Genomic DNA, 57,671 nt, shown 5'->3' with positions numbered 1-57,671 from the left:
TGGTTTGCCTTCTAAATCACCACGGCGAAGCAAATTGCTGATATAGCCTTCGCTGATTTTATCTAATTGCTCTGCTACTGCAGAAAGGCGACGCGGTTCATAGACACCAACAACGATGCAAGCACTACGTTGTTTTTCGGGACTTCCGCTTTTTACGCTGAACTCCATGTTTACTCCTGATTCTAAGAGACTATGCTACTATAAGTCGCTAATTAAAGTACTGCGGGCAGTAGCAGACTACAAAGTGATAATGAATTTTACCGAGAATAAATAAAAAAGCTCGGATTTTAAGCCGCTTTGCCCGATAATAATTGCTATAAATACCAAGTTTACTGAAAAATGACCAGCTTTCCAGTGAAAAGACAGGTTTTTAGGGGGCATTTTGATTATTTTTCGTTATCTGATTGGTGAAGTTTTTCGCTCTCAGTTAGCTGTCTTTCTAATTTTGACCACCATCATTATTAGCCAACGTTTTGTGAAGATTTTGGCTGATGCCTCTGAGGGTGAAATACCGGGCCAATTGGTCATGAGTATTGTTGCGCTGAAATTGCCGCAATTAGCCGTGATTATTCTGCCGTTGAGTGCCTTTTTAGGTATTTTAGTCGCTTATGGCCGCATTTATGCCGATAGTGAAATGACGGTGTTGCATGCTACCGGCGTCAGTGAATGGTATATCACTCGTCTCACTTTATTGTTATCGCTCGTGATGGCGCTGTTAGCCGGTGCGGTAACGCTGTATCTGAGCCCATGGGCTACAGAGCAAGAATATACCTTGCTGGAACGTGCTGAATCGGATGCGGGGCTTTTTTCGTTGGTGCCGGGGCGTTTTCAGCATACCTCAAATGAAAAAGCCGTGATTTTTGTGCAAGATGTCAGTCGTTCGGGTAATGAGCTATCTAAGGTGTTTGTGGCGCAAAGCAGTGATAATCCGGCGAACCCTGGCCATGCTATTGTTTATGCACAAAGCGGTGCAGTAAAAGAAGATCCGCAAACCGGCGCGCAGATGTTGCAGTTGCAACAAGGCCGACGCTATGCCGGTGATAGCCAAACTGCGGCCTACGAGATCACCGAGTTTGGCAGTTACCTGATGCAAATTCGTGAACAAGAAGTAGAACAGCGCCGCCGTAAATTAGGCAGTCTTAGCACCCCAGCGTTATTACAAGAAAATAACGCCGAAGCGGCTGCCGAATGGCATTGGCGCATTGCTATCCCATTGTCTATTCCGATCCTTACGCTCATTGCTGTGCCCTTAGCTCGAGTTAATCCACGCCAAGGCAAGTTTGGTCGTTTACTGCCAGCCTTATTACTTTATTTAGGCTATTACGCCTTGATGATTATTGCGCGCTCGGCGATTGAAGATGGCAAGATTCCCGCAGAGTGGGGTATGTGGTGGTTACATCTACTTGGGCTGACAGTGGGTACCGTGTTAATTTTACGAAATCGCTCCAGTGCTCAGCGGGTTCGAGCATGGCTAGCAGGACGTTAAGATGCTGAAAATTCTCGATCTCTATATTGGCCGCACTATTTTAATGACCAGTGTGCTTACGCTTACTGTGTTAATTGGTCTGTCATCCATGTTTCGTTTTATCGATCAAATGCGCTCTATTGGTCGCGGTTATTACGATATGGTGCATGCCGCCTTGTTTACCTTGTACAGCGTACCGGGTGATGTGGTGATTTTCTTTCCAATGGCAGCACTGATTGGCGGGTTAATTGGCCTGGGCATGTTGGCCAGTAACAGCGAATTAGTGGTGATGCAGGCGGCGGGTTTATCGCGTTTAAATATTATCAGTTCGGTGATGAAGTCAGCGGTATTGATGGTGTTAGTGATGATGGCTATTGCAGAATGGGGCGCGCCGGTCAGTGATCGTGCGGCACGAGAGCTGCGCATAAAAGCGATTTCTGACGGTAACTTATTTGCGGCCCGCCAAGGCGTTTGGGCGAAAGATGGCGATAGTTTTGTTAATATCAAAGAAGTCGATGATGTTGGTAACTTACAAGAATTAACCATTTACCAATTTGACGAAAACCTGGCTTTGCAGCAAAAAATCACGGCAATCAGTGCGGTATACATCGAGGATGCTTGGCGTTTACAGCAGGTTACCGCGTTAAATTTTACGCCTGAGCAAATTATTCGCGTTGAAGCAGAAAGCCAACGTTGGCGTTCCACCCTTACCCCTGAAAAACTCGGCGTGGTAACGGTTAAGCCTGAAATGCTATCGCTGCAAGGTTTAATGGAGTATGTCGATTATTTGCAGCAAAATGGCCAAGACGCCAGCCGTTACCAATTAGCCTATTGGCGTAAGGTACTGCAGCCGGTTACGGTGGGGGCTATGTTGTTATTGGCTTTATCGTTTATATTTGGTCCGCTACGTAGCGTTACCATGGCCGCGCGGGTGTTATTGGGGATCTTAACGGGCTTTGGCTTTTACATGAGTAATGAAGTGTTCGGGCCTTTAGCGCTCGTCTATCAACTACCGCCCTTAGCCGGTGCAGCGATACCCAGTTTATTGTTTATCGGGATCTCGCTGTACTTTATGCGCCAAAAAGTTTAACGCGCTGTGTCGTGCAGATTCAGCGCTTTGCTTTGCTCTTTGGTTAATACGATCATTTGTGTGCCCGTAAACTGATCTTGCAGAGCCAAACCTTTACCCCAACGTAACCATAACCAAATATTTCCTAAGCCGCCTAGCGATAACAAGGCACGACTTAACGCTTGTAGCAGCGATAAAGGTGCGCCAGCATCTGTTACCAATAACATGCGCCAAGCGCGCATGCCTAAGGTTTGCCCCGCTTTAGACCAAAAGTACACATAAAAGCCTAATATGATGGCAACAAAATAGCCAAGGTAGACCCAGCGACGCCAACTACTATTTAAATAATCGGCAATGTCAGCATAGCCTTCAATCGACACAACGGCACCCCATACCAGCAGTTGCACCAACAACATGGCGACCCCTGCTGCCAGCATTACCAACGCGCATAAGATTAAAACATCATAAATAATCGCAGAGAGACGACGGGCAAAGCCCGCTCTTGGCGCATTAGCGTACATATCGGGTTTCCTTTTAAACTGAAGTCGCAAGTTTAGCATGACACTGAAAGCAAGCTAAAGACGAGCGTTTATTTAGTCGGTCGCTTTTTAGCGAGTGTGCACAGATGAACGGCTTTTTACCGAGCCTTGCGCTGACAAGATCGCATTAGCCGCCAGTGGCACTTAAGTGTATGTTGGCTTGCAATCATTAGGATGCTTAGTCACTCGGTTACAATCTTGCTGTAAAAATAAGCAAATGCATCAGGCTTATACAATAAACCGCATAAAGCACTTGCACAGTCAGCCGCGCATCGTATAATGCGAGAACTTTAATTTAAAGCCTTGTACAGGTTAGTTAACTTTACCGTTAGGCTTTTAAATTAGATTTTTAAACTCTTGAAACGTCTACAGTTCAAAAGTTTTGAAAACAGTAGCCAAGCTGCATACTGTTTGCAAGTCCTCTCAATGCCTGGGTGGCGAAATCGGTAGACGCAGCGGATTCAAAATCCGCCGGGGGAAACTCCGTGTCGGTTCGAGTCCGACCCTAGGCACCAAATTGAAAGAAACCGCCTTTATCGGCGGTTTTTTGTTTTAAGCGCTTCGCTTTAAATCTTTTTTACAGAAAGCAAAAAGCCCTGATAAGTCAGGGCTTTTTCTATTCTTTAGTTAGTTCAAGCCACGTTTTGGGCTTTTAATAGCTCGTTTTGAACTTGGCTAGTGCTGTTGCCAATGCTGATTTTACGCGGCTTTAACGCTTCGGGTACTTCGCGTACTAGCTCGATATGCAGCAGGCCATGCGCCATGTGGGCGCCGGTTACCTTAATGTAATCGGATAATTGAAATTTACGCTCAAAGTTACGCTCGGCGATGCCTTGGTGCACAAAGCGACGGCCTTCTTCTTTACCGGCTTTTTGCCCTTTAACCAGTAACGTATTATGTTCGGTCTCAATACTCATTTCTTGCTCGTCGAAGCCTGCTACCGCCATCGTGATGCGGTACTGATCTTCGCCGGTAATTTCAATATTGTAAGGTGGGTAGGCAGGTTGTTTTTCATTACGCGCTGCGGCATCCATTAAATTTGCTAAGTGATCAAAGCCAATAAATGAACGGTAAAATGGTGCTAAGTCAATGTTTGTCATAACCAATTCCTCTTCAGCAAACAGGTAGTTTTTTTGCCCTTCAATTGAACGGGCGTTAGGGTTAACAGCACAGCGGCTGTCGGTTTCATTCAAGGTGCCGTATCCGGCCACCTTGCTAAATAAATAAGGTCACGGTTGGTTTTTTCAAGCATAAAGTTAAACATTTTTGGTTGGCAGTAATTATGAAAGCGGTTTGGGAACGTGCTGCTGTAGTATTAAAGCCGAATGATTAAGTCGCAGTGTAAAATGCCGTTTAAAGTTAATTCTTAGCTAGAGGTGTAGTGAAACTGCTGCTAGCCTTAGCCAAGCTGTTTAATCTTGAGGATCTACCATGCTGCTTCGAATGCTACTTTTAGCCTTGTTAACGCCGGCGGTTTTGGCACAAACGACACCACTGCCCCAAAGGCCTGTGTTGATGCTACAACCACAATTGGCTGAGATTATTGCTGAAGATGCCACTTTAGAAATATTGGCCGAAGGCTTTAGCTGGTCAGAAGGGCCGATTGCCGAGCCGGGTAGTGGCGATATTGTGTTTTCTGATGTGCCTGAAAATAAAGTGTACCGTTGGAATGAACACGCCGGCTTAACATTGTTTTTGCAGCCATCGGGTTACACCGGTTTACATCCCGAGAATAACCGGCAGCAGGGGGCTAATGGTCTGATTTTTAATGCGGATAAGCAGCTTGTTATCGCGCAGCATGGTGATCGCCGTTTAGCGCTATTTACTGGGATGCAAGAGGGCGTGCCGCAATATCAAACACTGGCGATGCGTTACAACGATAAGTTATTTAGCAGCCCGAATGATGTCGTACAACACAGTAGCGGAGCCTACTATTTTACTGACCCGCCATACGGTTTAGCCGGTGGTGACGCTTCGCCAGACAAACAGCAACCTGTAAATGGTGTTTATCGGTTGGCACCCGATGGCACAGTGACGTTATTGGTTACGCAATTAACTCGGCCGAATGGCTTAGCGTTTTCCGCAGATGGTAAATGGTTGTACGTAGCCAACTCTGATCGCGCTGCCGCACAGTGGTGGCGTTATCTATTACAAGCCGATGGCAGTGTGGCTGAAGGTGAGCTATTCCTGGATGCCACCGCACAGGCGCAGCAACAGCGCGGCTTACCCGATGGTTTGAAAGTATTACCATCAGGTGTGTTATTGGCCACGGGGCCGGGTGGTGTTTGGGTGATTTCACCTGATGGCGCACATTTAGGTACTATTCAAACCGGTGTCGCCTCTGCTAATGTGGCATTAAGTGCCGATAACCGCTGGTTATATATTACTGCCACCCATTATTTACTCCGTATTGCACTAAAACCGCAGTAGACGGAACACAAAAAAATCGATTTTGGCTAACCTTTAAAAGTTCAGCCATTAAAGAGTAGCGTTGTGATAACCCTTGGAACTTTAAATGAATAACCTTTCAACTAAACAGTGGCTTTGGATCTTGCTGGTGGTGGTGCCGCTGACGTTTTATGTTGTTGAGTTTTTTATCGACGATCAGCCCTTTGGCATACTGTCTTTTTTACGCTGTATAGCGTCTTCCATTCTAGGGGTGCTGCTGGCGTATTTTATATTTACGAAAGCACTAATTAAGCTGCAGACTATCCGCGGTTATCGGTTTATTGCATTGTTTATTATTGTGTTGTTATTAGTCGGTCTGGCATCACTGATTAATATCACTGGCCTTAATCACTTAGGTATTTTAATGAGTAAGGTCTTTGTGCTTTCATTTAACTCTTCGGCGATTGTGTTGGTATTAGGCCATAAGAGGCAAGCAGAGCATTAATAGTTGAGGCCTGAACTGCCTTTGTTAACACTTAGGTAATCATTATTTTGGTTATTTATTATTTTTGCGGTTGGTTATTAATGATGATGATTCATATTTGAGCTTCAACTCTGAAACAATGGATATTAAACAATTTTAGTCATAGCTAGGTAAGAGGCTGTTTTAGTGGCGATTCAGGTAGAAAATATTTCAAAACGGTTTGGAAACCAAACAGTGCTAACTAATCTTTCTGTTGAAATACCATTACACAAGATCCGGCTAGCTGGTAAAAATGGTTCAGGTAAAACCACTTTTCTTAAGTTACTTGCTAGGTTTGAAAAGCCAGATCAAGGCGTCATTCTTTATCCTCATGGTGTAAATCGAATCGGTCTTTTGTCAGACTGCATTTATTATCCAGAGATGTTAACCCTAGAACAAATCAGTCATTTATATTTACAAGAATCAGTCATTCAGGCTGACGTGTTTGAACACTATATGAAAGTGTTGTCTTTACAGCCCTACCAAAAAACTCAAGCTGGTAAGTTATCCACTGGTACAAGGCAAAAACTCCGTGTTGCAGTTGCCTTAAGCTCTACTCATGACATGTTGTTGTTAGATGAGCCTCTAAATGGCTTAGATGATGAAACGGCTGATCTTGTGATACAAGCCTTGTTTGAAGATAACAGGCCTATGCTGATCGTTGATCATGAGCAGCGTTTTACAGTTCATATACAAGATGAGTTACGTATTGAGTCTGGGTTAAGCAGTTTAACGAGATAGAGCGTGGTCTTTTTAGTGAGCATAGAGCGAATAATAGCGTTTTTTATCGTGTATTAATTGGCCTCGGCGCACTAATATCGCCAGTCGTACTTTTACTTATTCCTTTACCTGGTTATTGGGCCTTGTCATTACCCATTCTGGATAGCCGCTTTGTATTGGCATTGGTTTTGTTCATTGTGCTGGTACTTGGACTTCTTAAACTGCATGCTGCTGTGGTGCACCAGCGTTATTTTTGCTGGGCAATGGATACCTTCGGCGTTTGGCAGTTTCAACATTTATACTGTAAAAGCCAGCTTAAATTCTGCACTCCTGTGTTTATTTTGTTGGTGTCCGGGTTTGTGCATGCTCCCTTCTCAACTAATACTGTGCTGCGGTGCGTGTTGTTACTGGTGCTTTTGAGCACATTTATAGTTTTACTAAGCGTTAGGCATTTACAGGGCAAAACTAACTTTAGCATTGTAATATTGCAGTTACCCATCGATTTAAAATTTGTTTATTTGTCTTTAACTCGAATTGCGTTGCGGCTGACTGTTTGTTGCTGTGTAAGCTTAACTATGACCATGTTATTACTAGGCAGTCAAAATTTGCTGTTTGATATGGGTGCTCTGGTGATTGGTTATATAATGCTTGTGCCATTAATCATAGCTTGCACACATTTCATCTGGCACGAATTTAAGGTTTATACCCTGTTTTTTCAAAGTGTGTCTATACAGTACTATCAGCATCAAAAATTCATTTTTATAACCACGATAAGCCTAGTGTGGCTGAGCTTTTTGTTGCCGGCATTATTCTTTTTGGGTTAAGAAATTTAAGCCATAGCTAGCATTAATAGTTGCTGCATGGCAGTTGTTCATATTGAACGTACTCGTTAGTGTAAGGATTACTCCCCCATAAACGTTGATTGTTAGCTAAACTGAATAACGTAGTGAGGCAGTGGAGTTCAACATGACATTTATCAACGACTTGTTTAACGGTAGCTTTATGCCGCACGGTCATTGTTTGCTCTGGCGTACAGATTTACTGATTTTGCATGTCGGCGGCGACTTGATGACCTTTGTGGCTTATATGCTGATCCCTTTGGCATTGCTTCGGTTAGTTAAAATGCGTGATGACTTAAAGTTTAGTTGGATCGTGTTGATGTTTGCTTGTTTTATATTTTTTTGCGGTGCAACCCATTTTTTGGGCGTCGTTAATGTTTGGCATGGTTACTACTATATTCACGGCATTGTGAAATCATTAACGGGCATTATCTCTATTGCAACGGCCATTATGCTGTGGCATTTATTGCCTTATGCGATAGCGATGCCGAGTAAGCGCAATCTCGAAGAGAAAATTGTTGCTTTAACCCTTGCTGAAAAAAAATTAGCACAAGCCAATCAGCATTTAGAGTCAGAAGTAGCAAAGCGTACCGCGCAATTAGAAAAGCTGGCTACCACGGATGAGCTGACAGGGTTAGCGAATCGTCGAGAAATCATGCGCATCCTTGATATTGAGTTATTACGTTGCCTGCGGCAAAAGTCATCACTATGTATCATGATGCTCGATCTTGATCATTTTAAAGCTATTAATGATGATCATGGCCATCAAACGGGTGATCAAACACTGAAATTCGCGGCTGAATGCTTTAAACAGCAGATCAGAAAAATAGATTTTATTGGCCGAATTGGTGGCGAGGAGTTTTTGATTATTTTGCCTGATACCGCCATTGACCCTGCGGTTGAACTGGCTGAACGGATCCGGTTGGCACTTAATCAGCAATCGACTAAACAGGCTTTGCCTAATTGTACTGTTAGTATTGGTGTTACTGACTGCCAAATGACGGATACGCCGCAAAGTTTATTACAACGCGCTGACGACATGATGTACCAAGCTAAAACAAATGGTCGAGATCAGGTTTGTTTTAGTTAAGCAGCCTTAGGGTTAGCATCGCAGAAGGTGTTATGCCGCGATGGATGTTTTTAAGGCCACTGTTTCAGCAGTTGTTGATACTTGTCAGACGCCATCAGTTTGGTAAGCTCTTGATCAAATTGCAGCTGTAACTGTTTGTCTTTAATAATCGCACCATAGGATTTTGCTACAAAGATAGGATGGATCGAGAATTGCTCTTGCGGGTAATATTGCTTGAAAATGTGTGTTAATAAACGGCGCTCGCCAATCACCACATCTGTGCGGTTATTTACCAGTAATCTTAATTGTAATTCCCGATCAGCGACCTCTAAATAATTTGTGTCTTGAATAACATGACTTAACTGATCAGCCAGCACCGCATGAGCGAATTGGTAAGTAACAATTCTTTTTCCTTTTAAATCATCGGTATGTTTGATTTTTTGCTGCTCTGATTGAAGAGAAACGACTACATCTTGAAAAGGTAAATAAGGCTGCGTTTGAAAACCGCTATTCGATTCAAAAGCAGCTGGGCTGGCCACATCAAATTTGCCCTCGTTAAAGTCTTTAATCAGCCGGCTATAACCTAATAAGTGAAATTCTGTGGCGTAGCCCATTTGCTGGAATACATGCCGTAATATCTCAACATCAATGCCGGTGACTTCTTGCCCTGCAGGCTGAAAGGCCCATGGCGGGCCAATATTGACGGCCACTTTCAGTGTTTTCTGAGCCGAAAAGCAGGGCCAAGCTAACAGTAAAAAGCAGATCAGGACAATGCGCATATTGTGTACCGCTAAGTTACGGATGGTCATTTACACCATCTTATTATTTTTCTGCATTGGAGTGTAGTGGATAAATAGTGTTATACCAGCAGAGAACGGCATAAAACCGTGCTCCTTGCTGCGTGGTAGATTGCGGCAGTTGCATGACATCAGTCAGTAATCTCACCAATTATGTTCCTAATTTTCCTTTTTAATCATATACAAGACGGCGTAAAAACCTTTATGGTAGAGGCTTGAATGATTGAAAGGATGGCGTTGATGGAAAAGTTTTTTGCAGCTTGTGGGCTGGTCTTTTTATTATTGCTCAGTGGTTGTCAACCAGCCACTGAGCAGCAGAGTTTAGCCGATTATAGTCAGCGGCTTGATGCTGAACCGGGTTTGTTTACGCTTTATCGTGATAATGAGGCGGGTAAGGTCTATTTGCAGGTGCCGGCGAGTGATCAGCAATATCTTTATTATTCCAGCTTGCCACAGGGGTTAGGTTCAAATGATATCGGTTTAGATCGCGGGCAATTGATGGAGTTAGGCGCACGCTTGGTCAGTTTTGAAGATGCTGGCGACAAAATGTTATTACGCCAGCACAATACGCAATTTCGTGCCGAATCGAACAATCCTTTAGAGCAACGTTCAGTCGATGAGGCTTTTGCCAGTGCCATTATTGGCAGTTTTAGCGTAGTGGCGCGTGATGCCACAAGCGTGCTGATCGATGCGACCGATTTCGTGGTCAGCGATAGCCATGGCGTAGCACGTATTTTGAAAGCGCGCGGGCAAGGCGATTTTACGCTAACGCCGAGCCATTCGGCGTTGTATTGGCCTCGGACGAAAAGCTTTGCAAGAAATACTGAGCTTGAAGCGACCTTAACCTTTACTGGCGATAATCCGGGTAATTTTGTGCGCCAAGTGGCGCCTGATCCTTACCAAATTAGTGTGCGCGTGCATCACAGTTTTGTTGCGCTGCCTGAACCCGGCTTTATCCCGCGCACCTTTCATCCACAAAGCGGCTTTTGGTCTTTCGACTATGAAGATTACGCTGCCCCTATTGATCAACCTATTACCCAGCGTGTGATCCCACGCCACCGTTTAGCGAAAAAAGATCCCACGGCCAAGCTGAGCGAAGCTGTTGAGCCGATTGTGTATTATTTGGATGCAGGTACACCAGAGCCGATTCGTTCGGCACTATTAGATGGCGCGCGTTGGTGGAATGATGCTTTTACCGCGGCCGGATACAAAGATGCGTTTGTGGTAAAAATGATGCCTGAAGGCGCTGATGCCATGGATGTGCGTTATAACATGATCCAATGGGTACATCGGGCGACGCGCGGTTGGTCTTATGGCAGCAGTGTGATTGATCCACGTACCGGCGAGATTATTAAAGGGCATGTCACTTTAGGTTCGCTGCGGGTGCGACAAGATTATTTGTTGGCGCAAGGTATGACGTCACCGTTTACGGAGCCCGACATCGTGGCGTCTGAACTAACCGAGATGGCGTTAGCGCGTATTCGGCAATTATCGGCACACGAAATTGGCCATACGCTAGGCATTGCGCATAACTTTGCCGCCAGTAATCAAGACCGTGCCTCGGTGATGGATTACCCGCATCCGAAATTTACTTTAACGCCTGAGCAAAGCATCAATTTAAACGATGCTTATGCCACGGGTATTGGGGCTTGGGATAAACGGGTTGTGCAATACGGTTATGGTGATTTTGCGGATGACGCTGCTCGCTTAGCCTTTATTGCAGAATCGAATAATGCCGGTTTTGTGTTTATGTCTGATGCCGACAGTAATGGCATTAGCAAAGCACATGCATTTTCGAGTTTATGGGACGGTGGCGCCGATGCGGTTACCGAGTTAGAGCGTATTTTAGCGGTACGCCAACAGGGCTTGGCAAATTTTAGCCCCGCGACTCTGGCGTTTGAGCGCCCTTATTCTGATTTAGCGGAAATTCTAGTGCCGCTGTATTTTTCGCATCGCTACCAAACCGAAGCCGTCGGGAAATGGCTCGGCGGTTATCAATATAGTTATCAGGTTAAAACGGCGAATGTGGCGCCAGATTATCAACCGTTGTCGGGTGCTGAACAGCAACGCGCGTTAGCGGCATTATTGAAAACCTTAGAGCCAGCACAATTGGCGTTAAGTGCGCAGATCCAGGCATTAATTCCCCCTAAAGCCTATGGTTATCGCAGTAGTCGCGAGAGCCCACAAGGTTATACGGGGTTGATTTTTGACCCGCTATCTTTAGCCGAAGCGGCCGCCAATCAAAGCTTAGCCATTTTATTGGATGAGCAGCGTTTAGCTCGGCTGCAGTGGCAACAACAGTTTGATAACAAGGTGCCCAGTGTCAGTGCGGTTTTAGCGGCTACTTGGCAACAAATTCAGCAGCCGGTTGCAACCCAACCTTTGCTCAGTCGACGCATGCAAATCAGTTATTTGCAGCAGTTATTAGCGCTGGCTAAGTCAACAGAATTAGCGCCAGAACTGCGCGCAGAGTTATTGTTTCATCTGCAAGAGCTCAGCGAAAAGTTCGCTTTGGGTAATGATGCGCACCATTTGTTATTATTGAAAATGGCGGGGCAAGTGAGTAATGCGGCAGCGGATCTCAATAAGGTGAAAACCTTACAAGCGCCACCAGGCTCGCCAATTTAACGGTTATAACAGCAAGCCGGCAATCGTCAGATTGTCGGCGGTTAGCTTAACTGCTGGCTTTTTGATGGGCATATTTATTAATGTTGGCGAACGCCATCAAGATATCTTTGGCGTAGCTGATCCGCGGGTGTTTTAGTGCGCCCTTGCGCCAAACTAAATAGATAAAATTCTCAGGCCCTTCTGGCCCTAATTGCATCAACTCCCCTGCTGTTATCGCCTCTTTACACAAATAATCGGGTAAAACGCTATAACCAATACCGGCTTTTATAATGCCAGCTATGGCACGAATATCGGGGCAAATGGCGGCGATCGGTGACAAACAGCTGTCATTAAACACGGTTTTAAAATACGGCCGGATCAATGGCAGTGTCTCGTCGTAACTGACCACGGGATACAGTTTTAACTGTTCGCTACTTAAGGTTTGCTGGGCTAATTGCTGGCCATTAAAGCGGTTGGTCACTAAAATTAAACGCTCGCTATCAATAATTTGATAATCATACAAGGCAGGATCGGGAGTAGAAGCTGTGATCGCCAATTCCGCGGTACCTTCAGCCAATAACTGATAAATACGATCTTTATTACCCACGTGTACCACTAAATTCACTTCACCCGCTTGCAGTAAATTAGCAAACTGTGCACCGGCAATATAGCTAATATATTCAGCCGGCCCGGCAATGTTCAAGGTGCCATAAACGGCACTATTACGATTACGCACTGACGCTAGCTTTTGCTCGACGGCATCAAAGTGTCGTGCCACTTGCAGTGCTAAATCATGGGCCGCTACCGTGGGTTCAACACCGCGAGCTTTGCGCTCAAACAACGCAAAGCCCACCCAAGATTCGATACTTTGAATATGCGCGGTGGCTGCCGGTTGTGATAAGCCTAAATTGGCGGCGGCCTTGGTAATGGTGCCGCAGCGATACACTTCAACAAAGGTGCGTAACTGCACAAAATACGACATTTACTATCAGCCATCAGAAATATGATGGCTGATAGTAAAAGAGCTGAGTTCTAACCACAAGTAAAACCCTTTAAGCTTTACTCACTAAAAACACAGCGGCGGTCACGTCGGCCTGTGAAACCAAAGGAGTCACTATGTTCAAGCAAAGCTTAATTGCCGTAGCACTCGTTAGCGTATTTAGCCAAGGCGTTATGGCATCAGACAGTAAAGGTCAGATCTTGGTGTTGTTATCAAGCGAAAGCGAAATGCAGCTGCAAGAGGGTAAAACCATTAGTACCGGTTATTACTTAAATGAGTTTGGCGTACCGGCTGATGCTTTTATTCAAGCCGGCTATGAGTTGGTGCTAGCTACGCCAAAAGGTAATGCGCCGGTGGTCGATCAAAAATCAGTCACCACCGACTATTTTGGTGGCAGTGCTGCTGAAATGCAGCGTATCAAAGAGGTTATTGCCGCGATCCCTGGCATCGACGATACCTTGTCGCTGCGTGAAATTTTAGACGGCGGTTTAGCGCAGTATAAAGCGGTGTTTATTCCAGGTGGTCATGCGCCTTTAATTGATTTAGCTAACAATCCTGAAGTCGGCAAAATACTGACGCATTTTAATGCTAACGCTAAGCCTACTGCGGCCATTTGTCATGGGCCGATAGCGTTATTGTCACCCCAACAAAACCCAATGGCTTTTCAGCAAGGTTTAATTGAGCAAACTAACCCTAAAGCCAGTGACTGGATTTATGCCGGCTACAAGATGACCATTTTCTCGAACAGTGAAGAAGCGGTATTTGAAGGCTCACTTGACGGCAAAAAGCTGCAGTATTACCCAGGCCAGGCCATGCAGCAGGCCGGTGGCAATATGCAGTATGCTGCTGATTGGACATCGAATGTGGTGGTAGACCGCGAGCTGATTACTGGGCAAAACCCTTTTTCGGATAAAGCCCTTGCTGCCGAAGTATTAAAGCAATTAGCCGCTAAGTAATGTTAACTGCTGGCCAGCGAGCCAGCAGTATTCCCCTTATTTTGGAGTAATGATGTTAAATTTTAATTTTAAAAATCAAACAGAAATCTTATTTGGTAAAGGTCAAATTAAAGAAGCGAAAAGTCGTTTACCACAAGATGCCAAGGTGCTGTTTTTATATGGTGGTGGCTCGATTAAACGCAACGGCGTTTATGATGACGTGATAGCGTTACTAGATGGCGTAAATTTTCATGAATTTGCAGGGGTTGAACCCAACCCGACCCTAGAAACCTTAATGCAAGCTGTCGAGTTAGTGCGAGCCAAAAACATTAACTTTATTTTAGCTGTCGGCGGCGGCAGTGTGATTGACGGTGCTAAGTTTATTGCAGCAGCAGCCCATTTCAAGGGTGAGCCGTGGGATATTCTGGCCAAAGGCGCGGCCTTTGCACATGCCTTACCCATTGGTGCCGTATTAACCTTACCCGCGACGGGCTCTGAGAGTAACGGTAACTCGGTTGTTACCAACAAAGCCACTGCGCAAAAACGTGCCTTTGCCTCTGATCTCGTGCAGCCAACCTTTGCAGTGTTAGATCCGGTGTATACGCTGTCGTTACCGGTCAAGCAGGTGAGTAATGGTGTGGTGGATGCCTTTGTGCATGTAATTGAACAGTATCTTACTTATCCAGTAAATGCGCCGCTGCAAGATCGTTTTGCCGAGGGTATTTTACAAACCTTAATTAGCGAAGGGCCAAAAGCCTTAGCCACACCCGATGATTACGATGTGCGTGCTAACGTGATGTGGTCGGCGACTATGGCGTTAAACGGTTTAATTGGTAAAGGCGTGCCGCAAGATTGGGCAACGCATATGATTGGTCACGAATTAACGGCGTTATTCGGGCTGGATCATGCACAAACCTTGGCGGTAGTGTTGCCGACACTGATGTATGTGCAGCGCGAGAAGAAACGTCAAAAGCTGCTGCAGTTTGGTCGGCGCGTATTTAACATCAATAATAGCTCAGAAGATGAAGTGATTGATTTAACCATCAAAGCGACGCAAGACTTCTTTGAAAACATGGGTGTTAAAACACGTTTAAGCGATTACAACTTAGCCGAAGCGGATATTGATAAATTAGTTGCCAATCTCGAGCGTAATGGCATGACGGCGTTAGGCGAGCATGGCGATATCGATTTAGCTAAAGCACGGCAGATCCTTACGCTGGCGCTTTGATACGGCTAAGTTAACTTACCGAATAAAAACAGCGGTTTTAAGCCGCTGTTTTTTTATTTATAAGTATCTCGCTTACCTCACGAAAGGTAAATTTTTCAACGGTTTGCGGGCAGCTTTTTTTCTGATAAGCGCTAAGGCTTTTGAAATCGCGCTAAGCGCGAGTGGACATAAGAGCGACATAACGCCGCTTCTGCATAATCCACAGGTATCGTTGCCGCTTCTTGTTCGCGATGATATTCAACAAAGCCCGCTCGCTGATAAGTCGCTAAGGCTGCAGGATGATCGTCCGAGCAGGTATGCACCCAGATATTCGGCGTTTCTGCATTTTTCTGCGCTTGTAACCACTGCTGCGCTAAGGCAATAGCGGCTTGGCTTAATTTAGGGCCTAGGCCTTGGCCGGTGAATGCGGGTAATAAACCAAAAAACTTTAATTCGACACTGCACTGCTTGGCCTCTGTTGAGCCAGCCACCGCACTGGGTGTACTTGGGTGTAAGTTCAGCTCGACAAAACCGGCAATACTGCCATCTTGATACAGCACCCAGGTGCGAACATCTTCATTTGCAACATGATCCAGCCATTGCTGATAATCCCAGCTTAAGCGGCTAAACCAGTGCCAAGGCGTACCTACAGCGTGAAATAAAAATTGGCTGAGCTCTGGGCTCGGTCGACGGGCTTCCATCAGCAAACAGTCGGTTGGCCAGTCGGGTAGTGACAGGGTAGGGCCTTGATACTGTAAATACCAAGTGGTGATAGGTTTGCTAGACATAAGACCATTATTTCAGTGAATAAAGTGTGCCTTATGCTAGCAAAGCTAACTGAGCAGGTAAATGTGGCAATGTCTTAATACGAGGTGTGGCAGTATTTATGCCGCGAGAGTTAAGGTAATTGCAAATGACGGCCGCCATCCAGCGCTAAGCAACGACCGGTAATATAGCGGCTATTTAGCAAGTACAACACGCTTTGTAATACTTCATCTGGGCCAGGGGCAATGCCCATTAAGGATTTTTTCAATGCTTTTTCGCGATAAGCTGCATCATCATGCTCGTTAAACATCAATAGCGCTGGGGCAATCGAATTCACTTTCACCTTAGGCGCTAACTTACGTGATAGTGATAGCGTTAAGTTTTCCAATGCGGCCTTAGAGGCAGCATAGGCTTGATGTTTGCTGCTACCGACACTGGCAACAAAGTCGGTTAAATGAATAATATCGGCAGTCTCCGTACTGGCGAGTAATTGGGGCAACAGGGCTCGATTTAACAAATAGGCGGCACGCGCATGGATATGCTGCATCGTATCAAAAACCTCTGCATCCTGCTGTAACTGGCTCAGTATATCTTGCGGCTGAGCTGTTGCGGCTTGCGGGCGATCTGCTTGCCAGCTCGAAGCATTATGAATCACCGCTCTGATCGCAGGATAGGGCGCCAGTGCTGCAATAAACGATGCCATACTGGTTAAGTCATTTAAATCGGTAGCAATACACTGCGCGCCCGCTTGTTGCAGCTCACGGATGCCCGTTGTCATTTTGCGGTAAGTCACCACCAGTTGATAGCCATGTTCAAGCAATGCCTTGGCACAATATAACCCGACACGTTGGCCGGCACCGGTAATGACAATGATGCCTTTATCTGAGGAAGCCTGAGAAACGGTGCTGCTTTGCATATAAAAAACCCTATGAAAACGCTAAAAAAGCCTTATACGCGATAAAGTGTTGTTGGGTTTTGCTGTTAAAACAACCGCGAAATTGACGAAGTGCGAAGAAGTGAGCTGAATAACCGTAGCAGCGAAGCGCCTGCTACGGTTTCATCAATCTAAGCCGCCTAAAAAATACCTTGTGCTGCACGGCTGAGTTGATGGTTAATCATTAACGATAGAAGGCTTCAACTGTGCCTTTTAGGGTCATTAATAGGGGTTGGCCACGACGGTCTAATGCCTTGCCAGCCGCCACTTTTACCCAACCTTCGCTGATACAATATTCTTCTACATCAAAGCGCTCTTTGCCATTTAATCGAATACCGATGTCGTGTTCAAAAATAGCTTCAACATAGAAACGGCTGCGAGGATTAACAGAAAGGTGGTCCGGTAAGTCTGGGCGTGCGGTCGTATCGTTCATAGCAGTGCTCTGTCTGAAATTAGTTGGGCGCCATTGTATGCAAAGCGGCGATCTCGCTCAAGTGTGTTGGTAAGAAACAGCTTACACATTACCAAAAGTGGGGAATACAAAAATAGGACGCAAAGTCTGTGTTATGGTTGTGACAACGGATGTTTAATGATTGACGGCATGACTGACGCCTACAAAAACATCCTTTTCGTATGAAAGTCGAGTAAATGAAAGAATCTGTCATAGTGATTTAAGCAAAGGCCTGATGGTGGATGATAAGTATGCGGCTTTTAATGAGGTTAGTGGGGGCTTTGTGTCTGATACTGGTTATCGGTATCGTGATATACATGGCATTACATCGTGTACCTGATCGTACCGTCGAACAACTTCGAGTGCGCTGGGCGCAAGCACCTTCTCAATTTGTTGATGTGGCTGGCATGCAGCTGCATCTGCGGGATGAGGGCCCTCGCGACGATCCCACCCCTATTGTACTGATACATGGAACCAGTTCTTCGCTGCACACTTGGGATGGCTGGGTGCATGCGTTAAAAGACCAGCGTCGTGTCATTCGATTTGATTTACCTGGTTTTGGTTTAACTGGCCCTTCAGCTGATAACAACTATAGTATTGAAAACTATGCACGAATTGTTATAGCCCTACTCGATGAGTTGCAACTAGAGCAAGTGGTGATCGTGGGCAACTCTTTAGGGGGTAATGTGGCCTGGGCGACGGCGGTGCTTTATCCACAACGTATAAAAAAACTGGTGCTGGTTGATGCCAGTGGTTATCCAAATCAAGCGCAGTCTGTACCTATTGGCTTTATGATTGCCCGTATTCCTCTATTAAACAAACTGATGGAGCAGGTTTTACCGCGTAGCGTTATAGAAAGTAGCGTGAAGAATGTTTATGGTGATCCTGCCTTAGTCACGGCTGAACTGATTGATCGTTATTTCGAGCTTACTACTCGAGCGGGTAATCGTCAGGCTTTAAGTCAGCGTTTGCGGCAAACACAAACCGAGTCGTTAGTGAACCGAATTAAGGATCTGAAGTTGCCAACACTGATTATTTGGGGAGACCGCGATCGTCTTATTCCACCTGCTATGGCTGATCGCTTTCATCAGGATATTGTTGGGAGTCAATTGGTGCGTTTTAATAGGTTGGGTCATGTGCCACAGGAAGAAGATCCCAGCAGTACGGTAACTGTTTTTAAGCAGTTTTTGGCTGATGCAAACCAGACCGCAACACGACTATCTGACAAGGTCGATTGAGCTTTTTTGATGGTTAATTAAAGTCTTAGCAATTAAAACCAGATGATATGCAAAAGGAGCGCTGCTTTTGAACGGTAAACATTGTCCCATTTGCAACAAGGATATTGGCGTTTTAGCCATTATGAAAGCGGCATTCCCTACACGGATAGCCTGTCCGCACTGTAAAAGCGGCTTAGTTTATAAGCCTTTTCCGTGGTTGTTGACCAGCATCTGTCTCGCTATTTACTTGGCGTTATTGCTCTTGATTATCTTGCTGTATCAACCAGTCTTTTTTATTGATCATCCTTTAGCATTATTGATTCAAATAGGCTTTGCTTTGCTGCTATGGATACCGTTTGAGCTATTTTTAGCAAAAGTACTCAGAAGTCAATCTGTCTTATCGGCAAAATAAAAATACAACATTGGCTGAAATAAGCCGGCTTTAAGGTGTGAATGATGAATCAAATTAATCCGAATAAATTGCTCAAGAGCAAATGGACAGCAATAAAACCGATAAACAAAGAAAAGCATTTTATGGTTAATGAAGTCGAGTTTGATGAAGAGGGGAATGTGCTTGCTTGCACGATAGAAGCGGTGATGTCGAAGCGTTCAATGCCTATTCAATGGCAAGAATTAAAAGACATTCGGATTTGGCAACAAGGCTGGAAGTAGTCGCCTTCATTTGCTGACCATGCTGGTAATTAAGCCAACCTTTGCCATACTTGTTTAAATAATAAGCGACCATGAGTTGTCGTTTATTCAGTTAACAGTGATGGTAGTGGATAATCAGGATAAATTATTAATAACAACTAACCCGCCCGATGTCGAGCTTACCGCTCAGACGTTACAGGCGGGTTTTTGTTTAAGTGATATTACCGTTCTGCCTGAGAAAGGGTTTGTGGTGGTCAATGGCGAGTACCGACATTTATCCGCTAAAGCATTTGAAGTGCTGTTACAGTTAGCGCTGCATGCTGAAGAAATCGTACCGCAACAACAGATATTGTTGGCAGTTTGGGCTGATGCCGATGCACCTAAGGCAAATTTAACCCATGCGATTAGTGAGATCCGGCATGTATTAGGGGATCATAAAGAATGCCCGGTGTTTATTCAAACCCTACCTCGGCGTGGGTATCGCTTGCTCACGCCACTGCAATCTCATCCTACTCCCAGCGCAGCCAATGCACCACCACTGATAGAGCGGCGAAGCCAAACTGTCGTGGTAAATCGGCATTGGTCGTGGTTGATGTCACTATTTCGCGGCAGTCGGCTGTTTAGTGTAAGCGTGGCGTTTCTAGTCAGTGTTTGGTTATTTATTCAGGTTATGGCCATCACCTTTCCGCTTATGAATATCTCGGCGACAGGCATGAAGCTGACTTTACTGGTCTTGCTGGTAGGTTTTCCGGTGGTGTTGTTGATTACCTGGGTAGGTGACTTACGCGAGCGCAAAAGACGGATGGCTTTGTCGAATAATCCACAGCAACGGCAGTTTTGGCGGCGGCAATTAGCCGTCGATTTAGGTTTTTTGTTGCTGTCGTTTACGGCGGTGTGGTTGTTAGGTCGCTCAATAAAGTTGGCCATTGATGATGATGTGCAGCAAGCCCCGGCTATTGTGCAGCAAACCGTGGCTCTGGCGCCTATCGCAAACTCCTTAGCCATTTTGCCGTTTCAGCTGCAGCATGGCAGCAAATTAGCCGATTATCTGCTGTCGGGGATCCGTGATGAGTTAGTGTATTCCTTAACGCAACTGAATCAATTTCCGGTACTGGCCGATCGGGCAATGCAAAATATCAGTACGGATCTGAGCTATCAACAATTAGCGGAACAATTGCGGGTGGAGTATGTGCTAGAGGGGCGTATGCACATTGAGGATGAACAGTTTCAGCTGGCGATTTCGTTGGTTGAAACCGCCACTGGTATGCAGCGCTGGTCGACACGTTTAGCTCAGCCAGAGCAAGCCTTACCGACATTGCAACGCGATTTACATCGACAGGTGCAAAATGCGTTGGTGTTAGTGATGCCGCAAGTGTCCGTTAGTTTAACCGGGCGTGATTATCAAATAACCAATAACTTCAAAGCGTTTGATGCCTACATGCAGGCTCAGCAACAGCTGAAAAAATATGATGATTTGGCCAGTTTAGATACGGCTGAACAGCTGTTATTACAGGCCTTAAAGGAAGATGCTGATTTTGCATTGGCTTCAGCCAGTTTGTGTAAGGTGCATTTAGATAAATATGCCCTGACTCGACATATCGAAGAGTTCGATTTAGCCAATACCGCTTGCCAACATGCCGCGGGTTTAGCGGTTAACCAAGCAGAAGTGTATTCTGCTTTAGGCGAGCTGTACCGGTTGCGTGGTCAATACCCAGAAGCTATCGCGCAATATGAGCAAGCACTTGCCGTTAATAGCCGCTGGGTTGATGCTATTACCGGTAAGGCCAGAGTGTTAAGTGCTAAAGAGCAGTCACAAGAAGCGGAGTTGCTGTTTAATCAAGCCATCGAATTAGAGCCCGGATATTGGCAAAACTATATGCATTACGGCCGGTTCTTATATGACAATGCCAATTTTGCTGCCGCTGCGCGTCGTTTTGAGCAAGCGTCGCGCTTAAAACCAGGCAGTACCGATGTGCTAAATAGCCTTGCGGCGGCATGGTTTTTAAGCGGGCAGTTTCAGCAGGCGATAACAGTTTGGCAGCAAGTGGTGGAGTTATCGCCTGTCTCGTTATCGTTTTCTAACCTTGGCACGGCGTTATATTTTGCGGGCGATTATCTGCAAGCCGAGCAGCTCTATCGACAAGCGTTAGCCGTGAGCCCAGCGGATTACACCATTTGGACTAATCTAGCCGATGTGCTTGATGTGCAGGCGGAACGGCAACAAGAAGCGTTGGATCTGTATCAGCGGGCGCTTAGCTTAGCGCAGGGTAATTTGGTGATCAATGCTCAAGCTCAGCCGCTATTATCGCAAATTAGCCGATTACAAGCAGAGCTACAGCAATGTGAGCAAGCCCTTGATACTGAACAGCAATTACTAGCGAATAACCTGACTGACTTTTACGTGTTTTATGATTTAGCCATCGCCAACTTTACCTGCCAGCGTGCTTTACAGGGCATAACGTATTTACAGCAAGCTATCGACTTCGGTTATCCGGCCTCTTTGGTGGCGGCTGATCCAAAAATTCCCCATGAGATCTCATCTCGCCGTTCTGGAAATGCAGTATCGATTAATCAACATGAAGGAATATATAGATGAAAACCTTACTGATGTTCATGATTTTAACCGGCAGCTACTCGTTGTTTGCGGCGGATAAAGATCAGGTGTTACAAATTGAAGCGACGCCAGTTGCAGGCGGTTACTGTATTGTCGGCATTGAACCTGTCGGTGAAGATAATTGTAAAGAAAATAATGGTCAGCGTGGTCAATGTGAAGGTATCGCCAACTGTGTTTGCATAAAACCCGATAAGCATATTGAATGGCAAAGTGCCGACATAAAAGACTATCAAATTTATTTTTATGAAGATTCCCCCTTTAAACCAAATTGTAATTTAGAGTCGAATACTGAGGGTAAATTAAAATGTCGCATCAAAAATGACGCTGTGCAGCATTACGATTACGGTGTCAAAGTCGCAGGCTGTGAAGACTTTGACCCTAGGATCATTATTAAGTAAGCTGTTTTCATTATAGTGATTTATGCTGCAGCCGCGTTGCTGCAGCAAATTGTACTATTGCCTAATGTCATATTCTGGGAGGCGATATTGAACAATGCACTTGAAGGATTGTTATTAGCGCTGTCGATGGATCCGCTGTTAGATAGCGATCATCGCTCGCAAGCCGAAAGCTTGTTGTTGCAAACGTGTTTGCAGGGTATCAAGGTATCGCGGGCCAGTATTTGGCTGTATAACGATGAGAACAGTGCCATAGCGTGTAAGTTGTTGTGCACGCAACACGGCATAAGCACTCACGATCTGCCCACATTAAACCGCATAGACTACCCCAGTTATTTTGCCGAACTTGATAAAAAGCGCGTGATCACTGCGCCACATGCGCGCAGCGATCCGGCTACCTGTGAATTTAACTTGGTTTATCTTGAGCCTTGCAACATCTATTCGCTGTTAGATGTGCCGCTACGCTACAAAGGCGAGGTGATTGGCATTATTTGTTGTGAACAAACACAGCAGCCACGTTTGTGGTCGGATAGCGATGCGGCCTTTGTGGGGGCCTTGTCAGACTTGTATGGCCGTATTGTCGCCGCGGCCCAGCGTCATCGTTATCAGGTTCAACTAGAGAAAACGAATGCCCGTTTAGAAAGCCAAGTGCAAGAGCGCACACAGCACTTGCAGGCGGCATTAGATCAGTTAAAACAAACTCAGCATCATCTGATTGAATCAGAGAAAATGGCATCATTGGGTAGTTTAGTGGTGGGCGTAGCGCACGAAATTAATACACCGATTGGCGTTGGGCTTACGGCGAATAGCCATAGCCAATATGTGTTGGAAAAAGTACAGCGTACCGTTGAAACCGGTGGCATCACCAAGCAATCTTTAAAAAGTGCTGTGACCGATTTATTGCAATCGTGCAATATCGTAGAGCGCAATTTAGAGCGTGCAGCTGGGCTGATCCAACAATTTAAACAAACGGCTTTAGATCAAGCGCATTTTGAATTGCACGCGATCGACATTGACGATTATATTTCTGCGCTGAGTAGTACCTTGCAACCATTTTGTCACCAACATCAGGTTGAGTTGCAGTTACAGCTGAGTAGCGGCTTGTCTTTAAACACTTTTCCAGGTGCCTTAGCGCAAGTCATCACCAATTTAGTCACGAATGCTTGCTTACATGCGTTCGAGCACTCGACGCAGCCCGCGTTAGTTAACATTAGTAGTCGGGTATCTGCCGATCAACAGCTGTGCATTGTGGTCAGTGATAATGGTTGCGGCATTCCGCGCAGCCATCAACAAAAAATCTTTGACCCTTTTTTTACCACTAAGCGTGGGCGAGGTGGCACGGGCTTAGGTTTATCGATTGTCTACAATATTGTTAAACAGCACTTAAAAGGTGAGTTAAGCCTGCACTCTGAGCCTGCTCAAGGCTGTCGTTTTAGCCTGACCATTCCTAATTTGCATTAAAGTGCGGTTGGCCACCCCACGCCGCAATGTTCTGGCTAAAGAGCTGTGAAAGCGGCTTGCGGTTGCGTTTAAGGCAAAGTCCACAATAAGCGCGCGCCTGCCAAGAATAGCAAGCTGTAGATCAGCGGAATAATAATGCGTTCAGGCAGGCGTTTTTTTAAATAAACGCCCAGTTTTATTGCGATAAAGCTCAAGGGTAACAGCGGTAACACTTGATAGAGGTGTTGCAGGGTTAATTGACCTTGCCAAATATACGCCGGTACTTTTAGCCAATTGGTTAAGGCAAAAAATACCGCTGCCGTGCCCAGGTATGTTGTGTAAGGCAGCTGTCGCGCCAGTAAATAAATTTTTATTGGCGGTCCACCGGCATGCAATAACGTTGAGCTCAGCCCGGCGACAAAGCCTAAAATACCCCCTCCTAAGCTATTGGCTAACCAGGTTGCCGCTTTACCCCGTTGTAAAAAGTAATTTAGCGCAAATAGCACACTGGCGGCCCCCACTAAGCCTTGTAGAAAAGCCGTATTCAATTTGCCAAGTAACAAGGCGCCAACCAAGATACCGCCTAGTGCAGCGGGTAACAGCCGTTTTAAGTCAACCAGACTCCATTGCCGCCAGTATTGATGCAAGGTTAAGGCGTCAGCGGCAATTAATAACGGTAAGAGTAGAGAGAGTGCTGTTGGGGCTTCAAAGCTCAGTAATAGCAGCGGTAAAGCCAGTAAGCCAAGGCTACCTGCAAAGGCGGCTTTGGAGATGCCAATCAGTAACACGGCAATGATCAACACTGCCCATTGTTCGATTAGCATAGCGTTGCGATACCGAGCTTAAGCCGGTAGATCAAACCAAATGGCATTGACAGGTCCTTGTAACACGTTGCCTTGAAGTGACGCGATCGCGGCAAGCTTGATACCATCACCGGCGGCAAGCGTTTGCTCTGCCAGCGACACTGTGCCACTGATCAGGTGCAGATAATACGCTCTGCCAGCAACAACTGGCAACTCAAATGCGTCACGTTCGGTTAAACGAAGCTGTGCCACCTTGGCGTCTTGTCTTATCTGCAAAGTGCCATTGCGGCCATCTGGCGTAATCACCCATGTTAAGCCAAGTGCTTGGCCAAAGTCTTTTTGTTGATAGCGTGGTTCACCCTCTTGTTGGTTGGGTTCAATCCAAATCTGCAAAAACGTTAATGGCGCGGTTTTACTGGCATTATATTCGCTGTGTTGAATGCCTTTGCCCGCACTCATCAGTTGGAACTCGCCGGCCGGTAAAATTTTTTCATTACCCGCAGAATCTTTATGCGCGATATGACCGTCGAGCACATAGCTGATGATTTCCATATTGCGATGACCATGCGTACTAAAGCCTGCCCCTGCGATCACCCTGTCATCGTTGATCACGCGTAAAGCTGAAAACCCCATCTGCTTAGGGTTATAGTAATGACCAAATGAAAAGCTATGTTTGCTGGTTAGCCAGCCAAATTGTGCTTGTCCGCGCTCTGCTGAACGAATAATCTCTAACATGTTAATCTCCGCTAATCAGGTTGCAGGGCCCTGTGGTTTGCGTTGGCCTTGCATCGTTATGTTGCTAGTTTAAGCGGTGGCCTTAAACAAATACATTGGAATAAATATGATGAATCTTACGGTTAATTAGATGGTAACAGCGAATATGCTTACTTTGCGGGTGTTGTGGTTAACGGTTTTGGCATTACTGGCTTTTGCGGGAAATAGTTTATTGAATCGAGCTGCATTTAGTCATACTAGTATTGATGCGACAAGTTTTACCTTAGTGCGGATCCTATCTGCGGCACTGCTGTTATACGTGTTATTAAGAGTGCGTCGACCGCTACGGCAGCCTGCGGGCAGTTGGCTCGGTGCGGGCTACTTATTTGCCTATGCGGCGTTATTTTCTTTTGCTTATATACAGTTGGATACCGCCACCGGGGCGTTATTGTTATTTGGCGCCGTGCAATTAACCATGCTAGCGTTGGGTGTAAAACAATTAACTCAGGTTAGCGGTTGGCAATGGGCTGGCGCAGGCTTGGCCCTGGCAGGGATTGGCTGGTTATTGCTGCCAGGCGCCAGTGCGCCAGAACCCCTGTCAGCCTTCTTCATGTTATGTGCGGGTGCCGCATGGGGATTGTATTCCTTACTGGGCCAACGCGCGGGTGATGCTGCGGCAAACACTGCGGGCAATTTTTTAAGGGCGAGTCCACTGGCATTGGTGCTGAGTGTGCTATTTTGGCCGAACCTGCAATGGGATCCCTATGGTGTGCTGCTGGCGCTGATCAGTGGCGCTATTACTTCTGGTTTAGGTTACTACATTTGGTATCGGGTATTGCCAGCCTTATCAGCGTTACAAGCTGCATCGGTACAATTGGCAGTCCCTGTTTTGGCTGCCATACTGGGTATAGTGTTGTTAAATGAACCATTAACGCTACGTTTAGTGTCCGCTGCAGCTGTCGTACTCTGTGGTTTAGGCTTGGTCTTATTGAGTAAAAATCGCGCTTAATCCGCTAAAGTATCCGCCTTTTGCGGCACGTTCGCGTGTAAAGCTTGCTCGGGCAAACTGGTGAGCTTGCTGGATTTACGGTATGCTGTAACAGGGTATTGGCCAAGCTAAGTAGTTGCCATGCCAGCAAAAAAGGAATCGATATGCGATCTGTAAATTGGCAAAATGGTTGGCGGCAAACGATAGATTTTGTTCGAGCCTATGCCCAGCGTTGTAAGCAAGATCAGTTGTCTGTGATGGGCGGCTATTTGGCTTATATCTCATTACTGTCTTTGGTGCCCATGGTCACCGTGATGTTTTCTATGCTCAGCGCCTTTCCGATGTTCGCGCAGTTTCGCACGAACTTAGAGCAGTTTATTTACGCGAATGTGATCCCTTCTCGCGGCGAAGAAATTCAAACCTATCTCACGAAATTTATTGGCAACACCGGCAGTATGACCGCTATCGGTATTTTGGCTTTAGTCTGTGTGGCGTTATTGTTGATCCACAACATTGATAAAACCTTGAATAAAATTTGGCGCGTGACGAAACGACCACGTTTAATCATTTCGTTTTCTATTTATTGGATGATTTTAACGCTAGGCCCCATTTTAGTCGGCTTGTCGATCGGTATGACCTCCTACTTGGTCCGACTGAGCAGTTTTGCCGATGATTACACGCCTGGTTTTTCGACCATCGTCCTTGGCTTAGTGCCTTACGCCATGTCGTTAATCGCCTTTTTTATCTTGTATTTGGTGGTGCCGAATATCAAAGTGCGGCTTAAACATGCCTTGCTCGGGGCGTTATTGGCCACCGTATTATTTGAATTATCGAAGCGCGGCTTTGCTATTTATGTGACGCACTTTCCAACCTATCAAACGATTTATGGTGCTTTAGCCTTATTACCTATTTTGTTCGTTTGGGTGCATTTATCGTGGATGGTTGTATTGCTTGGTGCAGAATTAACGGCGTTATTGCAACAACGTGAAGAGGGGGTGTGTGAAGAAGGCGATGATTGTGCGGTCCCCGATCAGGATGAAGCGCCTCCCACCACTATTGATACCGAGCGCTTAACATGAAGGCATTAATTCAACGCGTGAGTTCGGCCAAGGTTGAGATTGAACACACAACAGTGGGTGCTATTGAGCAAGGTTTATTGGTGCTGCTTGGCGTAGAGGCGACAGATAGTGCTGCTGATGTGCAAAAGTTGGCCGAAAAAGTCTGTCGTTATCGAGTGTTTAGCGATGATCAAGGCAAAATGAATTTGAACGTGCAACAGGCCGGCGGAGCCTTGCTGGTTGTTTCTCAATTTACGCTAGCGGCGGATACACGTTCGGGTTTAAGACCGAGTTTTACCCCAGCAGGCAGCCCGCAACTGGCAGAGCAGCATTATCAGGCTTTTTGCCAGGCTTGCCAAACGCTTGGCCTTAAGGTGGCGACAGGGCGTTTTGGCGCGAATATGCAGGTGAGCTTGGTCAATGATGGGCCGGTAACTTTTTTATTGGAGAGTCGTTAAATCGATGAACGCGAACTTACTGAATCAGCGCTGGCAATTGCGCAGCCCAGAGAGCGCCGCCGACTGGCAAGCCTATTACCAATTACGTTGGCAAATTTTACGGGCGCCATGGTTACAAGCCCTAGGTAGTGAGCGCGACGAATTAGAGCAAGACGCTTACCATCTGATGCTCACTAACGCAGCCGGCGAGTTAATTGCGGTGGGGCGGTTACATCAAGTCGATGCCGAAACGGCACAAGTGCGTTATATGGCGGTGGCTTCTGAATGGCAAGGCCAGGGCGCAGGTGCCACAGTGTTACAAGGCTTGGAGCATTATGCGATAAGCCAAGGGTATAAAAAGCTGCTGCTAAACGCTCGCGATAGCGCCTTACCTTTTTACTTACGCCAGCAATATCAGGTGTTGGGCTCGGCCCCCAGCATGTTTGGCATTGTACATCAACGCATGAGTAAAACGCTGACGCTAGCCGGCACTGACAGCGAGTTCCGCCAGTGGTGTGCAGATTTGCAACAGACATGGCACAGCACTATTCCGTTAAGCCAGTTTATGCAATTACAGATCACCTCTTTTGATGGTTTTAGTTTGCAATGTCAGGCGCCATTGGCACCGAATATTAATCTGCATCAGACCATGTTTGCTGGCAGTATTTATACCTTAGCAACCTTAACCGGCTGGGGCATGTTGTATCTTCAGTTGCAAAGTTTAGGCTTAGCCGGCGCGCAGGTGTTAGCCGAGGGTAATATTCGTTATTTACAACCGGTGCGTTCGACCCCCACTGCGCGTTGTCATTTAGCCGATGTGCGGGGCGATCTCAGTACCTTAGCCAGTGGTCGCAGAGTACGCCAGCAGATCACCGTAGATATTTTCGCCGATGAGCAGCATTGTGCGCAGTTTGTGGGTTTGTATGCCGTATTACCTGAGCAAAGCGATGACTAACAAGGTCGTCATTATTGGATGTGGTTGGCTAGGGCAGCAATTGGCGAGGCCTTTAGTGCATGCCGGTTATCAAGTATTCGGTAGCCGTCAATCGAGTGCCAGTGCGGCAGCATTACCTGAGCCTATCCAAGGTTTCACGCTGGCTTTAAATCAACCACTACTTGAGAGCGACAGGTTATTGGCAATGCTGGCGGATGCGTGGGTGATTTGCAGTATTGCACCGGGTCGAGCCTCGCCTTCGGGCTATGTCAGTGCGCTGCAGCAGCTAGCCATGCTTTGCCAACAAGCCGGTTTTAGAGGGGGCATCCACTTTAGTTCTACAGGTGTGTATCAGGGAGTCGATGGTCATCTTAATGAACAGACCACGCTGTCTGAAACTCAGCCTCGAGCGGTGTTGCTGGCCGAGGGGGAACAGGCTTTACAACAGCAAGGTAATTGGCTGACGTTGCGTTTAGGCGGCCTAATGGGGCCAGGGCGTCATCCGGCACGTTTTACCCAAGGTAAACGGCTTGCTGATGCGCAGCAACCGGTGAATATGCTGCACAGTGCTGAGGTGGTGCAGGCTGTTTTAGCTCTGCTGCCCGTTTGGCCTTTAAGCCAGCCTTGTTATAACTTAAGCTCGCCCGCTCTGGTGAGCAAGCAGGCATTTTATCATGCGGCAACAGCTGCTCTTGGGCTGCCAGACAGTGCTTTTGATACTGAAACGGCAGCGCCATGGCGCAAAGTTGAGAGCCTAGCAATAGAGCGAGATACGCCTTTTCGTTATCGCTATCGTGATGCGCGTGATGCGCTGGCCGATTGTTAGTAAGCCTGTCTCAAATTTTAAACTTCGCAGCAGCAAGCTGTAACTGTTCGGCCAACGCTGCCACTTCGGCACTGTGGTTAAGGGTTTCTTCAGCTTGTGCGGCACTGGTTTGCGCCAGCCCGACCATTTCATGCATATTATCGTTAATCGACTGCCCTAAGGCTAATTGACTGGCACTGGCGCTTGTAACCGCTTCGCTTATTTTCAAAGTTTCATGGATCGCTGCTGCCACTTGCTGCAAGGCGTTGACTAATTCAGCCATGGTTTGCACACAGTTTTCCGCATCGGTTGTTCCCGCGGTGACGGCCGTTACGGCTTGTTTAGTTTGTTGCTGCAAATGTTCAATCATCTGGCGTATTTCACTGGTCGCTTGCTGCGTGCGGCTTGCTAAAGAGCGAACTTCATCGGCCACTACGGCAAAGCCGCGACCTTGTTCGCCGGCTCTGGCCGCTTCGATGGCGGCGTTTAACGCTAATAAGTTGGTCTGTTCGGCAATGCTGCTAATGGTGGTTAAGATGCCCCCAATGTTGGTCGACTCCGAACTGACTTTGTTAATTAAGCTGCTGGTATTCACCAATTGCCCAGCCAATTTGCTGATACGTTCGCTGTTTTCATCTGCCAGCGTATTAATTTGTTGGCTTTGTTGCAGCGCCAATTGCATGGCTTGGCCAGTTTCTGCCGCATGCTCTGCGACCGCTTGCGTATTATCGGCTAATTGTTCGGTAATACTGTTCACCGCACCAATTTGCTGCTGTTGTTGCTGTAACGATTGGTTAATATCACTGACGGCACGGGTAGAGCGACTGGCAGTGTTATTCAGCGCACGGGCATTGTGCTGGATATTATTAATTAAGCCGCTAAGGGCACTGATGAGGCTGTTAACCTTAGCCGAGAGGCTGCCAAATTCATCTTGTTGTTTAATCATCAGTTGCCGGGTGAGATCGCCTTGTGCGATATAGCCCAGTATATGGTTGATACCTTTAAGCGGTTTGATCATGGCATTAATAGTGAAATAGGCGATAGTAAAAGCCAGCACGACTAAAATGACCAAAATAATAGTGGTGCGCTGGCTGCCAGAGTTTAATTGGCTGGAAACTTGCTGTTGTAGCTCAGTAAATTGCTGATCTGCGGCTTGTACCACTTGATCTAAGCTATTCAGCGCTTGCTCAATTTGTTGCTCTGCTTGATTCAGTTGTAAACGTGCCTGCTGTAAGGCCGTGACATGCTGTTTTTTCAGTTGGCTTAAATTCGTTTCTTTGTCGAAAGCCGTATTTAAGTTTTGCCAATTTTCAGCAAATTGCTGCCATAAACCTTGGCTGTTGATGCCTTGTACTAATTGCGCTAAATAATCGACATTGACCTGCATATCACTGACCGCAAATTCAATATTTTGCTCGTTCGGTGCAAATTGTGCGTAGTCACTGTAACCTGCGGTTTCGCGCAGCGTGTTAATTAACCCTACCAGTTGCCCGTCTAAACGCGCAGCCGTGCCGGCAACGATGGCGGCCAGTTGTTTATCGCGAGGCAACTCTAATTCAGATAATTCAATTAAGCTAGCGCCGGCTTCATCTAACAGGATTTCTAACTCAGCTAATTCACTGTTGAGTTGCTGCTGGTAGCTCAGGCTACTTAAACGCGCTTGAAACATTTTTGCGGCGGCATCCGTGTAACCTTTGGCAAACTCGGTGGCTTGTTGCAGGTTTTGTTGCAGCGCACTGTCTACATTAAGCTGGGTAAAGCCTTCTGTTAGCTCAGCAAAAGCACGTTGTGCTTGTAGGAACTGCTGCTGTTGGCGTTCAATGGCATTTTGTTGTTCCGCATTAAACCCTGCAGCGGATAAGCGGGCCAGTTTTAATAATTGAATTTGCGCTAAATTGCTTTGTTGTTGTGCGGGCAACGCTTGTTCATTGACCTGAGTATTGGCACTGGTGATGCTACGAAAAATGCCCAGCGCTGAGATGCTAGCAAACAGTAATAACAAGGTGATAAAGGCAAAACCAATACTCACTTTATGTGCAACTTTTAATTTCATGCTGAGATACTCTGCTTGAAGAAACTTATTATCTTTCTTATCGTTTCAACTTAGCAGTTTTTAGCACACTGGTCTAGCCAGCAGCGCAGTCTGGCTAGACCTAACCTTGTGCAAAAGGTAAACCCAGTGCACGAAAAAGCACTGGGTAGTGTTAATAACGATTAGTTTAGTGTTTAGCATGACGCGGTTTGCTCACATCAACACGCCATGAATCATCCCTGAGGCTCGATTCCGGCCATCCATGGCCTTCAACGGTTGATTTAGAGCAAACAGGTCATGCTTAACCTACTGGCATTATGGGGAGTGTGAGTATAGTAGTGTGAGTTTAAAAGCTACATAACATACCGCTGGGTAACATGGGGTTAAATACACCCGATCGTACCAAGGCGGCACTTTTTTCTATATCGGGACCAAAGTAACGATCTTGCTGATAAAAGCTGACTTCGTCGCGCAAAGCAGCTTTTGCTTGCTCTAACACCGGGGTGCTTTTCAATGGCGCCCGAAAATCCAAGCCTTGTGCCGCAGCAAGATATTCCACCGCCAACACGCCGGTAGTGTTCTCGGCCATATCAGCCAAGCGCCGAGCGGCAAAGGTCGCCATGGAAACATGATCTTCCTGATTGGCTGAAGTTGGTAAACTGTCGACCGAAGCGGGATGTGCTAACGATTTATTTTCTGAGGCCAGCGCAGCAGCGGTCACCTGTGCAATCATAAAACCACTGTTGACCCCACCGTTTGGCACCAAGAAAGCCGGTAACTTACTCAAACTAGCATCAATTAATAACGCCATACGGCGTTCCGACAGTGCGCCAATTTCGGCTATGGCTAAGGCCAAGTTATCGGCGGCCATAGCAACCGGTTCGGCATGGAAGTTACCACCGGATAAAATATCGCCATCATCAGCAAATACTAAGGGGTTATCTGTAACGCCATTGGCTTCAACTTGCAGCACTTCTGCCGCATGACGGATTTGCGTTAAACAGGCACCCATCACCTGAGGTTGGCAGCGTAACGAGTAGGGATCTTGTACTTTTTCACAGTTTTCATGGGAATGGCCTACTTCAGAGCCGGTTTGCAGCAAGTGCCGATAAATGCTGGCAGTATCAATTTGGCCTTTTTGGCCACGCGCTTGATGGATGCGTGGATCAAATGGCGCGCGACTGCCAAGTGCCGCTTCCACGCTCATTGCACCAATAACGCAACCCGCAGCGTACAAATCTTCGGCATGAAACAAGCCTTGTAAGGCTAGGGCGGTAGAGGCTTGTGTGCCATTCAGTAAGGCCAGACCTTCTTTCGCGGCAAGGGTAATTGGCGCTAAACCGACTAATTCGAGTGCTTCTTTAGCATCATAAATTTGCCCTTTGTAGCAAATCTCACCTTCACCGATTAACGGTAAAACCATATGAGCTAGAGGCGCCAAATCGCCAGATGCGCCCACCGAGCCTTTTTCTGGAATGCAGGGATATAACTCGGCATTGACCATGGCAATCAGCATTTCAATCACGCTTAAACGAATACCCGAAAAGCCACGGCTGAGCGAATTGATTTTTAGCACCATCATTAAGCGTACGGTGCTATCTGCCATAAACTGGCCAAAGCCCGCGGCATGCGATAACACGATAGACCGTTGTAACAATTCTAATTCATCGTTTTTAATCCGTGTGCTAGCCAGTAAGCCAAAGCCGGTATTGATGCCATACACCACTTTATTTTGTTTAATAATATCGGCGACACAAGCGGCTGATTTAGCAATAGCAGGGAGCGCACTGGCATCTAGGCTGAGCGTTACTGCGCCTTGTTGCACAGCACGTAATTTTGCCAAACTAAGCTGGCCAGGGATCAAGTTTAAGGCGAAGGTCATGGTTATTCTCCCGTCATCATCGGTAGATCAAGGCCCTGTTCATAGGCACATTTTTTGGCAATGTCGTAACCTGCATCGGCATGACGCATTACCCCCGTACCCGGATCATTCCACAGCACTCGGCCTAAACGTGCTGCCGCTTGCTCCGTGCCATCCGCGACAATCACCACGCCACTGTGTTGGCTATAACCCATACCTACGCCACCGCCATGATGTAACGACACCCACGTAGCGCCGCCAGCGGTATTTAATAAGGCGTTCAGTAATGGCCAATCGGAAACGGCATCTGAGCCGTCTAGCATGGCTTCGGTTTCACGATTAGGGCTGGCAACCGAGCCAGAATCAAGATGATCACGACCAATAACAACGGGGGTACTGAGTTCGCCATTTTTTACCATCTCATTAAATGCTAAAGCGATACGGGCGCGATCTTTTAAACCAATCCAGCAGATACGAGCGGGTAAACCTTGAAACTGAATGCGCTCGCGTGCCATATCCAACCAATGATGCAAATGGGTATCATCTGGGATCAGCTCTTTGACTTTCGCGTCGGTTTTGTAAATGTCTTCGGGATCACCAGACAGGGCCACCCAGCGAAATGGTCCAATGCCTTGGCAAAACAGTGGCCGAATATAGGCAGGAACAAACCCCGGGAAATCAAAAGCATTGTCTATGCCTTCGTCTTTGGCCATTTGCCGAATATTATTGCCATAGTCGGTAGCGACTGCGCCGCGTTGCTGTAAAGTTAAAATCGCTTGCACTTGTACGGCCATAGAATGTTTCGCGGCTTTAACCACTTTGGCCTCGTCTTGCTGGCGCATTTCTGCTGCAATTTGCAGGGTCCAGTTTTGGGGTAAATAGCCGTTTAAAGGATCATGTGCGGAGGTTTGATCGGTCACTACATCGGGCGTAATGTTTCGCTTAACTAATTCGCTGAACACATCGGCGGCATTCGCCAATAAACCAATTGAGGTGGGTTTGCCTGACGCTTTGGCTTGCTCAAGTAATTGCAACGCTTCATCTAAAGCATAGGCTTTTTGGTCGATATAGCCGGTTTTTAACCGAAAATCGATGCGACTTTCATCCACTTCACAGGCAATCATATGGAACCCGGCCATGGTTGCGGCCAATGGCTGTGCACCGCCCATGCCACCGAGACCACCGGTTAAGATCCATTTATTGGCGGCGTTACCGTCAAAATGCTGCTTAGCAATCGCCACAAAAGTTTCATAGGTGCCTTGTACGATGCCTTGCGTGCCGATATAGATCCATGAGCCAGCGGTCATTTGGCCGTACATCATTAACCCTTGTCGATCTAACTCATTAAAATGCTGCCAGTTTGCCCACGCCGGTACCAAATTAGAGTTGGCGATTAACACCCGCGGTGCATCAGGGTGGGTTGGAAAAACACCAACGGGTTTACCGCTTTGCACTAACAGTGTTTGGTTATCCTCTAACCGGTCTAACACCTCGACAATCTTATCAAAACAAGCCCAGTTTCGTGCAGCGCGGCCAATACCACCATACACCACCAGGGCTTGCGGATGCTCAGCCACCTCAGGATCCAGGTTGTTCATTAGCATGCGCTTAGCGGCTTCAGTTTGCCAACTTTTGGCGGTGATCTGCTTGCCGCGCGCGGCACGGATCACTCTGCTGTTATCAATACGGTTCGTGTTCATAGCAACCTCTGTTAACGGGGTAACGCAAAATTAAGGTGTCCGCCCAGCCGATAGCGGCTACCAGGCGAGGTGAGATAAGCCAGGCTAACGGCACCATCACGGCTAAAGGTGCGACGGGTCAAGCGCAGGCAGGGTTCAGGTTTTTTCAGTTGTAGATGCTGGCAAGTAAAGTTATCTGGCCAGATCGCTTCAACGATATGTTCAGCTTCGGTCAGTGGCGCAATCATACTCAGATAGTGATGCGGTGTTTGCTCTTGAAAATCTTGCTGGATATACAGTGGCACTTGCAGCGGATTGACATAGCGCGCTTCGAGTTGCAGTGGTTGCCCGGCAGACAAGTGCACAATCAGTGAAAAAAATACAGGGTCATTGCGTTTTAACCCCAATGCTGTTGCCACAATGGTGGGGCAAGGTAATTCGGTCAGCTGTACTAAGGTTGCGCTATAGGTATGGCCACGGCCGGCAATTTCATCAGCGATATTATGTATTTGCAATAAAGATGACTGTGATTTAAGTGCCGCAACAAAGCTGCCAACACCTTGCGTTCGATACAAAATACCTTGCTCGGTTAGCTCTTGCAAAGCGCGGCGGGCGGTCATGCGGCTAACGGAGAATTGCTCGGCCAATTCATTTTCGGATGGCACACGGCTGTGCTCAGGCCAGGCACCGCTTTCAATTTGCCGCAGCATAAACTCTTTTATTTCTGCAAATTTTGCCATGTTATTCTCGTGTTAGTCAGATAGCGGATCAGAACGGATCCACTAATTAGCTGCAAATAAAAATAGCGGATCTTGGTTGTATATACAAGTTTTTCGTATAGACTATTTTTAATAGTTTGGGCTTTAGCCCTAGAGGTCGTTGCGCGATTAAGTGTTAGCAGAATCGTGCTCAGGAGGAATAGTGACAGAATTTGATGCCGTGTGGCTGAATGCTCAGATCGCCAGCATGACGGAAAACGGCCAGCCTTATGGTGCTATCGCGCACGGCGCATTGGCCATCAAAGACGGTTTGATAGCTTATGTTGGGCCACAAGCCGATTTGCCGCAATTTGATGCATTAAGTACGCCGCTGTACGATGCAAAAGGCCAATGGATCCTGCCCGGTTTAATTGATTGTCATAACCATTTGCTGTTTGCTGGTAGTCGCGCCAATGAATTTGAGCTGCGCCAACAAGGGGCCAGTTATCAAGCTATCGCGGCAGCAGGTGGTGGTATTGCCAGTACCGTAAAAGCCACTCGGGCAGCCAGCCATGAACAATTGTTTGTATTAGGTAAAGATCGGCTCAATAGCTTACTGCACGAAGGCGTGACGACTGTAGAAATTAAATCAGGCTATGGTCTCGACTTAGCCAATGAGCAAAAGCTGCTTGAAGTCGCCGCGTTGTTAGCTGAGCATCATCCGCTGAATATTGTAAAAACCTTTTTAGGTGCGCATGCACTGCCAGCAGAATTTAAAGAGGATGCGGCGGGTTATATCAACGAAGTGTGTCGTATGTTACCGCTGCTTGCTGAGCAACAGTTGGTGGACGCGGTTGATGTGTTTTGTGAAGGTATTGGCTTTAGTGTTGAGCAGTGTCGGCAAGTATTTAACACGGCCAAGGCATTAGGCTTACCGGTTAAAGCACATGCTGAACAATTATCTAATTTAGGCGGCAGCGCCTTAGTGGCTGAGTTTTCGGGGTTATCCGCGGATCATCTGGAATATTTGGATGAGGCAGCGATTGCCCGTATGGCAAAAGCCGGTACCGTTGCGGTGTTATTACCGGGGGCCTATTACTTTTTACGGGAAACCCAATTACCACCGATAGCGCTGTTACGTCGCTACCAGGTGCCAATGGCGATTGCCACCGATCTTAATCCGGGGACCTCGCCATTTTGTTCATTATTGTTAATGTTGAATATGGCCTGCACCTTGTTTCGTTTAACGCCAGAAGAAGCGTTATTAGGCGTGACGCGTTATGCTGCCAAGGCGCTGGGATTTACTGACCGGGGAAGTTTGGCTGTGGGAATGCGTGCCGATTTTGCCTGTTATGCGATTAGCCAACCGGCAGAATTATGTTATCAATTTGGCGTCAGTGCGCTTAAACAAGTGGTCATTGGTGGCACCTTATGCCGCTTAGCCAAAAATGTGTAGCTGATCACCCCTTAGTCAATGCTTGGCGGCTGTTGCTGCTTACCCGCTAAAAAGGCTTGTACCAGTTGGCTTAACACTTGGCCGCATTGATTCATCCCTGCAGCTTCACCACTTGGATGTTGCGCAGGCGCGGCTTCGGCTAAGTGTAAATAAGCGGTTTGCGGTAATTTGGCGAAGTGAAACACGGCTTGCTCTGCTTCAGCTACGCTAATACCACTGTAGTTAAGCGCGCTGGCCGGCATGCTGGTAATGCAGTCGGTATCCACTTCAAGTGCTAACTTGGTGTTAGCGGATAACACTCTTTGCAAACTCAGTTCGATGGCCTGGCTCCAGTTGTACTGGCCTTCTACAAAGATCTGTTGATAGCTGAGATATTCAAAATTCGCTTGCTGTAAGGCCGTCAAACTGGCGGCATTATTTTTTTGCACATGCAGCCCCAGCACAAAATAGTGCTGTAATAACGCTTCAGCTTGCGCATAACTAAACGCATTGCCGCTATGTCGCCCTTCTAAAGCACGAAAATCGGCATGCGGATCCAAATTAATACAATTAACCTGTTGCTGCTGACAATCACTTAACGCCCGCAACAGTGGCAAGGCATTGTTATGACCACCGCCAATCACTATCGGCGTTAAGCCCTGCGCAAAAATAGGTTTAACGGCACTGAATACTCGTTCGTCAAGTTGCGCACAAAGGGCGCGTAATTGGTTTAAATGCTCGGGTTGTTGATGATCTAATGCTGTACTTTGTGCTTGTAAATCGGCACAGGCTACCTCACCGAGGATCAAAATAGATTCACCGGCGAGTAATGCATTAGCTTGCAGATTAAGAAATTTGTTTAAAAACGCTTGAAAGCCTAATTGTGCCCCAGCAAAGCCACCGTTCGCTCTAGGGCCCAGATCTTCTGGGATCCCCAGTATGACAAACTTGCCACCGTGAGTGGCATGTAAGGCAAGGTTCTCTGCTAACGATAAAGTGGCTTCAGGAAAGCGTAACTGGGCAGATAAGCGTTGCTCGCCGCTGCGCTGCTGACAGCAACGCGCAAGTTGCGCTTGAGTCAAATAGTGCAGGGCGTTCATGCGTTACTCGATGTCGAGTGCATCAGGCGATAAAATGATGCCGGTACTGTCAGCATACAGATGATCACCAGGTAGGAAGGTTACGCCAGCAAAATTAACGGGCACTTCGGTTTCACCAAAGCCTGCATCGTCAGCGCCAATCGGGATCGCATTAACGGCTTGAATACCGATATCGAAATCTTCTAATGCATCAAGATCGCGCACGCTACCGTAGCAGACAATGCCTTCCCAGCCGTTGCTTGCCGCTAAAGAGGCCAGATCCGCATCAACTAAAGCACGACGAGCTGAGCCACCACCGTCAATCAGTAACACCTTACCAATGCCGTTGTCAGTCAGCATTTGACGCACCAAACCGTTGTCTTCAAAACATTTTACGGTGTGGATTTTTCCGCCAAAAGAACGGCGACCACCATAGTTAGCAAAAATTGGCTCAACGACATCAACTTGATCCGCGTACAGATCGCAAAGCTCTGAGGTGTTATATTCCATAAGGTGGCTCCAAACTGCAAGAAAGGTATGCAGACAGTATAACCTGCTACCACCTAAGCTCAAGCACAACTTCGAGCACAATCAGGCAAAGTCGCTTACGCAATGCGGTTTTCTACTTGAGAGGGAAGTGGTAACAGGCGGATGCTTAACGGGAGTACACTGGCCCTTACAGCGTTTTAATACTGATCAGCGGTTCACGGCTGGCATTAGCGTGTTTTAACTTGGCCAAATAGTCTTGCCACAAGGTTGTTTCATCTTGAGCCAACTGGCAAAGATAAGCAAAACTGTACAAGCCGGTGGCATGGCCATCATCAAAAACCAGTTTTACTGCGTAATGACCCACCGCTTGGATCTGCTTGATGGCAACATCACGTTTATGGCTGACCAACTTAGGTTGGCCATGACCACGCACCTCAGCAGAGGGGGAGTGCACGCGTAAAAATTCGGCACTCAAACTGCTGAGGCTGCCGTCGCTAAACTGTAAGTCGAGCAAACGGCGACGTTGATGGTAATGAAGACCAACCAATTTTTTGGTCATTACAAAATAAACCGACTGAGATCTTCGTTTTGTACTAAGTTGCCCAGATGTTTTTCGACATACTCCGCATCGATACTGATTTGTTGCCCCGCATGATCGGCGGCATCATAAGAGATTTCCTCTAATAAACGCTCCATCACAGTGTACAAACGACGAGCACCGATGTTTTCTGTGGTTTCATTCACTTGAAAGGCCGCGGCGGCGATATGCTTAATGCCGTCAGCGGTAAAGCTGATGTTCACCCCTTCAGTGGCGAGCATCGCTTGCGCTTGTTCGGTCAGTGACGCTTTAGGTTCGGTTAAGATGCGTTCAAAATCAGCGGCGGTTAACGCTTCCAGTTCAACCCGGATCGGCAAGCGACCTTGTAATTCAGGCACAAGATCGGAGGGTTTACTCATTTGAAAGGCGCCAGACGCAATAAACAAAATATGGTCGGTTTTTACCATACCGTGCTTGGTGTTCACGGTGCAGCCTTCAATCAGCGGCAGTAAGTCACGTTGCACGCCTTCGCGTGAAACATCGGGGCCGCTGGTTTCGCCGCGTTTACAAATTTTATCGATTTCATCTAAAAACACGATGCCATTTTGTTCAACCGCTTCTAAGGCTTCTAGCTTAAGCTCTTCAGGATTAACCAAACGTGCCGCTTCTTCTTCAATTAATTGCTTTAAAGCCTCTTTGATTTTCAGCTTACGTTTTTTCTTTTTGTCATTGCCCAAGCTTTGAAACATGCTTTGCAATTGCGACGTCATTTCTTCCATGCCCGGTGGCGCCATAATTTCGACGCCAATGGGGCCTTGTGACAATTCCAATTCGATTTCTTTATCGTCTAATTGGCCTTCACGTAGCTTTTTACGGAAAATTTGCCGTGTATTCGATTCGCTACTTTTTTCTGTTTCACCCCAGGCGTCTTTGGCGGGTGGCAGTAAAGCATCGAGGATCCGCTCTTCTGCTGCTTCTTCTGCTCTAAAACGATTTTTGGCAATCGCTTGTTCACGCAACATTTTAACGGCACTGTCTGCCAGATCACGGATGATGCTTTCTACTTCTTTACCGACATAACCCACTTCGGTGAATTTGGTGGCTTCAACTTTGATAAAGGGCGCGTTAGCTAATTTGGCTAAGCGACGAGCAATTTCAGTTTTACCTACACCCGTTGGGCCAATCATCAGAATATTTTTGGGGGTGACTTCTTGGCGCAAGCTTTCATCAAGCTGCATACGGCGCCAACGGTTACGTAAGGCAATAGCAACGGCACGTTTGGCTTTATTTTGACCGATAATATGTCGATCCAACTCGTGGACGATTTCTCTAGGCGTCATGTCAGACATAATTGTTCCGCTTATAATTCTTCAATGGTGTGATGGTGATTGGTATAGACACAAATATCACCGGCAATTTTTAGGCTTTTTTCAACGATGTCACGCGCGCCTAACTCAGAATTTTGTAGCAGCGCTGTCGCCGCCGCTTGCGCAAAAGGGCCGCCACTGCCAATGGCGATCAGATCGTGTTCTGGCTGGATCACATCGCCGTTACCCGTGATGATTAAAGAGGTGTTGGCATCGGCTACGGCCAGTAACGCTTCGAGTTTGCGCAGCATGCGATCGGTACGCCAATCTTTTGCTAACTCAACAGCCGCGCGCATTAAATGGCCTTGGTGCATGTCAAGTTTGGCTTCAAAGCGTTCAAATAAGGTGAAGGCGTCAGCGGTACCGCCGGCAAAACCTGCCAAGACTTTATTATGGTAAAGACGGCGAACTTTACGGGCGTTACCTTTCATTACGGTGTTGCCCAGTGACACCTGGCCATCACCGCCGATGGCGACGTGACCATTGCGTCGAACAGATACGATAGTTGTCATGAATATGCCCTATGGCGAATTAACTTAGGGCATAGATAGGGTTTAGGCGTTAGCTTTTCAAGCCCAGTTACGCACCTGACAGGTATTAATACCCATTTGCCGTAACCGATTCATATCAACCGTGGCAGCACGACGAGACTCATAAGGGCCCAGCACAACCCGAAACCACACGCCGTTGGTCCCTTCGGTGCGGCGCACATCGGCAGTAATGCCCGCAAAGGCGATTTGCGCCTTCATGGCTTCGGCTTGGGTTTGCTGTCTAAAAGAGCCACATTGCAGTTGCGCCGGACCACTGCGGCGCTGCTCCGTCACTTCGACGGTCACTTCTTTATTTTTAAGCTCTTCAATATATTGATAAGGCTCAGCTACGGGCTTGGGAGGCAACTCATCTTTTTTCACGGTAACAGCCGGAGCGGGCGCTGCAGGCGGCGTTACGACCGGAGCTTGTTGGCGTAAAAACCACAAACCGTAAACAAAAGCCAATAAGACACAGAGCACCAAGCCGATTAATATCCAAGGTTTTTGTGAGGCAGCTTGCGCTTTGGCGCCGCGCGCTGGGCGGGCTTTGCCTTTGGTCTTGCTGGCCGGTTTCGGGCGACTGGCGCGCACATAATCTTTTTGTGGCATAGTGACTGTTTGGTTACCTACTCATTACAACAACGGCTATTCTACCTTGAATAGTAAAAAATGAAATAGAGCTATCACTCTGGCTTTACGTTTAGCTCAGATCCAGTGCATCCACATCGAGCTGCCATTTTACTTTACGGCTCAACGGCCAACGTGTGATTTCTGGCAAGATGTGCCCTAAGGCGTGATGCAATAGCGGTCTATTATGGCTGTACAAATGCAACTGCCAGCGATACTTACCCGCTTTGCGCTCTAAAGGCGATAATAACGGCCCTAGCCGCTGTAAACCGTTATAGGCTTGGCAAAGCTCTGCGACCTGTTGTAACCACTGCTGGCATAAGTCACTTTGTAGGGCTTCGGCACGAAATAATGCCAAGTGCTGATAGGGCGGTAAGGTGGTTTGTTGGCGTTCGAGCAGGGCGCTGCGCGCAAAAGCCGCATAACCGTTTTGAATAATATCTTGCAGCAGAGCATGTTCAGGATGCTGTGTTTGCAGTAATACCTTACCTTTGTCATTGCCTCGACCTGCGCGGCCAGCGACCTGTGTCAGCAGTTGAGCTAATTGTTCTGGCGCGCGAAAGTCTGCACTGTATAAGGCGCCATCTACATCAACAATTACCACCAAGGTCACAAAAGGAAAGTGATGGCCTTTCGCCAGCATTTGCGTACCTAAAATCAGGCGTGGCCCAGCTTGATTAATATCCTTGAGCAACTCCCCTAAAGCACCTTTTCGCCTTGTACTATCACGGTCTAAACGGGTTACGGGCGTATCTGCAAACAACTGCTGCAAATGTTCTTCTAGCTGTTCAGTGCCTTGGCCGACTGGCGCTAATCGAGCACTGCCACAAGATCCGCATTGCCTAGGAATAGGGCGGCTGGCGCCGCAATGGTGACATAACAATTGGCGACTATGTTTATGATAAGTGGTAAAGGTACTGCAACGTTTACATTCGGTCAGCCAGCCGCAATCTTGACAGCTAAGCGCCGGGGCAAAACCGCGGCGATTTAAAAATAACATCACTTGCTTACCACGGGCTAACTGGCCGCGGATTTGTTTAATGCTGCTATCGGCTAAACCGAACTGTAATTGCTGCTGTTTTAAATCAATTAACTCAAATGGCGGTAAGCTTTGCCCTGTAGCGCGATGTTGCAGTGCTAAATGCACATAGCGTTTTTGTTGGCAATTATATAAAGATTCTAAACTGGGAGTGGCAGAGCCAAGCAACACAGGGCAGCCTTCTAATGAGCCGCGTTTAATCGCCAGATCACGCGCATGATAGCGAAAGCCATCTTGCTGTTTTAAAGATAAATCATGCTCTTCATCAATAATAATTAAACTGAGTTGTCGAAACGGTAAAAACAGCGCCGAGCGCGTGCCAATGACAATCGCCGCACTGCCACTTGCTGCTTGTAACCAACATGATAAACGTTCGCCATCACTGAGGTTAGAGTGCCAAGCTAAAACGGGTACATTAAAACGCTGCACAAAACGTTGCAGCGTTTGCGGCGTTAAGCCAATTTCAGGTAGCAACAATAAGACTTGTTCGCCACGGGCTAATAAAGGCGCAATGCATTGCAAATACACTTCGGTTTTACCCGAGCCGGTGACACCTTCTAACAAGAACGGCTGAAATTTTCCGTGAGCCTGCTGCACCGCACTCACAGCAATAGCCTGGTCAACTGTCAGCTGTAAGGGTGTTTGTGCTAAACCTTGATAGGCGTAAGGTTGACGCTCTAGTGTTTCAGCAACAATCATGCCTTTGTCTATCAGTTGTTTCAGTGTGCTGCGATGATGCTGTTGCAGTAGTGTATCTTCAGCTAAAGGGCTGGTTTGCAGCGTTTGCCACAAGGCAAGTTGCTTCGCCGAACGCTTAAAATCACTACTTTGTGCTGCTTCGCCTGCCGCCGTTAATCGATAGCCGGTTAGGGCATAATCGCGCAGTTGTCGGCCCTCACGCAATAACGCAGGAAGGGCTGCGGTCAGCACTTCACCTAACGGATGGTGATAGTAATCCGCTGCAAAGCTTAATAAAAGGCGTAGGGTGCCGGAGATCACCGGAGCGTCTTCTAAAATGTGACTTACTGCTTTGAGTTGGCTGTGTTCAAAAGGGCTATCCGGATCAATTTGCCAAACAATCCCGATTAACTGACGTTGACCAAATGGCACTTGTACCCGACACCCCACTGTTACACTGCTGTTTTCAGGCAACAGATAATCAAAATGTTGGCGTAACGGGACGGGCAGAGCCACTCGAATAACGGTCACTATGGTTTCCACAACAAAGCAAAGGGATTGTTAGTTTAAGGATCGATATCCGGCTTGCCAAGTAAAACAAAAATAGTGTTTTTTTGCCGCGGGCAGGTTGCAACTTGTTTGCCTATCAATTAAGCTACGCGCCCTAAATTAACTGTAATTGCGTATGGTGTCTGGCGCTAAAAATTGTGACCAGATAGCGATACGGCCTAACGAGGTAACCCATGAAACCAGGTATCCATCCAGAATACAAAGAAATTACTGCTACTTGTACTTGCGGTAATGCATTCAAAACTCGCTCTGCACTTTGCAAAGACATTCACTTGGACGTATGTTCAGCCTGTCACCCATTTTATACTGGTAAGCAAAAAGTGTTAGACGTAGGTGGTCGTGTAGATCGCTTCAAAAAACGTTTCTCTGTTCTGGGCAATCGTTAATCGATTACCGAACGAAAAAAAACCGGAGCTTAAGCTCCGGTTTTTTTTGCTTCAAAATACCCTGAATGTGCACATTAGCATTAATCTGTACTGAGCATAGCGGCACGGTTGTCATGGCGATGGTTGTAGCACAATAAAAAAACGCCATGCTCAGCATGCTAGCTAAGACATAGCGTTAAGTGGGTACAACCTATGGCTAAAACGATTGTGCAGCAAATTCAAACAACCGGTTATTGACCACCTGATAACACTTGGTTGATTGAAGAGGAAGAGCTGTCTGGTTTAATACTGGCACAGTTGCTGCCGCTTTGCTCACAACTGACCCCGCGAATACGACTGCCGACAGAACGGCTATCATAAAGCCCTGAAGAATTTAACCGTTTGACTAAACCGACAAGCATGTTGTTCATTTGTATTTGCTGACCCGTCACGCGGATGACTTCAATGTTTTCAACTTGCTGTAAATCTTTTACTAATTCTGCATGTTCATTGTTTGCTGCTAGTTCAGCGCTTACTTCCGCTAAATAAGGTTTGGCTTGGGTTTGACCAGTTAACACTAAGCGTTTAAACAACTCCGCCGCAGCAACGAGATCTTTTTCAGTGCCAATACCATGTTGTTTAAGTTGGCCCAGTAACAGCATTGACGTTGCTAACTTTTGTTCTGACGCTTGCTCGAGTAATACCACCGCTTGCTCGATTTGTGTTGGATCTTCAGTTTGCAATAATGTTACTGCTTTTGCATATTGGGCTGGAGCGTAATTTAAAGAGATGGCTTGTTCTAATAACCGGTCGGCTTCTGCGATATCTTGCTCAATAACAAAGCCATTTCTTAACCAATCTGACATCAAGTAAACTGACATGGGGTTACGCTGGCGCACACCTTGGCGAAGATAGCGTAATGCTTGACTGGTATTCTGTTCTAAACCATCGCCTGTAGCATAAGACATCGCAACGATCGCCGCGGCATCGCCGCTACCTGCTCGAGCCAGTCGCATCAATTTACGCAGCTCTTTTGTGCAGTCAGTTTCAGTGCATATTTGCTCATTGTTTCCGGCATTTTGTGCAGTGGCGGGCAGGCTAATACTGATGCTACTCACGATAATAAGTGCAGAGATCGATAAAAGGCGCATGGCATAACCTCATTAACTAAATATTTACCAGTTATTGTAGTGATATTTTAATGACGGTCAAGGGATGTAGCCAAAATTAACGGAAAATTGTTTTATTTATGTTAAATATTGGTTGTGGCTAGTTCAACACATAAATACTCAGCAAGAGATTGGGTTTTAAGTGTATAGGCTTCTTTATGGCTAGCGCATTTCTTGCTATAAGAGGAGAAGAAAATATCAACAAGAGGGTGGTCATACTTGCTTAGGCTGGTAGGTCCAGCAACAAATTGGTGTTCTTCTATTAAAGAGCTCATTAAAATGAGCCTTCATCTGGCTTGCTGTGAAACAATAATAAGCATAATTGCAGCCTGTCGCCGCTTACCTTACTCCAGGACAATTAGAATGACAGATTTCAGAGAACAGGCACTTCGCTATCATGCCGAACCCCGCCCAGGAAAAATTAGTATTGAAATCAGCAAACCGGCTGAAACCGTCCGTGATCTTGCGCTAGCTTACAGCCCCGGTGTGGCGGAGCCCGTTCGTGAAATTGCCGCTGATCCAGACAATGTGTATAAATATACCGCTAAAGGTAACTTAGTCGCCGTGATTTCTAACGGTACTGCGATTTTAGGTTTGGGTAATCTCGGGCATTTAGCATCAAAACCAGTGATGGAAGGTAAAGCCTTGTTGTTTAAACGCTTTGCCAACTTAGATTCGATTGATATTGAAGTGTCACATCGCACAACGGAAGAGTTTATAACGACTGTTGCCAATATTGCCGATACCTTTGGCGGGATTAATTTAGAAGATATTAAAGCGCCAGAATGTTTTGAAATAGAAAAAGAGTTAATCAAACGCTGCAACATCCCGGTGTTTCATGATGATCAACATGGTACGGCAATAGTCACTGCTGCCGGTATGCTTAATGCGTTAGAAATCCAAGGTAAGGATATTAAACACGCCATTATCGTTTGTATGGGCGCGGGTGCTGCGGCTATTGCTTGCATGGAGTTATTAATTAAATGCGGTGCCATGCGTGAGCATATCTATATGTTGGATACCAAAGGGGTGATCCATGCTCGGCGCGAAGATTTAAACCAATATAAATCGTTATTTGCCAATAATACCGATAAACGGACTTTAGAAGATGCTTTACAAGGGGCGGATGTTTTTGTTGGTGTATCGGGCCCCGATGTGTTGCCAGCAGAAGCATTAAAGTTAATGGCAGATAAGCCCGTAATTTTTGCTTGTTCAAACCCTGATCCAGAAATTAAGCCTGAGCTCGCGCATGCGGCTCGACAAGATCTGATCATGGCAACAGGTCGCTCTGATTACCCTAATCAAGTGAATAATGTCTTGTGCTTCCCGTTTATTTTCCGTGGTGCTTTAGATGTGCGTGCCAGTGAAATCAATGACGCAATGAAACTTGCAGCAGTAGAAGCGATCCGCTCAATTGCTAAAGAGTCCGTACCAGCAGAAGTTTTGGCGGCGGCTGACGTGTCGGCTTTAGAGTTTGGTAAATCTTATATTATTCCAAAACCGATGGATCCGAGATTGTTGCCTCGTGTAGCACGCGCTGTGGCAGAAGCTGCGGTAAACTCGGGCGTTGCTCGTTTACCACTGCCTGATAATTACTATAAGTAAGCTACCACTTATAAAAAAACCGCCTATTGGCGGTTTTTTTATTCTTCGTCGTTTTCTGCTTCAATGATGACCGGGATGGGTTTACCCATGCTGGTCAAAATCTGCCGAACTTCAGCAGGAATTTGATGCGGATTATCTTTACGTAGATCGTCATCAGCCGGTAACGGCTGGCCAGTAAAGGCGTGCAAAAAGGCTTCGCACAATAGCTCACTATTTGTAGCATGCCGTAAGTTGTTCACTTGGCGGCGAGTGCGTTCGTCAGTTAGCACTTTTAAAACATTCAGCGGGATCGATACGGTAATCTTTTTAACTTGTTCTGATTTTTTACCGTGTTCCGCGTAAGGGTGAGCATACTCACCATTCCACTTAGCCATAAGGGTCCCTTGTTATTGGTCGAGAGAAATTGCTCGCGCAAGTGCGAAATTCTACTGTTTTCTCTGTTACAGTCAAACACTGTGCAACAAATAAACATTATAGACGGCTAAATGGTTTGACTTCCAGTGTTAACGCATTATACTTTTTAGACATCTAAACATCCAAAAGGGCGTATTATGACCAAGCGTCATCCAGCGACTATCGTTGCTCGAGCGGGTATTGCGGAAGATACCGCCTTTGGTGCAGTGACACCACCGATTTACCTCACTTCAACTTATCAACTTCCGGCATTAGGGCAGCCAGGTCCTTATGATTATTCACGTTCTAATAACCCTACCCGCGATGTACTAGGGGAGGCGCTAGCCGAACTCGAAGGCGGTGCTAAAGCGATTATTACCAATACGGGTATGTCAGCTTGTTTGTTAGCACTGCAATTACTGACCCCCTCTGACACCTTAGTGATCCCGCATGATTGTTATGGTGGTAGTTATCGATTATTTACCAATTTGGCGCAAAAAAAGCAGGCTTTTAAATTACAGATTATCAATTTTCAAGATGCCGATTGGGCCGAACAACTACGGTTAAGCCAAGCCAGCATGATTTGGTTAGAAACACCGAGTAACCCATTACTGCAAATTACCGATGTGCGGGCGGTTTGTCAGTTAGCGGCCAGCCTCAAAGCCAAAGTGGTGGTGGATAACACCTTTTTATCGCCGGTATTGCAGCAGCCCCTCTCCTTAGGTGCCGATTTAGTCATACACTCGACGACGAAATTTATCAATGGCCACTCTGATATTATCGGCGGTGCCCTGATTGCTAAGGATCTGGCGGTTGGCGAAGAATTAAAATGGTGGGGAAACTGTTTAGGCTTAACCGGTGGAGCATTTGATGCCTATCTTACCTTGCGAGGCTTAAGAACGTTAAACTTGCGCTTAAAGCTGCAACAAGAAAATACGGCTGCAGTGGTCGATTTTTTAGCGGCGCATCCTTTAGTCGCTAAAGTGTATTATCCCGGGCTGGCAAGTCATCCTGGGCATCAGATTGCTAAAGAGCAGCAATTGGGTTTTGGGGCGATGTGTAGTTTTGAGTTGAACGCCCCTGCAGCATTGTTAAAAGATTTTTTCAATGCTTTAGACTATTTTACTTTGGCGCAATCACTGGGAGGCACTGAAAGTTTAATCTGTCATCCTGCTTCAATGACACATGCTTCGATGGATGCGGCAGCGCAGCAGCGAGCGGGTATTGCTGCCACCTTAGTGCGGTTATCAATAGGCATTGAAGATGTGGCAGATTTACGTGCTGATTTGCAACAAGCGCTAAATGTGGTTGCTCAGCGTTTAGCTGACTAAAACAAACCCTCGAGCTTAGGCAACAGATGATTTAATGCCTGTTGCCTAAGTTATTTTTAAATATTGTGTGTGCTCTCGCTAATATCTAAAATTCATTAACTTAATGATTTCTTTATTTTAGTTCGTGTTTGTTGGCTTCTTTTCACCGTAAAATCAAGTTCCGTAAGCAGGTAACACGCTTGGCATTGTTAATTAAATTCGGGTAATCTAAAGCATATAAGTAGCTAGGCGCTAACGCTACAGCCAAGGAATTGGATTTCTGCATGCTTTTATCGGGCCTGTGTCGGCATCGGCGACATGTTTATCAGTTTTTCTGCTTTTTGTTGTGTGCTGTATTTTTTAATACGGCGGCGACTTCTGCTGCAAAGCATATTCCTACCTTAGATAATTATTTTAAAGAAACGCTTAACACTCGAGCCGGTTTACCGCACAACACTATTAATGCCATAGCTCAAACCCCTGATGGCTATATGTGGTTTGGGACTTGGGAAGGCGTTGCACGTTATAACGGCCGCGAATTTCGCATTTTTGATCGAAACCCCCAAACCGGTTTGCCTGATGTCGGTGTGCGTACTTTTCATTTAGATCAACATAATGTTTTGTGGATAGGTGGTGCACGAGGCGGGTTGGTTAAAGTACAAGATGGGCAATGGCAAGCTTTCCCCCCTTTTGGTGAATTGATTAATCGTTTGTTTATGGATAATCAAGATCGATTATGGGTTGCTACTGAGGGGCAGGGCCTCTACATGCAAGATGCTGCCGGTAAACGCACACATTTTACGCTTGACGATGGATTACCCTCACTCCAAATTCACAGTTTGCAACAAGACGCCAAGGGCTTGCTGTGGGTTGGCACCGCGAATGGATTGGTTTACTTAGATGCACAATTGCAAATTCAACCGGTTGCTGCTGACGAATTTAATGGCGTACCGATATTTGCTTTGGAATTAAATCATCAAGCAGAGTTACTGGTGGGTACAGAACGTGGCCTTTATCTGGCACAGCCAAGTCAAGCTAAACCATTAACTTTATTAGATAATGTTCCAGTGTCGGCCATATTGCAGGATAACGCCGACATTCTTTGGATTGGCACTATCGATAGAGGCTTATTACGCCAACATAACGGTATTACTGAAACCTTAGATATGCGACAGGGCTTACCCAATAATCGTATTTTAGCCTTGTTAAAAGACAAAGAAGGTAATTTGTGGGTTGGCACTAATGGCGGCATTTTTCGTTTAAGAGATGCGCCTTTTAATACCATGACCACCGAAGCCGGATTAGCTGGAAATTATACCCGTGCTGTGTTGTCGCATTCCAATGGCTGCATGTATGTTGGTAGCAGCCGCGGTTTAACCCGTATTTGTAATGGTGTGTTCAGTATTATTGATTTATCGGCAGTCAGTGTTGGGCAGTCGGTGTTAAGTTTAGCGGAAGGTCCCGATCAGACGGTGTTAGTGGGTACCTATGCCGATGGTTTAATTGAACTGCAACACGATCAAATCCGACGCCATTATGATACCGGGAACGGTTTACCGGCCAATGAAGTGCGCGCCATTTTACCTCTGGGCAACGGTCAAATGTGGGTAGGTACGTCTAATGGTGTCAGTCTTGTAAAGGATGATGGTATTTTAAGTTTAGGCATTGCTGATGGTTTACCCAGTTCGTTTGTTGTCTCGCTGTTTCAAGCACCTGATCAGCGGATTTTTATTGGTACCGGCAATGGTGTGGCCGTTTATGAAAACGAGCAGCTGAGAACACTAAATTTAGCCGCCTATGATGATGCACACTATGCCTTTGGGATGACCTATGATGCCCCAGTTAACATTTTATGGATCACCACGGATCGAGGCCTGATGGCCTATCATCTAGCCAGTAATGACATACAGATTATTGGCCGAGCGCAAGGCATGCCGTTTGATAAAATATTTGAGTTAGTTCAAGACCAGCAAGGATCCTTTTGGATCAGCAGTAATAGGGGTATTTTAAGGTTAAATCGCAGCCATGCCCTAGCGCTTTTAGCCGGTAAGCGTAGTGCATTAAATGTCGAACTGTATGGTGAAAGCGATGGCATGATCAGCTCGCAAGCCAATGGCGGCTCTGCTAAAGCGGGTGCACTACACCATGATGGTTCGGTGTGGTTTGCCACATCTATGGGCGTTACGCGGGTTCAGCCTGAGCGCTTGCAGCAATTTGCTGAAATTGCTCCGCCAGTAGTCATTGAAAAAGTGCATGTCGATGGCCAAGCTTTACCCTTAGATTCTCCAGCTAAGCTCGCCGCAGGCAGCAATCGATTGGAAATTAGTTACGCAGGCTTGGGTTTTGTGATGTCAGGGCGAATTCAGTATCGCACTAAGTTAGACGGTTTTGATCGTGATTGGGTGGCGCGTGGCACCGCCATTACCGCCGAGTACACTAACTTACCACCAGGCGAATATCGCTTTTTAGTGAGTGCCAGTTATCCCGATGGTGAGTGGAGCAAGCAAGAAGCTGTCTATACTTTTACGTTATTGCCACATCTTTGGCAGCGTTGGTGGTTTAAATTAGCCATTATCTTGTTACTCACCACACTCAGTATTATGTTGGTGCGTTGGCGTATGTCGAGTTTGAGACACACTGAACAACGTTTGCGTAAATTAGTCTCAGAGCAAACAACAGAACTGCAATTACTGGCGAGACAAGATGCCTTAACCGGTTTGGCTAATCGCCGAGCCTTTGATGAAGAATTGCAGCATGAGTATCAACGCGCGCAGCGGAATCACACCACTTTATGTCTGGCATTAATAGATGTTGATCATTTTAAGCGGGTTAATGATCAACTGTCGCATGCGGTAGGTGATGAAGTACTGAAACGTTTGGCTGAAGTGTTAAAACAGCAATGCCGGACGGTTGATATGCTTGCACGTTGGGGCGGCGAGGAGTTTGTGGTGTTGTTACCTGATACTTCATTACAGGATGCTTCAGAGGTGTGTGAACGCCTTCGTCATAAAGTAGAAAAACTTAACTTCACTGATCTAGCTGCAGATTTGCATATCACGATTAGTATTGGTTTAACCACGAATAATAAGTTGGAATTACCCCAACTATTAGTCAGTGCCGATAAAGCCTTGTATAACGCGAAAAGATTAGGGCGTAATCGCTTAGCCTTAGCTGATAACACTCGTTAAATATTGGGTATTAATTCAAAAAAACAGCATAATAATTCTTGATTGTGCATATCCTTCGTTCTACACTAGGCGCCATATTGTGCTATAACTTGTAGCCTAGTTTTTCTTTTAAGAGTTTTCCATGTCCGTTGAACAACAAAACATTAAAATTCGCAGTGCCGTCCTCGGCGCAGCGGGATACAGTGGTGCTGAGCTATGTGCTTTGTTATGCACTAACCCCTATTTTGAACTGAGCTATGCTTTTGCATCAGCCGGTCGCAGTAGTGAACCTTTCGCCCAGTTATATCCTCGTTTTCAGCAACAAGTTGATATTATGGTTGAGCCTTGGACCGATGAGCGCGTTGAGACGTTAGATGTGCAGGTGGCGTTTTTGGCGTTGCCACATGAAGCCAGTGAAGCTATTGCCCCGCTGTTGTTAGCAAAAGGCATTGCGGTTGTGGATTTATCGGGTGCCTTTCGTTTAAAGCAAGCTGACTTATACCCGAAATACTATGGTTACGCTCATCAACATCCTGAGTTATTAGCCCAAGCGGTGTATTCTTTAATGGAATGGCAAACGAGTCCATTGGGTGATTTAGTCTCGGTTCCTGGTTGTTATCCTACTGCTTGTACGTTGGCGTTATTACCGCTGCTAAAAGCCGATTTAGTGACTCAAGACTGCATTCCGGTGATCAGTGCCACAAGTGGTGTCTCGGGTGCCGGCCGCAAAGCCAGCTTAAGTACTTCATTTTGTGAAGTCGGTTTAAATGCTTATGGTTTCTTTAAACACCGGCACCGCCCAGAGATTGAACAAAATCTGGGACGCAAAGTGGTGTTTACCCCTCATCTGGGTAATTTTAAGCGCGGCATTTTGGCAACCTGCGTTGTTACGTTAAAAGCCGGCGTGAGCGCTGAGCAAGTTGCGGCAGCTTTTCAGCATGCTTATGCCAATAAACCGTTAATCCGTTTTACTAAGAACTCTCCTAATGTTGCCGATGTGGCGGGTACACCGTTTTGTGATTTGTATTGGCAGCAAGATGGCGAGCAATTAGTCATTATGTCAGCCATTGATAACTTATTAAAAGGTGCTGCCGCGCAAGCGATGCAGGCGGCGAATGTGCGTTTTGGTAAACCGGAGACAGCGGGTTTATTAGCAGGAGCCAGCCTATGAAACCGCTAGTATTAAAAATGGGTGGTCGCTTACTGCAAGATAGGCAAGCGTTAGATGCCTTATTAGCGGTATGTGCCAACATTAAGCAGCAACGGCCGGTCATTTTAGTACACGGCGGTGGCGATCAGGTTGATCAATGGCTGAGCAAGTTTGGTTTTGTCACAGAAAAAATTGATGGGCAACGGGTATCACCGGCAGAACAAATGCCTGTGATAACCGGTGCTTTAGATGGCGCGGTAAATGCTGAAATGGTCAGCCGCGCCATGTTGCAAGGTTTGCTCCCAGTTGGCTTAAATTTATCCGCGGGTAATGCCTGTCAATTTACCGTGAATACGCGCCTTGGTGCGGTAGGTATTGTTAAACCCGCCGATGCGACCTTAATTGAGTTGTTATTAACTCAAGGCTATACCCCCGTATTTAGCTCGATTGGCATTGCTGCCGATGGCCAGTTGTTAAATGTGAATGCCGATTTAGCCGCAGCGGCTATTTGCCAGCTAGTGAAAGGCCAATTGGTGTTATTAACCGACGTTCCCGGCATTCTCGATGCCAATATGCAGTTAATTAGCGAACTTTCTGCCGAACAAGCCAGTAACTTAGTGCTTGAGGGTGTAATTAAAGGTGGCATGAAAGTGAAGTTAGATGCTGCTTTAGAAACAGCGGCCGCGTTGCAAAGTAATATTGTGGTCGCGGGCTGGCAAAACCCAGCCGATTTGATGAATTTGATGCAGGATAAGCCGGTCGGCACCTGCATTTTGTATTAATTAACGGCGCCATTGCTTGGTGCCATTGAGTAAGGATACCGCTTAGCGGATAACGCGTGTGCTATGAGTAAATTAACCCAGCTGCTATGTTTAGCTGAACTGGATCAACAACAATTGTCTGCTCTGCTTGATCTCGCCTTAGATATCAAACAATCACCTAACAATTACCGACATGCTTTGCAGGGGCGTAGTATTGCTTTGCTGTTTGAAAAGCCCTCGTTACGCACCCGCGTTAGCTTTGATGTGGGTATTCACAAATTAGGTGGCCATAGTGTCTATCTTGATTTGCAAAATGGCGCTATGGGTGAGCGTGAATCGGTTGAAGACTTCGGCAGTAACTTAGCATGCTGGACCGATGCTATTGTGGCGCGTGTTTACTCACAGAAAACCCTGGTGCGTTTAGCTTTAAGCAGTAAAAAACCGGTTATCAATGCGTTAAGTGATATTTATCACCCATGCCAAGCCTTAGCCGATTTATTGACATTAAAAGAGCAGTACGGCGATATATCTCAAGTACACTTAGCCTATGTTGGCGATGGCAATAATGTTTGCCAATCTTTGATGTTAGGTGCTGCGATCATGGGGATGGACTTAACGGTGGTTACACCACAAGGTTTTGGCCCTGATGCGCATGTATTATTAAAAGCGCAAGAAATCGCGCAGCGCAGTGGCGCCAAGTTAACATTGAGCCAGCATGTTTCTTCTGCGGCCGGTGCTGATGCGATCTATACCGATACTTGGTTATCAATGGGTACCCGTTCTGATCCTGCGTTAATTACTGAAATTTTTTCACCCTATCAGATCAATACTGCAGTGATGCAGCGTTTAGCGGTAAAACATTTTATGCACTGTTTACCTGCACATCGTGGCCACGAAGTGACCAGTGAAGTGTTAGACAGTGAACATTCTTTGGCATTGCAGCAAGCGGAAAACCGCATGCACGCACAAAATGCCGTTTTAGTCAGTTTATTTAGTTGAGGTTGATGATGAGCGTTGAAAACGTTAAAAAGGTAGTTTTAGCCTATTCAGGTGGTTTAGATACATCGGCTATCGTGCCGTGGTTAAAGGATAATTATAACTGCGAGGTGATTGCCTTTGTTGCTAACGTCGGTCAAGGCGATGAAGAGCTTGCCGGTGTAGAAGAAAAAGCCATTAAATCAGGTGCTAGCAGCTGCTACATCGTTGACTTACGTGAAGAGCTAGTCAATGAAGTGATTTTCCCGACGTTAAAAACCGGTGCGGTGTATGAAGGTCAATATTTATTAGGAACCTCTATGGCGCGCCCTGTGATTGCGCGTGCCCAAGTTAATTTAGCCTTAGAATTAGGTGCCGATGCGTTATGTCACGGCTGTACGGGTAAAGGTAATGACCAAGTACGTTTTGAAGGGGCCTTTGCCGCGTTAGCGCCACAATTAAAAGTGATCGCGCCATGGCGTGAATGGGAATTTAACTCTCGTCAGTCACTGCTTAATTACTTGGCTGAGAAAAACATTCCGACTACCGCTTCTGCGACCAAGATTTATAGCCGTGATGCCAACTTATGGCATATTTCACACGAAGGCGGTGAAATTGAGAATCCGTGGAACGAGCCTTCAGATCAAATCTGGATGTGGACGAAATCACCTGAACAAGCTCCTGATCAAGCCGCTTACGTTGAGTTAAGTTTCGAAGCCGGTGAATTAACCACCATCAATGGTCAAGCGATGGGGGGTGTTGCTGCCATTGAGTTACTGAATGATATCGGCTCTGAGCATGGTGTTGGCCGTATCGATATCGTTGAAAACCGTTTGGTTGGCATGAAATCTCGGGGTTGTTATGAAACACCCGGCGGTACAATTTTATTAGCCGCGTTAAAAGGTTTAGAAGCCTTAGTGTATGACCGTACTTCACTGAAATACCGTGAAGAAGTGGGTTTAGAGTTTGCGCAGCTGGTTTATGATGGACGTTGGTTCACACCATTAAAAGATGCCTTACTTGCCGCAGCAACCTCTTTAGCATCACAGCTAACCGGTGATGTTGTGATCAAACTATACAAAGGCAATGTCACGGTAGCGAAACGTCGCTCACCAAACAGCTTGTACTCAGAAGCATTCGCCACGTTCGAAGGTGATGAAGTGTACAACCAAAAAGACGCTGAAGGCTTTATCAGATTATACAGTCTGGCTAGCCGGATCAGAGCCTTACACGCAAACAAGGGTTAAGTATTATGGCTATGTGGGGAGGGCGCTTTACTGAGGCCACACTGGCAGAATTTCGTGAGTTCAACGATTCGTTGAGCTTTGATTATCAACTTGCATTGCAAGATATTACCGCATCCCGTGCTTGGGCTGCGGGTTTGCTGCAAGCCGGTATTATCAATCAGCAAGAAGCGCAGCAGTTAGATGCCGGCCTGGCCGACTTAGCTGTAGCGATTGAAGCTGATCCTAAGTTACCGCTGCAAACGCAAGAAGAAGATATTCATAGTTGGGTCGAAGCCCAACTAACGGCCAAGCTAGGTAATGTTGCGAAGAAATTACACACGGGGCGCAGCCGTAATGACTTGGTTGCAACTGACTTGCGGCTCTGGACTCGTTTAAATGCGGATCATGTGCGTCAATCACTACTGGCGGCGTTAAAAGCCTTGTTGGTGTTTGCTGAGCGCGCCGAAACCGCAGTGATGCCGGGTTTTACCCACTTACAGCGGGCACAGCCGGTATTAGTGGCGCACTGGGCCTTGGCCTATGTAGAAATGTTCAAACGTGACCTGGGCCGATTGGATGATGCTGTCGCACGTTTAGACAGTTGTCCGCTAGGTTGTGGCGCACTCGCCGGAACGGGCGTAGCAATGGATCGGCATACACTGGCACAACGCCTAGATTTTGCCGAACCTGCAGCTAACAGCTTAGATGCGGTATCCGATCGTGACTATGTGGTTGAGTTATCCGCTGCCGCAACCTTATGCATGACGCATTTATCACGTTTGTCAGAAGATGTTATTTTCTTTTGCTCAGGTGAAGCGGGCTTCTTTAAATTGGGTGACGCGATCAGTAGCGGCTCCTCTTTAATGCCGCAAAAGAAAAACCCCGATGTATTTGAGTTATTGCGTGGTAAAACCGGTCGTGTCTTGGGCCATTTAGTAGCCATTTTGCATGTCATTAAAGGTTTACCTCTGGCATACAACAAAGACATGCAAGAAGATAAGCAAGGCTTTTTCGACTTGATGAGTACCTGGCAGCAATCGTTGTTAGTACTGGCAACCGTATTGCCGCATTTGTCGGTAAACGAAGCGCAATGTCGTTTAGCAGCAGAGCTCGGCTATAGCAATGCGACTGACTTAGCCGATTATCTGGTGGCGAAGGGTATTCCGTTTCGTGATGCGCATGAGTTATCCGGAGAGTTGGTGTTAAAGGCATCAGCGGCGAAGGTTGCGTTAGAAGCACTGCCATTAGCAGAGATGCAGCAGGTGTGTGAACTGATCAGTGATGATGTGTTTGCTGCTTTGACCATCGAAGCCGGCTTAGCCAAGCGCAATGCTTATGGTGGCACTTCACCACAACGCGTATTGGCTGCGTTAAAAGAGCGCCAAGCTTGGTTGGATAGTATTTTGGCCTAAGGTCACTTGAAAAAAAACCGGCTTTCGCCTAATGCCGGTCAGTTAAGCTGACCGGCATTTTTCTTTCGGACAGGGTATTTCTGCTTACTCGACTTTAGGCAGCGAGGATAACATCGCTCTCGGCGTCCAGGTAGTAAGAAGTAGGACGCCAT

55 protein-coding genes and 1 tRNA gene (1 of these 56 running past the window's edge) are annotated in these 57,671 nt (G+C 46.6%); 32 read left to right on the top strand and 24 right to left on the bottom strand.

The features are described from left to right. Window positions 1–168 carry the 5' portion of a leucyl aminopeptidase gene (pepA, locus tag L1N97_RS15805; RefSeq protein ID WP_226751765.1) on the bottom strand. It extends 1,341 nt beyond the left edge of the window, so the window shows 168 of its 1,509 coding nt (coding positions 1–168); its start codon is at window positions 166–168; its stop codon lies off the left edge, out of view. Between the two features lie 214 nt (window positions 169–382). Between pepA and lptF the strand changes: the two genes are divergently transcribed. Both lptF and lptG read left to right on the top strand, forming a co-directional pair. Then, the gene (gene lptF / locus L1N97_RS15800; RefSeq protein WP_229587370.1) at window positions 383–1,486 is read left to right on the top strand and encodes an LPS export ABC transporter permease LptF; all 1,104 of its coding nucleotides are present in this window, start codon (window positions 383–385) and stop codon (window positions 1,484–1,486) included. Between the two features lies 1 nt (window position 1,487). Further along, window positions 1,488–2,555 carry an LPS export ABC transporter permease LptG gene (gene lptG / locus L1N97_RS15795; protein WP_229587372.1) on the top strand — a complete coding sequence of 356 codons (1,068 nt, stop codon included), beginning with the start codon at window positions 1,488–1,490 and terminating at the stop codon, window positions 2,553–2,555. Here lptG and L1N97_RS15790 read toward each other — a convergent pair. Then, complete coding sequence (locus L1N97_RS15790; protein WP_236130463.1) at window positions 2,552–3,055, bottom strand: RDD family protein; 504 nt, start codon at window positions 3,053–3,055, stop codon at window positions 2,552–2,554. The two genes, lptG and L1N97_RS15790, sit on opposite strands and share 4 nt — an antisense overlap. A 446-nt stretch (window positions 3,056–3,501) precedes the next feature. On the opposite strand from L1N97_RS15790, the gene L1N97_RS15785 reads away from it, so the two are divergent. Further along, window positions 3,502–3,588, top strand: a tRNA-Leu gene (locus L1N97_RS15785). A gap of 117 nt (window positions 3,589–3,705) precedes the next feature. Here the strand turns inward: L1N97_RS15785 and L1N97_RS15780 are convergent. Then, window positions 3,706–4,173: an Hsp20 family protein gene (locus L1N97_RS15780; protein ID WP_229587525.1), complete on the bottom strand. Its 468-nt coding sequence runs from the start codon at window positions 4,171–4,173 to the stop codon at window positions 3,706–3,708. A gap of 331 nt (window positions 4,174–4,504) precedes the next feature. Here L1N97_RS15780 and L1N97_RS15775 point away from each other — a divergent pair, with 331 nt between their 5' ends. The 5 genes from L1N97_RS15775 to L1N97_RS15755 all read left to right on the top strand — a co-directional run bounded on the left by L1N97_RS15775 (window position 4,505) and on the right by L1N97_RS15755 (window position 8,633). Then, window positions 4,505–5,503, top strand: a complete 999-nt coding sequence (locus tag L1N97_RS15775) for an SMP-30/gluconolactonase/LRE family protein (RefSeq protein ID WP_229587376.1) — start codon at window positions 4,505–4,507, stop codon at window positions 5,501–5,503. Window positions 5,504–5,588: 85 nt separating this feature from the next. Then, window positions 5,589–5,966, top strand: a complete 378-nt coding sequence (locus tag L1N97_RS15770) for a hypothetical protein (RefSeq protein ID WP_236130462.1) — start codon at window positions 5,589–5,591, stop codon at window positions 5,964–5,966. 165 nt (window positions 5,967–6,131) lie between these two features. Continuing rightward, complete coding sequence (locus tag L1N97_RS15765) at window positions 6,132–6,725, top strand: ATP-binding cassette domain-containing protein (RefSeq protein WP_236130461.1); 594 nt, start codon at window positions 6,132–6,134, stop codon at window positions 6,723–6,725. Window positions 6,726–6,847: 122 nt separating this feature from the next. After that, a complete protein-coding gene (locus L1N97_RS15760) occupies window positions 6,848–7,528 on the top strand; it encodes a hypothetical protein (RefSeq protein WP_236130460.1) in 681 nt (226 codons plus the stop codon). A 142-nt stretch (window positions 7,529–7,670) separates the two neighbouring features. Then, window positions 7,671–8,633, top strand: a complete 963-nt coding sequence (locus L1N97_RS15755) for a GGDEF domain-containing protein (RefSeq protein ID WP_236130459.1) — start codon at window positions 7,671–7,673, stop codon at window positions 8,631–8,633. A 50-nt stretch (window positions 8,634–8,683) separates the two neighbouring features. Here the strand turns inward: L1N97_RS15755 and L1N97_RS15750 are convergent, their stop codons facing one another. Then, entirely contained in the window at window positions 8,684–9,421 is a 738-nt protein-coding gene (locus L1N97_RS15750; RefSeq protein WP_236130458.1) for a substrate-binding periplasmic protein, read from the bottom strand. Window positions 9,422–9,649: 228 nt separating this feature from the next. On the opposite strand from L1N97_RS15750, the gene L1N97_RS15745 reads away from it, so the two are divergent. After that, window positions 9,650–12,037 carry a zinc-dependent metalloprotease gene (locus L1N97_RS15745; RefSeq protein WP_236130457.1) on the top strand — a complete coding sequence of 796 codons (2,388 nt, stop codon included), beginning with the start codon at window positions 9,650–9,652 and terminating at the stop codon, window positions 12,035–12,037. Between the two features lie 46 nt (window positions 12,038–12,083). On the opposite strand, the gene L1N97_RS15740 is transcribed toward L1N97_RS15745, so the two are convergent. Continuing rightward, on the bottom strand, window positions 12,084–12,998 hold the full coding sequence (locus L1N97_RS15740; RefSeq protein ID WP_229587396.1) for a LysR family transcriptional regulator: 915 nt from the start codon (window positions 12,996–12,998) through the stop codon (window positions 12,084–12,086). 134 nt (window positions 12,999–13,132) lie between these two features. Here L1N97_RS15740 and L1N97_RS15735 point away from each other — a divergent pair, with 134 nt between their 5' ends. Together L1N97_RS15735 and L1N97_RS15730 are read left to right on the top strand one after the other, a co-directional pair. Further along, window positions 13,133–13,972, top strand: coding sequence for a type 1 glutamine amidotransferase domain-containing protein (locus L1N97_RS15735; protein ID WP_236130456.1), 840 nt, complete (start codon window positions 13,133–13,135; stop codon window positions 13,970–13,972). Between the two features lie 52 nt (window positions 13,973–14,024). Next, complete coding sequence (locus L1N97_RS15730; RefSeq protein ID WP_236130455.1) at window positions 14,025–15,179, top strand: iron-containing alcohol dehydrogenase; 1,155 nt, start codon at window positions 14,025–14,027, stop codon at window positions 15,177–15,179. A gap of 131 nt (window positions 15,180–15,310) precedes the next feature. Here L1N97_RS15730 and L1N97_RS15725 read toward each other — a convergent pair whose 3' ends face one another. The 3 genes from L1N97_RS15725 to L1N97_RS15715 form a co-directional block, all read right to left on the bottom strand. Continuing rightward, on the bottom strand, window positions 15,311–15,946 hold the full coding sequence (locus L1N97_RS15725) for a GNAT family N-acetyltransferase (RefSeq protein ID WP_236130454.1): 636 nt from the start codon (window positions 15,944–15,946) through the stop codon (window positions 15,311–15,313). Window positions 15,947–16,056: 110 nt separating this feature from the next. Beyond that, the gene (folM, locus tag L1N97_RS15720; RefSeq protein ID WP_236130453.1) at window positions 16,057–16,839 is read right to left on the bottom strand and encodes a dihydromonapterin reductase; all 783 of its coding nucleotides are present in this window, start codon (window positions 16,837–16,839) and stop codon (window positions 16,057–16,059) included. A 202-nt stretch (window positions 16,840–17,041) separates the two neighbouring features. Then, complete coding sequence (locus L1N97_RS15715; protein ID WP_226751022.1) at window positions 17,042–17,290, bottom strand: DUF3297 family protein; 249 nt, start codon at window positions 17,288–17,290, stop codon at window positions 17,042–17,044. A gap of 335 nt (window positions 17,291–17,625) precedes the next feature. Here L1N97_RS15715 and L1N97_RS15710 point away from each other — a divergent pair, with 335 nt between their 5' ends. From L1N97_RS15710 to L1N97_RS15685, 6 genes are all read left to right on the top strand, one after another. Continuing rightward, on the top strand, window positions 17,626–18,546 hold the full coding sequence (locus L1N97_RS15710; RefSeq protein WP_236130452.1) for an alpha/beta fold hydrolase: 921 nt from the start codon (window positions 17,626–17,628) through the stop codon (window positions 18,544–18,546). 67 nt (window positions 18,547–18,613) lie between these two features. Beyond that, entirely contained in the window at window positions 18,614–18,937 is a 324-nt protein-coding gene (locus L1N97_RS15705) for a hypothetical protein (RefSeq protein ID WP_236130451.1), read from the top strand. A gap of 44 nt (window positions 18,938–18,981) precedes the next feature. Then, entirely contained in the window at window positions 18,982–19,197 is a 216-nt protein-coding gene (locus L1N97_RS15700; protein WP_226751025.1) for a TIGR02450 family Trp-rich protein, read from the top strand. Between the two features lie 76 nt (window positions 19,198–19,273). After that, window positions 19,274–21,772, top strand: coding sequence for a tetratricopeptide repeat protein (locus L1N97_RS15695; protein ID WP_236130450.1), 2,499 nt, complete (start codon window positions 19,274–19,276; stop codon window positions 21,770–21,772). Beyond that, complete coding sequence (locus tag L1N97_RS15690) at window positions 21,769–22,188, top strand: hypothetical protein (protein WP_236130449.1); 420 nt, start codon at window positions 21,769–21,771, stop codon at window positions 22,186–22,188. Before L1N97_RS15695 ends, L1N97_RS15690 begins: the two co-directional genes overlap by 4 nt. Window positions 22,189–22,275: 87 nt before the next feature. Then, complete coding sequence (locus tag L1N97_RS15685) at window positions 22,276–23,646, top strand: GAF domain-containing sensor histidine kinase (protein ID WP_236130448.1); 1,371 nt, start codon at window positions 22,276–22,278, stop codon at window positions 23,644–23,646. Window positions 23,647–23,714: 68 nt separating this feature from the next. Here L1N97_RS15685 and L1N97_RS15680 read toward each other — a convergent pair whose 3' ends face one another. Both L1N97_RS15680 and L1N97_RS15675 read right to left on the bottom strand, forming a co-directional pair. Next, window positions 23,715–24,449, bottom strand: a complete 735-nt coding sequence (locus L1N97_RS15680) for a sulfite exporter TauE/SafE family protein (protein ID WP_236130447.1) — start codon at window positions 24,447–24,449, stop codon at window positions 23,715–23,717. Between the two features lie 18 nt (window positions 24,450–24,467). Then, window positions 24,468–25,163, bottom strand: a complete 696-nt coding sequence (locus L1N97_RS15675; RefSeq protein ID WP_236130446.1) for a pirin family protein — start codon at window positions 25,161–25,163, stop codon at window positions 24,468–24,470. 130 nt (window positions 25,164–25,293) lie between these two features. Between L1N97_RS15675 and L1N97_RS15670 the strand changes: the two genes are divergently transcribed. The 5 genes from L1N97_RS15670 to L1N97_RS15650 all read left to right on the top strand — a co-directional run bounded on the left by L1N97_RS15670 (window position 25,294) and on the right by L1N97_RS15650 (window position 29,385). Next, window positions 25,294–26,151 carry a DMT family transporter gene (locus tag L1N97_RS15670; protein ID WP_236130445.1) on the top strand — a complete coding sequence of 286 codons (858 nt, stop codon included), beginning with the start codon at window positions 25,294–25,296 and terminating at the stop codon, window positions 26,149–26,151. A gap of 143 nt (window positions 26,152–26,294) precedes the next feature. Beyond that, on the top strand, window positions 26,295–27,209 hold the full coding sequence (locus tag L1N97_RS15665) for a virulence factor BrkB family protein (RefSeq protein ID WP_236130444.1): 915 nt from the start codon (window positions 26,295–26,297) through the stop codon (window positions 27,207–27,209). Continuing rightward, complete coding sequence (gene dtd, locus L1N97_RS15660; protein ID WP_229587454.1) at window positions 27,206–27,646, top strand: D-aminoacyl-tRNA deacylase; 441 nt, start codon at window positions 27,206–27,208, stop codon at window positions 27,644–27,646. The genes L1N97_RS15665 and dtd overlap by 4 nt, the downstream gene beginning before the upstream one ends. 4 nt (window positions 27,647–27,650) lie before the next feature. Further along, window positions 27,651–28,580, top strand: coding sequence for a bifunctional GNAT family N-acetyltransferase/hotdog fold thioesterase (locus L1N97_RS15655; RefSeq protein ID WP_236130443.1), 930 nt, complete (start codon window positions 27,651–27,653; stop codon window positions 28,578–28,580). Further along, window positions 28,573–29,385, top strand: a complete 813-nt coding sequence (locus L1N97_RS15650) for a hypothetical protein (protein ID WP_236130442.1) — start codon at window positions 28,573–28,575, stop codon at window positions 29,383–29,385. The genes L1N97_RS15655 and L1N97_RS15650 overlap by 8 nt, the downstream gene beginning before the upstream one ends. Before the next feature lie 10 nt (window positions 29,386–29,395). On the opposite strand, the gene L1N97_RS15645 is transcribed toward L1N97_RS15650, so the two are convergent. The 4 genes from L1N97_RS15645 to hutC all read right to left on the bottom strand — a co-directional run bounded on the left by L1N97_RS15645 (window position 29,396) and on the right by hutC (window position 35,676). Next, complete coding sequence (locus tag L1N97_RS15645) at window positions 29,396–31,417, bottom strand: methyl-accepting chemotaxis protein (protein WP_236130441.1); 2,022 nt, start codon at window positions 31,415–31,417, stop codon at window positions 29,396–29,398. 325 nt (window positions 31,418–31,742) lie between these two features. Continuing rightward, complete coding sequence (hutH, locus tag L1N97_RS15640) at window positions 31,743–33,278, bottom strand: histidine ammonia-lyase (RefSeq protein ID WP_236130440.1); 1,536 nt, start codon at window positions 33,276–33,278, stop codon at window positions 31,743–31,745. A 2-nt stretch (window positions 33,279–33,280) separates the two neighbouring features. Continuing rightward, window positions 33,281–34,957 carry a urocanate hydratase gene (gene hutU, locus L1N97_RS15635; RefSeq protein ID WP_236130439.1) on the bottom strand — a complete coding sequence of 559 codons (1,677 nt, stop codon included), beginning with the start codon at window positions 34,955–34,957 and terminating at the stop codon, window positions 33,281–33,283. A gap of 11 nt (window positions 34,958–34,968) precedes the next feature. Next, complete coding sequence (gene hutC, locus L1N97_RS15630) at window positions 34,969–35,676, bottom strand: histidine utilization repressor (RefSeq protein WP_226751039.1); 708 nt, start codon at window positions 35,674–35,676, stop codon at window positions 34,969–34,971. Between the two features lie 181 nt (window positions 35,677–35,857). On the opposite strand from hutC, the gene hutI reads away from it, so the two are divergent. Further along, entirely contained in the window at window positions 35,858–37,090 is a 1,233-nt protein-coding gene (gene hutI, locus L1N97_RS15625; protein WP_236130438.1) for an imidazolonepropionase, read from the top strand. Window positions 37,091–37,101: 11 nt separating this feature from the next. Here hutI and L1N97_RS15620 read toward each other — a convergent pair whose 3' ends face one another. The 7 genes from L1N97_RS15620 to priA form a co-directional block, all read right to left on the bottom strand. Continuing rightward, complete coding sequence (locus tag L1N97_RS15620) at window positions 37,102–38,169, bottom strand: formimidoylglutamase (protein ID WP_236130437.1); 1,068 nt, start codon at window positions 38,167–38,169, stop codon at window positions 37,102–37,104. A gap of 3 nt (window positions 38,170–38,172) precedes the next feature. Continuing rightward, window positions 38,173–38,658, bottom strand: coding sequence for a ribonuclease E activity regulator RraA (rraA, locus tag L1N97_RS15615; RefSeq protein WP_226751041.1), 486 nt, complete (start codon window positions 38,656–38,658; stop codon window positions 38,173–38,175). 166 nt (window positions 38,659–38,824) lie between these two features. Continuing rightward, entirely contained in the window at window positions 38,825–39,196 is a 372-nt protein-coding gene (locus L1N97_RS15610; RefSeq protein ID WP_229587478.1) for a gamma-butyrobetaine hydroxylase-like domain-containing protein, read from the bottom strand. Beyond that, entirely contained in the window at window positions 39,196–40,524 is a 1,329-nt protein-coding gene (gene hslU / locus L1N97_RS15605; protein WP_229587487.1) for an HslU--HslV peptidase ATPase subunit, read from the bottom strand. The genes L1N97_RS15610 and hslU overlap by 1 nt, the downstream gene beginning before the upstream one ends. Before the next feature lie 11 nt (window positions 40,525–40,535). After that, window positions 40,536–41,054: an ATP-dependent protease subunit HslV gene (gene hslV, locus L1N97_RS15600; protein WP_229587489.1), complete on the bottom strand. Its 519-nt coding sequence runs from the start codon at window positions 41,052–41,054 to the stop codon at window positions 40,536–40,538. A 57-nt stretch (window positions 41,055–41,111) separates the two neighbouring features. After that, entirely contained in the window at window positions 41,112–41,681 is a 570-nt protein-coding gene (locus tag L1N97_RS15595; protein WP_236130436.1) for an SPOR domain-containing protein, read from the bottom strand. 91 nt (window positions 41,682–41,772) lie between these two features. After that, window positions 41,773–43,947: a primosomal protein N' gene (gene priA, locus L1N97_RS15590; RefSeq protein WP_236130435.1), complete on the bottom strand. Its 2,175-nt coding sequence runs from the start codon at window positions 43,945–43,947 to the stop codon at window positions 41,773–41,775. A 212-nt stretch (window positions 43,948–44,159) separates the two neighbouring features. Between priA and rpmE the strand changes: the two genes are divergently transcribed. Continuing rightward, window positions 44,160–44,372, top strand: a complete 213-nt coding sequence (rpmE, locus tag L1N97_RS15585; RefSeq protein WP_226751047.1) for a 50S ribosomal protein L31 — start codon at window positions 44,160–44,162, stop codon at window positions 44,370–44,372. A gap of 230 nt (window positions 44,373–44,602) precedes the next feature. Here rpmE and L1N97_RS15580 read toward each other — a convergent pair whose 3' ends face one another. Further along, on the bottom strand, window positions 44,603–45,502 hold the full coding sequence (locus tag L1N97_RS15580; protein ID WP_236130434.1) for a tetratricopeptide repeat protein: 900 nt from the start codon (window positions 45,500–45,502) through the stop codon (window positions 44,603–44,605). Window positions 45,503–45,603: 101 nt separating this feature from the next. Then, a complete protein-coding gene (locus L1N97_RS15575) occupies window positions 45,604–45,795 on the bottom strand; it encodes a hypothetical protein (RefSeq protein ID WP_236130433.1) in 192 nt (63 codons plus the stop codon). A gap of 88 nt (window positions 45,796–45,883) precedes the next feature. Here L1N97_RS15575 and L1N97_RS15570 point away from each other — a divergent pair, with 88 nt between their 5' ends. After that, on the top strand, window positions 45,884–47,125 hold the full coding sequence (locus tag L1N97_RS15570) for a malic enzyme-like NAD(P)-binding protein (RefSeq protein ID WP_236130432.1): 1,242 nt from the start codon (window positions 45,884–45,886) through the stop codon (window positions 47,123–47,125). A gap of 38 nt (window positions 47,126–47,163) precedes the next feature. Here L1N97_RS15570 and metJ read toward each other — a convergent pair whose 3' ends face one another. Further along, entirely contained in the window at window positions 47,164–47,499 is a 336-nt protein-coding gene (metJ, locus tag L1N97_RS15565; RefSeq protein WP_226751051.1) for a met regulon transcriptional regulator MetJ, read from the bottom strand. Window positions 47,500–47,676: 177 nt separating this feature from the next. On the opposite strand from metJ, the gene metB reads away from it, so the two are divergent. From metB to argH, 7 genes are all read left to right on the top strand, one after another. Then, complete coding sequence (metB, locus tag L1N97_RS15560) at window positions 47,677–48,849, top strand: cystathionine gamma-synthase (protein WP_236130431.1); 1,173 nt, start codon at window positions 47,677–47,679, stop codon at window positions 48,847–48,849. A 263-nt stretch (window positions 48,850–49,112) separates the two neighbouring features. Then, window positions 49,113–52,016, top strand: coding sequence for a ligand-binding sensor domain-containing diguanylate cyclase (locus tag L1N97_RS15555; protein ID WP_236130430.1), 2,904 nt, complete (start codon window positions 49,113–49,115; stop codon window positions 52,014–52,016). Between the two features lie 121 nt (window positions 52,017–52,137). After that, on the top strand, window positions 52,138–53,166 hold the full coding sequence (argC, locus tag L1N97_RS15550) for an N-acetyl-gamma-glutamyl-phosphate reductase (protein ID WP_236130429.1): 1,029 nt from the start codon (window positions 52,138–52,140) through the stop codon (window positions 53,164–53,166). Continuing rightward, window positions 53,163–53,927, top strand: coding sequence for an acetylglutamate kinase (gene argB / locus L1N97_RS15545; protein WP_229587512.1), 765 nt, complete (start codon window positions 53,163–53,165; stop codon window positions 53,925–53,927). Before argC ends, argB begins: the two co-directional genes overlap by 4 nt. 63 nt (window positions 53,928–53,990) lie before the next feature. Further along, window positions 53,991–54,905 (top strand): ornithine carbamoyltransferase, encoded by a 915-nt coding sequence (locus L1N97_RS15540; protein WP_236130428.1) that lies wholly within the window; start codon window positions 53,991–53,993, stop codon window positions 54,903–54,905. Window positions 54,906–54,913: 8 nt separating this feature from the next. Continuing rightward, on the top strand, window positions 54,914–56,128 hold the full coding sequence (locus tag L1N97_RS15535) for an argininosuccinate synthase (RefSeq protein WP_226751057.1): 1,215 nt from the start codon (window positions 54,914–54,916) through the stop codon (window positions 56,126–56,128). Between the two features lie 5 nt (window positions 56,129–56,133). Continuing rightward, entirely contained in the window at window positions 56,134–57,519 is a 1,386-nt protein-coding gene (gene argH, locus L1N97_RS15530; RefSeq protein WP_236130427.1) for an argininosuccinate lyase, read from the top strand. Window positions 57,520–57,671: the final 152 nt, after the last annotated feature.

It is taken from the genome of Rheinheimera sp. UJ63 (assembly GCF_021568285.1).
Taxonomy (GTDB): Bacteria; Pseudomonadota; Gammaproteobacteria; order Enterobacterales; family Alteromonadaceae; genus Alishewanella; species Alishewanella maricola.
The sequence above is the reverse complement of the archived record's forward strand: the minus strand, read 5'-3'. Positions and strand labels throughout refer to the sequence as shown.

Coding starts and splice junctions, on each gene's coding strand:
- L1N97_RS15770 (WP_236130462.1), top strand. CDS start 5,589: ATGAATAACCTTTCAACTAAACAGTGGCTTTGGATCTTGCTGGTGGTG.
- L1N97_RS15645 (WP_236130441.1), bottom strand. CDS start 31,417: ATGAAATTAAAAGTTGCACATAAAGTGAGTATTGGTTTTGCCTTTATC.
- L1N97_RS15655 (WP_236130443.1), top strand. CDS start 27,651: ATGAACGCGAACTTACTGAATCAGCGCTGGCAATTGCGCAGCCCAGAG.
- L1N97_RS15725 (WP_236130454.1), bottom strand. CDS start 15,946: ATGTCTAGCAAACCTATCACCACTTGGTATTTACAGTATCAAGGCCCT.
- hutC (WP_226751039.1), bottom strand. CDS start 35,676: ATGGCAAAATTTGCAGAAATAAAAGAGTTTATGCTGCGGCAAATTGAA.
- L1N97_RS15535 (WP_226751057.1), top strand. CDS start 54,914: ATGAGCGTTGAAAACGTTAAAAAGGTAGTTTTAGCCTATTCAGGTGGT.
- L1N97_RS15650 (WP_236130442.1), top strand. CDS start 28,573: ATGACTAACAAGGTCGTCATTATTGGATGTGGTTGGCTAGGGCAGCAA.
- L1N97_RS15680 (WP_236130447.1), bottom strand. CDS start 24,449: ATGCTAATCGAACAATGGGCAGTGTTGATCATTGCCGTGTTACTGATT.
- L1N97_RS15735 (WP_236130456.1), top strand. CDS start 13,133: ATGTTCAAGCAAAGCTTAATTGCCGTAGCACTCGTTAGCGTATTTAGC.
- L1N97_RS15740 (WP_229587396.1), bottom strand. CDS start 12,998: ATGTCGTATTTTGTGCAGTTACGCACCTTTGTTGAAGTGTATCGCTGC.
- argC (WP_236130429.1), top strand. CDS start 52,138: ATGTCCGTTGAACAACAAAACATTAAAATTCGCAGTGCCGTCCTCGGC.
- L1N97_RS15755 (WP_236130459.1), top strand. CDS start 7,671: ATGACATTTATCAACGACTTGTTTAACGGTAGCTTTATGCCGCACGGT.
- L1N97_RS15750 (WP_236130458.1), bottom strand. CDS start 9,421: ATGACCATCCGTAACTTAGCGGTACACAATATGCGCATTGTCCTGATC.
- L1N97_RS15745 (WP_236130457.1), top strand. CDS start 9,650: ATGGAAAAGTTTTTTGCAGCTTGTGGGCTGGTCTTTTTATTATTGCTC.
- lptG (WP_229587372.1), top strand. CDS start 1,488: ATGCTGAAAATTCTCGATCTCTATATTGGCCGCACTATTTTAATGACC.
- hutH (WP_236130440.1), bottom strand. CDS start 33,278: ATGACCTTCGCCTTAAACTTGATCCCTGGCCAGCTTAGTTTGGCAAAA.
- L1N97_RS15730 (WP_236130455.1), top strand. CDS start 14,025: ATGTTAAATTTTAATTTTAAAAATCAAACAGAAATCTTATTTGGTAAA.
- L1N97_RS15575 (WP_236130433.1), bottom strand. CDS start 45,795: ATGAGCTCTTTAATAGAAGAACACCAATTTGTTGCTGGACCTACCAGC.
- L1N97_RS15670 (WP_236130445.1), top strand. CDS start 25,294: ATGGTAACAGCGAATATGCTTACTTTGCGGGTGTTGTGGTTAACGGTT.
- L1N97_RS15690 (WP_236130449.1), top strand. CDS start 21,769: ATGAAAACCTTACTGATGTTCATGATTTTAACCGGCAGCTACTCGTTG.
- L1N97_RS15675 (WP_236130446.1), bottom strand. CDS start 25,163: ATGTTAGAGATTATTCGTTCAGCAGAGCGCGGACAAGCACAATTTGGC.
- L1N97_RS15715 (WP_226751022.1), bottom strand. CDS start 17,290: ATGAACGATACGACCGCACGCCCAGACTTACCGGACCACCTTTCTGTT.
- L1N97_RS15540 (WP_236130428.1), top strand. CDS start 53,991: ATGAGTAAATTAACCCAGCTGCTATGTTTAGCTGAACTGGATCAACAA.
- argB (WP_229587512.1), top strand. CDS start 53,163: ATGAAACCGCTAGTATTAAAAATGGGTGGTCGCTTACTGCAAGATAGG.
- rpmE (WP_226751047.1), top strand. CDS start 44,160: ATGAAACCAGGTATCCATCCAGAATACAAAGAAATTACTGCTACTTGT.
- L1N97_RS15665 (WP_236130444.1), top strand. CDS start 26,295: ATGCGATCTGTAAATTGGCAAAATGGTTGGCGGCAAACGATAGATTTT.
- hutU (WP_236130439.1), bottom strand. CDS start 34,957: ATGAACACGAACCGTATTGATAACAGCAGAGTGATCCGTGCCGCGCGC.
- L1N97_RS15790 (WP_236130463.1), bottom strand. CDS start 3,055: ATGTACGCTAATGCGCCAAGAGCGGGCTTTGCCCGTCGTCTCTCTGCG.
- L1N97_RS15555 (WP_236130430.1), top strand. CDS start 49,113: ATGCTTTTATCGGGCCTGTGTCGGCATCGGCGACATGTTTATCAGTTT.
- hslV (WP_229587489.1), bottom strand. CDS start 41,054: ATGACAACTATCGTATCTGTTCGACGCAATGGTCACGTCGCCATCGGC.
- hslU (WP_229587487.1), bottom strand. CDS start 40,524: ATGTCTGACATGACGCCTAGAGAAATCGTCCACGAGTTGGATCGACAT.
- metJ (WP_226751051.1), bottom strand. CDS start 47,499: ATGGCTAAGTGGAATGGTGAGTATGCTCACCCTTACGCGGAACACGGT.
- rraA (WP_226751041.1), bottom strand. CDS start 38,658: ATGGAATATAACACCTCAGAGCTTTGCGATCTGTACGCGGATCAAGTT.
- L1N97_RS15610 (WP_229587478.1), bottom strand. CDS start 39,196: ATGACCAAAAAATTGGTTGGTCTTCATTACCATCAACGTCGCCGTTTG.
- L1N97_RS15775 (WP_229587376.1), top strand. CDS start 4,505: ATGCTGCTTCGAATGCTACTTTTAGCCTTGTTAACGCCGGCGGTTTTG.
- metB (WP_236130431.1), top strand. CDS start 47,677: ATGACCAAGCGTCATCCAGCGACTATCGTTGCTCGAGCGGGTATTGCG.
- argH (WP_236130427.1), top strand. CDS start 56,134: ATGGCTATGTGGGGAGGGCGCTTTACTGAGGCCACACTGGCAGAATTT.
- L1N97_RS15710 (WP_236130452.1), top strand. CDS start 17,626: ATGGCATTACATCGTGTACCTGATCGTACCGTCGAACAACTTCGAGTG.
- L1N97_RS15595 (WP_236130436.1), bottom strand. CDS start 41,681: ATGCCACAAAAAGATTATGTGCGCGCCAGTCGCCCGAAACCGGCCAGC.
- L1N97_RS15580 (WP_236130434.1), bottom strand. CDS start 45,502: ATGCGCCTTTTATCGATCTCTGCACTTATTATCGTGAGTAGCATCAGT.
- L1N97_RS15570 (WP_236130432.1), top strand. CDS start 45,884: ATGACAGATTTCAGAGAACAGGCACTTCGCTATCATGCCGAACCCCGC.
- dtd (WP_229587454.1), top strand. CDS start 27,206: ATGAAGGCATTAATTCAACGCGTGAGTTCGGCCAAGGTTGAGATTGAA.
- L1N97_RS15700 (WP_226751025.1), top strand. CDS start 18,982: ATGAATCAAATTAATCCGAATAAATTGCTCAAGAGCAAATGGACAGCA.
- folM (WP_236130453.1), bottom strand. CDS start 16,839: ATGCAAAGCAGCACCGTTTCTCAGGCTTCCTCAGATAAAGGCATCATT.
- L1N97_RS15780 (WP_229587525.1), bottom strand. CDS start 4,173: ATGACAAACATTGACTTAGCACCATTTTACCGTTCATTTATTGGCTTT.
- L1N97_RS15620 (WP_236130437.1), bottom strand. CDS start 38,169: ATGAACGCCCTGCACTATTTGACTCAAGCGCAACTTGCGCGTTGCTGT.